This is a genomic window from Paludisphaera borealis, from assembly GCF_001956985.1.
Lineage (GTDB): Bacteria > Planctomycetota > Planctomycetia > Isosphaerales > Isosphaeraceae > Paludisphaera > Paludisphaera borealis.
This window is the reverse complement of record NZ_CP019082.1, coordinates 3,684,310-3,740,357: the sequence shown is the minus strand read 5'-3', so window position 1 is coordinate 3,740,357 and position 56,048 is coordinate 3,684,310. Positions and strand designations below refer to the sequence as shown.

Annotated in this window: 56 protein-coding genes and 2 pseudogenes; 15 read left to right on the top strand and 43 right to left on the bottom strand. The window is 67.0% G+C overall.

The features are described from left to right. Positions 1-61: 61 nt before the first annotated feature. Positions 62-1,747, bottom strand: a complete 1,686-nt coding sequence (locus tag BSF38_RS14590) for a glycoside hydrolase family 140 protein (RefSeq protein WP_076346747.1) — start codon at positions 1,745-1,747, stop codon at positions 62-64. Between the two features lie 194 nt (positions 1,748-1,941). Here BSF38_RS14590 and BSF38_RS14585 point away from each other — a divergent pair, with 194 nt between their 5' ends. Beyond that, entirely contained in the window at positions 1,942-3,006 is a 1,065-nt protein-coding gene (locus tag BSF38_RS14585) for a S1C family serine protease (RefSeq protein ID WP_076350908.1), read from the top strand. A 52-nt stretch (positions 3,007-3,058) separates the two neighbouring features. Here BSF38_RS14585 and BSF38_RS14580 read toward each other — a convergent pair whose 3' ends face one another. The 5 genes from BSF38_RS14580 to BSF38_RS14560 all read right to left on the bottom strand — a co-directional run bounded on the left by BSF38_RS14580 (position 3,059) and on the right by BSF38_RS14560 (position 8,076). Further along, a complete protein-coding gene (locus BSF38_RS14580) occupies positions 3,059-3,589 on the bottom strand; it encodes a GNAT family N-acetyltransferase (RefSeq protein WP_076346745.1) in 531 nt (176 codons plus the stop codon). Next, entirely contained in the window at positions 3,582-3,848 is a 267-nt protein-coding gene (locus BSF38_RS14575; protein WP_168189375.1) for a type II toxin-antitoxin system TacA family antitoxin, read from the bottom strand. Before BSF38_RS14575 ends, BSF38_RS14580 begins: the two co-directional genes overlap by 8 nt. Positions 3,849-3,909: 61 nt before the next feature. Further along, complete coding sequence (locus BSF38_RS14570) at positions 3,910-6,336, bottom strand: serine hydrolase (RefSeq protein ID WP_076346741.1); 2,427 nt, start codon at positions 6,334-6,336, stop codon at positions 3,910-3,912. Between the two features lie 120 nt (positions 6,337-6,456). Next, positions 6,457-7,575 carry a lipid-binding SYLF domain-containing protein gene (locus tag BSF38_RS14565; protein ID WP_145952128.1) on the bottom strand — a complete coding sequence of 373 codons (1,119 nt, stop codon included), beginning with the start codon at positions 7,573-7,575 and terminating at the stop codon, positions 6,457-6,459. A 156-nt stretch (positions 7,576-7,731) separates the two neighbouring features. Continuing rightward, complete coding sequence (locus tag BSF38_RS14560) at positions 7,732-8,076, bottom strand: hypothetical protein (protein ID WP_145952127.1); 345 nt, start codon at positions 8,074-8,076, stop codon at positions 7,732-7,734. 399 nt (positions 8,077-8,475) lie between these two features. On the opposite strand from BSF38_RS14560, the gene BSF38_RS14555 reads away from it, so the two are divergent. Further along, on the top strand, positions 8,476-9,510 hold the full coding sequence (locus BSF38_RS14555) for a DUF1559 domain-containing protein (RefSeq protein ID WP_076346735.1): 1,035 nt from the start codon (positions 8,476-8,478) through the stop codon (positions 9,508-9,510). A 37-nt stretch (positions 9,511-9,547) separates the two neighbouring features. Here BSF38_RS14555 and BSF38_RS14550 read toward each other — a convergent pair whose 3' ends face one another. Both BSF38_RS14550 and BSF38_RS14545 read right to left on the bottom strand, forming a co-directional pair. Next, complete coding sequence (locus BSF38_RS14550) at positions 9,548-11,542, bottom strand: esterase/lipase family protein (RefSeq protein WP_076346733.1); 1,995 nt, start codon at positions 11,540-11,542, stop codon at positions 9,548-9,550. Positions 11,543-12,290: 748 nt separating this feature from the next. Further along, a complete protein-coding gene (locus BSF38_RS14545) occupies positions 12,291-12,836 on the bottom strand; it encodes a YfiT family bacillithiol transferase (protein ID WP_076346731.1) in 546 nt (181 codons plus the stop codon). Between the two features lie 214 nt (positions 12,837-13,050). Here BSF38_RS14545 and BSF38_RS14540 point away from each other — a divergent pair, with 214 nt between their 5' ends. Beyond that, entirely contained in the window at positions 13,051-13,782 is a 732-nt protein-coding gene (locus tag BSF38_RS14540) for a tetratricopeptide repeat protein (RefSeq protein WP_076346729.1), read from the top strand. A 249-nt stretch (positions 13,783-14,031) separates the two neighbouring features. Here the strand turns inward: BSF38_RS14540 and BSF38_RS14535 are convergent, their stop codons facing one another. From BSF38_RS14535 to asnB, 32 genes are all read right to left on the bottom strand, one after another. Next, a complete protein-coding gene (locus BSF38_RS14535) occupies positions 14,032-15,720 on the bottom strand; it encodes a glycoside hydrolase family 5 protein (protein ID WP_076346727.1) in 1,689 nt (562 codons plus the stop codon). Between the two features lie 92 nt (positions 15,721-15,812). Beyond that, entirely contained in the window at positions 15,813-16,262 is a 450-nt protein-coding gene (locus tag BSF38_RS14530; RefSeq protein WP_076346725.1) for an HIT family protein, read from the bottom strand. Between the two features lie 84 nt (positions 16,263-16,346). After that, positions 16,347-16,778, bottom strand: coding sequence for a 50S ribosomal protein L17 (rplQ, locus tag BSF38_RS14525; RefSeq protein ID WP_076346723.1), 432 nt, complete (start codon positions 16,776-16,778; stop codon positions 16,347-16,349). Between the two features lie 116 nt (positions 16,779-16,894). Beyond that, positions 16,895-17,890 (bottom strand): DNA-directed RNA polymerase subunit alpha, encoded by a 996-nt coding sequence (locus BSF38_RS14520; RefSeq protein ID WP_076350906.1) that lies wholly within the window; start codon positions 17,888-17,890, stop codon positions 16,895-16,897. 37 nt (positions 17,891-17,927) lie between these two features. Continuing rightward, entirely contained in the window at positions 17,928-18,554 is a 627-nt protein-coding gene (gene rpsD / locus BSF38_RS14515; RefSeq protein WP_076346721.1) for a 30S ribosomal protein S4, read from the bottom strand. Positions 18,555-18,694: 140 nt separating this feature from the next. Then, positions 18,695-19,075, bottom strand: a complete 381-nt coding sequence (gene rpsK / locus BSF38_RS14510) for a 30S ribosomal protein S11 (RefSeq protein ID WP_076346719.1) — start codon at positions 19,073-19,075, stop codon at positions 18,695-18,697. A 191-nt stretch (positions 19,076-19,266) separates the two neighbouring features. After that, positions 19,267-19,650, bottom strand: coding sequence for a 30S ribosomal protein S13 (gene rpsM, locus BSF38_RS14505; RefSeq protein ID WP_076346717.1), 384 nt, complete (start codon positions 19,648-19,650; stop codon positions 19,267-19,269). An 82-nt stretch (positions 19,651-19,732) separates the two neighbouring features. After that, positions 19,733-19,846: a 50S ribosomal protein L36 gene (gene rpmJ, locus BSF38_RS14500; RefSeq protein WP_076346715.1), complete on the bottom strand. Its 114-nt coding sequence runs from the start codon at positions 19,844-19,846 to the stop codon at positions 19,733-19,735. Positions 19,847-20,403: 557 nt separating this feature from the next. Then, positions 20,404-21,186 carry a type I methionyl aminopeptidase gene (gene map, locus BSF38_RS14495; RefSeq protein WP_076350904.1) on the bottom strand — a complete coding sequence of 261 codons (783 nt, stop codon included), beginning with the start codon at positions 21,184-21,186 and terminating at the stop codon, positions 20,404-20,406. Between the two features lie 131 nt (positions 21,187-21,317). After that, entirely contained in the window at positions 21,318-22,691 is a 1,374-nt protein-coding gene (gene secY / locus BSF38_RS14490) for a preprotein translocase subunit SecY (protein WP_076346713.1), read from the bottom strand. A 225-nt stretch (positions 22,692-22,916) separates the two neighbouring features. Then, positions 22,917-23,411 (bottom strand): 50S ribosomal protein L15, encoded by a 495-nt coding sequence (gene rplO, locus BSF38_RS14485; RefSeq protein WP_076346711.1) that lies wholly within the window; start codon positions 23,409-23,411, stop codon positions 22,917-22,919. Beyond that, positions 23,411-23,902 (bottom strand): 30S ribosomal protein S5, encoded by a 492-nt coding sequence (rpsE, locus tag BSF38_RS14480; protein WP_076346709.1) that lies wholly within the window; start codon positions 23,900-23,902, stop codon positions 23,411-23,413. Before rpsE ends, rplO begins: the two co-directional genes overlap by 1 nt. Before the next feature lie 148 nt (positions 23,903-24,050). Continuing rightward, a complete protein-coding gene (gene rplR / locus BSF38_RS14475; protein ID WP_237170883.1) occupies positions 24,051-24,428 on the bottom strand; it encodes a 50S ribosomal protein L18 in 378 nt (125 codons plus the stop codon). Between the two features lie 97 nt (positions 24,429-24,525). Continuing rightward, a complete protein-coding gene (rplF, locus tag BSF38_RS14470; protein ID WP_076346707.1) occupies positions 24,526-25,077 on the bottom strand; it encodes a 50S ribosomal protein L6 in 552 nt (183 codons plus the stop codon). 70 nt (positions 25,078-25,147) lie between these two features. After that, positions 25,148-25,543, bottom strand: coding sequence for a 30S ribosomal protein S8 (gene rpsH, locus BSF38_RS14465; protein WP_076346705.1), 396 nt, complete (start codon positions 25,541-25,543; stop codon positions 25,148-25,150). A 196-nt stretch (positions 25,544-25,739) separates the two neighbouring features. After that, positions 25,740-25,925 carry a type Z 30S ribosomal protein S14 gene (locus BSF38_RS14460; RefSeq protein WP_076346703.1) on the bottom strand — a complete coding sequence of 62 codons (186 nt, stop codon included), beginning with the start codon at positions 25,923-25,925 and terminating at the stop codon, positions 25,740-25,742. Positions 25,926-26,033: 108 nt separating this feature from the next. Continuing rightward, positions 26,034-26,609, bottom strand: a complete 576-nt coding sequence (rplE, locus tag BSF38_RS14455) for a 50S ribosomal protein L5 (protein ID WP_076346701.1) — start codon at positions 26,607-26,609, stop codon at positions 26,034-26,036. An 85-nt stretch (positions 26,610-26,694) separates the two neighbouring features. After that, complete coding sequence (gene rplX, locus BSF38_RS14450) at positions 26,695-27,078, bottom strand: 50S ribosomal protein L24 (protein ID WP_076346699.1); 384 nt, start codon at positions 27,076-27,078, stop codon at positions 26,695-26,697. Between the two features lie 78 nt (positions 27,079-27,156). Next, positions 27,157-27,537: a 50S ribosomal protein L14 gene (rplN, locus tag BSF38_RS14445; RefSeq protein ID WP_076346697.1), complete on the bottom strand. Its 381-nt coding sequence runs from the start codon at positions 27,535-27,537 to the stop codon at positions 27,157-27,159. Between the two features lie 140 nt (positions 27,538-27,677). Continuing rightward, entirely contained in the window at positions 27,678-28,013 is a 336-nt protein-coding gene (gene rpsQ / locus BSF38_RS14440; RefSeq protein ID WP_076346695.1) for a 30S ribosomal protein S17, read from the bottom strand. Positions 28,014-28,081: 68 nt separating this feature from the next. Continuing rightward, positions 28,082-28,330: a 50S ribosomal protein L29 gene (gene rpmC / locus BSF38_RS14435; protein WP_076346693.1), complete on the bottom strand. Its 249-nt coding sequence runs from the start codon at positions 28,328-28,330 to the stop codon at positions 28,082-28,084. Positions 28,331-28,410: 80 nt separating this feature from the next. Then, a complete protein-coding gene (gene rplP / locus BSF38_RS14430) occupies positions 28,411-28,830 on the bottom strand; it encodes a 50S ribosomal protein L16 (protein ID WP_076346691.1) in 420 nt (139 codons plus the stop codon). Beyond that, on the bottom strand, positions 28,769-29,470 hold the full coding sequence (rpsC, locus tag BSF38_RS14425) for a 30S ribosomal protein S3 (RefSeq protein WP_076346689.1): 702 nt from the start codon (positions 29,468-29,470) through the stop codon (positions 28,769-28,771). Before rpsC ends, rplP begins: the two co-directional genes overlap by 62 nt. Positions 29,471-29,556: 86 nt before the next feature. Next, positions 29,557-29,925, bottom strand: a complete 369-nt coding sequence (rplV, locus tag BSF38_RS14420) for a 50S ribosomal protein L22 (RefSeq protein WP_076346687.1) — start codon at positions 29,923-29,925, stop codon at positions 29,557-29,559. A gap of 159 nt (positions 29,926-30,084) precedes the next feature. Next, positions 30,085-30,366 carry a 30S ribosomal protein S19 gene (gene rpsS / locus BSF38_RS14415; protein WP_076346685.1) on the bottom strand — a complete coding sequence of 94 codons (282 nt, stop codon included), beginning with the start codon at positions 30,364-30,366 and terminating at the stop codon, positions 30,085-30,087. A gap of 96 nt (positions 30,367-30,462) precedes the next feature. Continuing rightward, the gene (gene rplB, locus BSF38_RS14410; protein ID WP_076346683.1) at positions 30,463-31,320 is read right to left on the bottom strand and encodes a 50S ribosomal protein L2; all 858 of its coding nucleotides are present in this window, start codon (positions 31,318-31,320) and stop codon (positions 30,463-30,465) included. A 130-nt stretch (positions 31,321-31,450) separates the two neighbouring features. Further along, complete coding sequence (gene rplW / locus BSF38_RS14405; protein WP_076346681.1) at positions 31,451-31,777, bottom strand: 50S ribosomal protein L23; 327 nt, start codon at positions 31,775-31,777, stop codon at positions 31,451-31,453. A 7-nt stretch (positions 31,778-31,784) separates the two neighbouring features. Further along, a complete protein-coding gene (gene rplD, locus BSF38_RS14400; protein ID WP_076346679.1) occupies positions 31,785-32,552 on the bottom strand; it encodes a 50S ribosomal protein L4 in 768 nt (255 codons plus the stop codon). Positions 32,553-32,585: 33 nt separating this feature from the next. After that, positions 32,586-33,218, bottom strand: a complete 633-nt coding sequence (gene rplC, locus BSF38_RS14395; RefSeq protein WP_076346677.1) for a 50S ribosomal protein L3 — start codon at positions 33,216-33,218, stop codon at positions 32,586-32,588. A gap of 315 nt (positions 33,219-33,533) precedes the next feature. Further along, positions 33,534-33,866, bottom strand: coding sequence for a 30S ribosomal protein S10 (rpsJ, locus tag BSF38_RS14390; RefSeq protein WP_076346675.1), 333 nt, complete (start codon positions 33,864-33,866; stop codon positions 33,534-33,536). Between the two features lie 202 nt (positions 33,867-34,068). After that, positions 34,069-34,848, bottom strand: a complete 780-nt coding sequence (locus BSF38_RS14385; RefSeq protein WP_083712944.1) for a metallophosphoesterase family protein — start codon at positions 34,846-34,848, stop codon at positions 34,069-34,071. Next, on the bottom strand, positions 34,845-36,722 hold the full coding sequence (gene asnB / locus BSF38_RS14380; protein ID WP_076346673.1) for an asparagine synthase (glutamine-hydrolyzing): 1,878 nt from the start codon (positions 36,720-36,722) through the stop codon (positions 34,845-34,847). The genes BSF38_RS14385 and asnB overlap by 4 nt, the downstream gene beginning before the upstream one ends. Positions 36,723-36,975: 253 nt before the next feature. Here asnB and BSF38_RS14375 point away from each other — a divergent pair, with 253 nt between their 5' ends. The 6 genes and pseudogenes from BSF38_RS14375 to BSF38_RS14355 all read left to right on the top strand — a co-directional run bounded on the left by BSF38_RS14375 (position 36,976) and on the right by BSF38_RS14355 (position 45,242). Further along, positions 36,976-38,487: a hypothetical protein gene (locus tag BSF38_RS14375; RefSeq protein WP_076346671.1), complete on the top strand. Its 1,512-nt coding sequence runs from the start codon at positions 36,976-36,978 to the stop codon at positions 38,485-38,487. Between the two features lie 151 nt (positions 38,488-38,638). Further along, positions 38,639-40,159 (top strand): trypsin-like peptidase domain-containing protein, encoded by a 1,521-nt coding sequence (locus BSF38_RS14370; RefSeq protein ID WP_076346669.1) that lies wholly within the window; start codon positions 38,639-38,641, stop codon positions 40,157-40,159. A 429-nt stretch (positions 40,160-40,588) separates the two neighbouring features. Further along, positions 40,589-40,828 (top strand): annotated as a pseudogene (locus BSF38_RS32525) (CHC2 zinc finger domain-containing protein); the annotation flags it as partial. Positions 40,829-40,848: 20 nt separating this feature from the next. Further along, positions 40,849-42,618, top strand: a complete 1,770-nt coding sequence (locus BSF38_RS14365) for a DNA primase (protein WP_237170881.1) — start codon at positions 40,849-40,851, stop codon at positions 42,616-42,618. A 13-nt stretch (positions 42,619-42,631) separates the two neighbouring features. Continuing rightward, the gene (gene rpoD, locus BSF38_RS32520; RefSeq protein WP_076346667.1) at positions 42,632-44,305 is read left to right on the top strand and encodes an RNA polymerase sigma factor RpoD; all 1,674 of its coding nucleotides are present in this window, start codon (positions 42,632-42,634) and stop codon (positions 44,303-44,305) included. A gap of 178 nt (positions 44,306-44,483) precedes the next feature. Next, on the top strand, positions 44,484-45,242 hold the full coding sequence (locus BSF38_RS14355) for a zinc ribbon domain-containing protein (protein WP_076346665.1): 759 nt from the start codon (positions 44,484-44,486) through the stop codon (positions 45,240-45,242). Positions 45,243-45,393: 151 nt separating this feature from the next. Here BSF38_RS14355 and BSF38_RS14350 read toward each other — a convergent pair whose 3' ends face one another. After that, a complete protein-coding gene (locus BSF38_RS14350; protein WP_076346663.1) occupies positions 45,394-46,509 on the bottom strand; it encodes a tetratricopeptide repeat-containing glycosyltransferase in 1,116 nt (371 codons plus the stop codon). Between the two features lie 851 nt (positions 46,510-47,360). Here BSF38_RS14350 and BSF38_RS14345 point away from each other — a divergent pair. Further along, positions 47,361-48,473 (top strand): annotated as a pseudogene (locus BSF38_RS14345) (exosporium glycoprotein BclB-related protein); the annotation flags it as partial. A gap of 242 nt (positions 48,474-48,715) precedes the next feature. Here the strand turns inward: BSF38_RS14345 and cax are convergent. Further along, positions 48,716-49,882 carry a calcium/proton exchanger gene (gene cax, locus BSF38_RS14335; protein ID WP_083713895.1) on the bottom strand — a complete coding sequence of 389 codons (1,167 nt, stop codon included), beginning with the start codon at positions 49,880-49,882 and terminating at the stop codon, positions 48,716-48,718. Positions 49,883-50,214: 332 nt separating this feature from the next. Here cax and trxA point away from each other — a divergent pair, with 332 nt between their 5' ends. Both trxA and BSF38_RS14325 read left to right on the top strand, forming a co-directional pair. Next, complete coding sequence (trxA, locus tag BSF38_RS14330; RefSeq protein WP_076346657.1) at positions 50,215-50,547, top strand: thioredoxin; 333 nt, start codon at positions 50,215-50,217, stop codon at positions 50,545-50,547. Positions 50,548-50,567: 20 nt separating this feature from the next. Next, complete coding sequence (locus BSF38_RS14325; protein ID WP_076346655.1) at positions 50,568-51,218, top strand: phosphoribosylanthranilate isomerase; 651 nt, start codon at positions 50,568-50,570, stop codon at positions 51,216-51,218. Between the two features lie 75 nt (positions 51,219-51,293). Here BSF38_RS14325 and BSF38_RS14320 read toward each other — a convergent pair whose 3' ends face one another. Further along, positions 51,294-52,451 carry an FAD-dependent oxidoreductase gene (locus BSF38_RS14320; RefSeq protein ID WP_076346653.1) on the bottom strand — a complete coding sequence of 386 codons (1,158 nt, stop codon included), beginning with the start codon at positions 52,449-52,451 and terminating at the stop codon, positions 51,294-51,296. 117 nt (positions 52,452-52,568) lie between these two features. On the opposite strand from BSF38_RS14320, the gene BSF38_RS14315 reads away from it, so the two are divergent. The 3 genes from BSF38_RS14315 to BSF38_RS14305 all read left to right on the top strand — a co-directional run bounded on the left by BSF38_RS14315 (position 52,569) and on the right by BSF38_RS14305 (position 55,912). After that, positions 52,569-53,000 carry a MarR family winged helix-turn-helix transcriptional regulator gene (locus BSF38_RS14315; RefSeq protein WP_076346651.1) on the top strand — a complete coding sequence of 144 codons (432 nt, stop codon included), beginning with the start codon at positions 52,569-52,571 and terminating at the stop codon, positions 52,998-53,000. A gap of 862 nt (positions 53,001-53,862) precedes the next feature. Next, positions 53,863-54,615 carry a ribonuclease III gene (gene rnc / locus BSF38_RS14310; RefSeq protein WP_237170880.1) on the top strand — a complete coding sequence of 251 codons (753 nt, stop codon included), beginning with the start codon at positions 53,863-53,865 and terminating at the stop codon, positions 54,613-54,615. A gap of 10 nt (positions 54,616-54,625) precedes the next feature. Further along, a complete protein-coding gene (locus BSF38_RS14305) occupies positions 54,626-55,912 on the top strand; it encodes a hypothetical protein (RefSeq protein WP_076346647.1) in 1,287 nt (428 codons plus the stop codon). The last annotated feature ends 136 nt before the right edge of the window (positions 55,913-56,048 follow it).

The following is a 56,048-nucleotide window of genomic DNA, read 5'->3' as shown; positions in this document are numbered from 1 at the left end:
GATGATCGCTCGCCCCGGGCCGACGTGCAACCCGTCGCCAGGGCGAGCGAGTCGGATCGGCTTACTTCCCGCTGAACACCAACACCCAATCGTGCTCGGCGTTCGGCGGGGAGGCGACGGCCTGGCCCTGGGCGTCGGCCTTGAGGTCGAACGCGGGAGCTTTCTTGCCTTCGACGGGGTCGAACCAGAAGACTTGCAGCGAGGCTCCGGCGGGGAGGCCGCGAAGGGCTACGTCGCGGGGGGCGGCGAGGTAGACGAGGCGGGAGCCTTCGGAGTTCGCGACGCAGAGGGGGGCGGGGGTTTTCGCCGGGGGCGCGGCGGTCCAGGCGACGAGGTCCGGGCGCGGCTCGAAGTGGTTCCAGCCGGGGATCGATTCGATCAGGCGGCGGGCGGCGGCGATCTGACCCGAGCCGGGGAGCTTCATGGCGACGTCCCAAGGGGTCGTGCCCCAGTTGTTGCCGCCCGGTGACGCGCCGTAGGGCGTTTCGCGGCCGTTGACCTGCCAGACGCCGTTGACGCCGTAGGTGTGGCCCGCCAGGCCGCTGGCGACCGCGTGCGCCCAGAACGCCTGGCGGGCGTCGGCCGCGGTGAGCGTGGGGCGGATCTCGAGCGCCTCATACCGCGATTCGCCGCTGATCACCGGCATCGTCGGCTCGGTCCGCCAGCCCTCGAACGCCTGGTCGGCCTGCCCTTGCGCCGGCGTGCCGTGGCCGCTCTGGTGCATGTCGAAGTCGAGGACCTTCGGGTCCGTTACAGAGGTCCGCGCGGTCCGCGACGGGTGGCAGGTCAGGAGGCGGTGGAACGGGTCGATTTCCCGGATGTAGGCCATGACCTCGGTCCATTCGCGCTTCTGGCGGTCGGCGTCGGCCTCCTTGGACTTCGACAGGTAGAACGGCATCGTGGTCTCGCCCGCCGCGCACCAGACCACCGGCTGCGCCCCCCACCGGGCGACGAGGTTGCGCCAGTGCTGCTTCATCTTCGCCTCGCCGAGATACGGAAGATGATAGCCCCACGCGCCGACGATGCACGGCACGAAGCCCTGATCGGCGAGGTAGGCGATGCGACGGTCGGCCGCGTCGAAGTACTCGGGACGAATCCGCGAATAATCCTTCTCCCAGGGGAAGCCCGCCTCGTTCTCGCCGCGCGGGTCGAAGGCCGGCATGTCGGGATAGAGGCCCGCGACGATCTGGACGACGTTGAACCCTTTCTCACGGCGGTCGGCCGCGAGCGTCTGGAAGTCGTCCGGCCAGCCCAGCCGCTTGGTAAGGCCCATCCACCATGTATCGCCGAGCCAGAAGAAGGGCGTCCCGTCGGCGTGGGCGAAGTGCCGATGGTCGTCGGCCACGCGGATCGGCCCGTGGATCAAGAGCGGGTTCGAGCCCGTGTACGGCGTCGTCTCGACGACCCCCTCGATCCCATGCAACCCGGCGTCGTCGGGATCGCTGCAAATCGACTTGTAACGATGCGTCCCCTGCTGGCGGCTCGAATAGCGGACCTTCCAGGCCTTGCCGCCGCTCCAGAACGCCGGCACGCGGAGCGTCGACCCGTCGGGCGCGGTGAAGTCGACGTCGAGCGTCACCGTGTTGAACGGGTCCGGCCGTTCCTTCGCCGACGTCAGCGCGACTTCCGCCACCTTCCCGGCTTCGACGCGCTGGGGCTCGGCCGCCCTCGCGCTGATCCCGATCCAGCTCAGAACGACCAGCGCCGCACCCACGCATCGGGCGCGGCGGAACAGGGTGTGAGTCATCGAGGCCCTTTCACTTCATGTCAAGGTCGGGAGAGGTCGGACGAAGGCTCGCACGGAAGGCGACGGCCATTATAAAGCCGTGCTGGGACGGAGGAAGAGTCTTGCGTCTCGCCGCGTCACGGGTAGAGGTCTTGATTCGGTCGGTAGAGTTGAACGACTGATCTTCGGTCCCTTCGAGAGTGGAGGCGGAGACGATGAGCTTGGCGACGTTGGATTGGAACGAACCTTTTATCGAACCCGTGAGCGATCCGACGGATGGCGTTGCCACGTCGGTCGAGGCCGCGCGGCCGACCGCGACCGACGACGACCATCTGCTCGACGCCTACTCCAACGCCGTGACGGGCGCCGTCGACAGGGTGGGGCGTTCGGTCGTGCATATCGAGGCGAAGTACGGCGGCGGTCGCCGGGGCGAGCGGCCTCGTGGCGGGACCGGCTCGGGGTTCGTGTTCACGTCGAGCGGGTACATCCTCACGAACAGCCACGTCGTCCACGAGGCCGATCGCCTGGACGTCACATTGGCCGACGGCAACCGGCTTCGGGCCGACCTGATCGGCGACGACCCGGAGACCGACCTCGCCGTCATCCGGGTCCTCGGCGAGCCGATCCCCCCCGCCGCTCTGGGCGATTCGAGCAAGGTGCGGGTGGGCCAGGTCGCGATCGCCATCGGCCACCCTTACGGCTTCCAGAGCACGGTGACCGCGGGAGTCGTCAGCGCCCTGGGGCGATCGCTTCGCGCGGCGTCGGGGCGATTGATCGACGACGTCCTGCAAACCGACGCGGCGCTCAATCCCGGCAACTCCGGGGGCCCGCTCGTCGACTCGCGCGGGCTTGTGATCGGCGTCAACACGGCCGTGATCCTCCCGGCGCAGGGGCTCTGCTTCGCGATCGCGGTCAACACGGCCAAGTTCGTCGCCGGCCGCCTGATCCGCGACGGCCGGGTGCGTAGGGGACGACTCGGAGTGGCCGTCCAGACAGTGCCCTTGCCGAGGCCGCCCGGCGACCGCGCCGGCGCGTCGAAGCGCGGCGGCGTGCTGATCATGAGCGTCGAGCCCGGCGGCGCCGCCGAGCGAGCGGGATTGGAGGAAGGCGACGTCATCATCGGCCTCGACGGCCACGCCGTCGGCGGCATCGACGACCTGCACCGCCTGCTCACCGACGACCGCGTCGGCGTGAAAATCCCGCTCCGCGTCCTCCGACGCCCCGAGATCCTCGCCTTCACGATCACCCCCGAGGAGTCGAAACCGTCGGCCCAGGAATGAGTCGTCGTCGGGAGCGTCCAGCGGTCCGGGGTGGTTCGGACTTCCGGGCCGATCAGCTGGTCAAGGAGGGCAGGCCGAGCTTGCGGATGACCTGCATTGGAAGGAAGAGGTGCCGTGGGTCGTCGAGCAGCGGCATGAACCCGAACTTCAGGTAAAAGTTCCGGGCGGCGTCATCGATCGCATCGACCTCCACCGCCCGGATGCCGATATGTTCGGCGAGGTGCTGCGCTCGCCGCAGGGCATCGATCAGCAGGAGCGAGCCGAGGCCTCGGCCCTGGGCCGAGCGGTCCACCGCCAGCCGGCCCAGCAGGACGACCGGCAGGTCCAGCCGAGGCAATCCCTTGGCCTGGTCGGCGGGCAGGGCCTCGAAGGCGACCCCGTGATTCGAGAGGGCGTAGTAGCCGAGCACTACGGCCTCGCCCTTCCTGACGGCGACGTAGGTGCGGGCGAGATCCCGCTTCTGGAACTGACCGGCTTTCTGCCGCAGCCAGTCGGAGAGCATCGGCTGGCCGCAGTCGAACGATGAGCGATCGTGGGACGCTCCCAGCCGCTCGATGCTCCAGGCGTCGGATGAATCAGCCAAGGTGCTGCTTGTACCTCTGGGCTGCCTTGATGAGAGCGGAGTTCGGTCGGGCTTCGGCGTCGTCGAGGAGGGCGGCGAAGCGGTCGCGGTCCCTGTCGCTGAGGACGGTCACGCTTTGCTCGTGCATGACCGCGCGCGCCTGTCGGACCAAGGTGCTGACGGCGAAGTCGCTGACGGACTGGCCCAGCGAGGCCGCCGCCTCCTCGATGACCTCCTTCAACTCGGAAGGAAGGCGGAAGTTCAGACGTGAATCCCTCACCCCGGACGCCATGTCACATCCTCTCAGCGGGCCGCCGATGTACAGCGTTTTGCCACATGAGTCATTCTACTTCGGTCTGAGCGGAAGAACGATGCGAACTTGCCGAAGCCGGAATCGGGGCGGCCGACGGCTTCCCCGCCGTGACTTTCTCGAAGGGGACGTTCGTGATGGGATACTTCGGCCAGTCGCGGTAGTCGAAGTGCCACCATTCGACCTCGTTGACGGCGAACCCCTGGTCCTCCATCGCCTTGCGGAGCACTTCGCGATGCCACCGCTGGAGCGACGTTCCGCCCGGGTAGTCGGGGTTCGAGCGGGTCGAGAACTCGTCGTAGCCGCCGACCATCTCGACCGGCCTTCCGCTCTCCAGCTCGTAGAGCGACAGATCCACGGCGCAGCCTCGGTTGTGCTTCGAGCCTTTCGTCGGGTCGGCGACGAAGCCGTGGTTCGACTCGGGCGTGGCGTCCCAGAAAATCCGCGTCACGTACCACGGCCGATAGGCGTCGTGGATCAAGAGCCCGAAACCCCGGTCCCGGAGCGACCTGTGCGCCTTCGCCAGGGCTTCGGCGGCCGGCCGCTGCATGAACGCTCGGGCCGAGGAGTAGACCGGGGTGCCGAGGAAGTTGTTCGTCGTTGCGTACCGGACGTCCAGTTTGATCGCCGGGTCTAGGCCCGTCAGGTCGACCAGATCGGGCGCGAGGAACTCACCGCGTTCGACCGGGGGCGTCGCGGCCAGGGCTTCCGTCCGAAGCGCCGCCACCGGACGCACGGGGTTGATCCGAAAGGTCGACCCGTCGTCGCCGTCGATCCTCCGCCGCTCGAACGTCACGCCGGCCGCCACGGCCCGAGTCGCCCGGCCCGCGGCGTCGCGCGTGAACACGATCGACTCGCCGTCGTAAAGCCCTCGCTTCGGAAACCGGAAGACGTCGGGCGACTCTTCGATCAACGGGTCAAGATAGAACCACTCGATCAACGCCTGGAGTCGCCCGTCCCGTTCGTGGATATAGAGCGTATTGTGGTCCCAGCCGTACTCGCCGATCAGGCCGTCCCACCGCGAAGGCGGGGCCGCGGGCTTGCGGTCCTCGACCTTCTTCGCCGTGATCTTCTCGAACGTGACCGTGTCGTCCCGGACGGTCAAGCGCGTCCCAAAGTCGAGCGGTCCGTCTTCCCTCATCCCGTCCTTCCCCACGCGGATCTCGGTCCGAAGGCCGCCGATCGCCTGCGTCAGGAACAGCCGATCGCCTCGGGCGACCAGCTCGACGGCCGAATCCCCCTCGCCGTAACGTCCCGCAACGCGTCCGGCGAGCCCGGCTTCGAGCGGCTCGCCCGCGTCGATCTCCGGCAAGGGCTCGCCTTTTCCGAGCGCCAGCAACAGCCGGAGCGCGGCGTCACTGATCCGCTTGGCCGTCGCGTTGGCGCAGTCCTTGGTCACGACGACCGCGACCCCGATCTGTGCGTCCGGCAGGGCCGAGAGGTCGGTCGCGAAGCCGTAGATCGCCCCGCCGTGCCCGATTCGCTCGTGCCCCTCGAACCTCTCCAGGGTGAAGCCCAGGCCGAAGCTTCGGGTCGAGGCGGCACCGGGAAATTGCTCGGTCCACATCGTCTGGAGGGTTTCCGGCTTCACGATCGCGCCGCCCGGCCCTTTTCCGCCGTCGAAGAGGACCGACATCATCCGGCCGAGGTCGACCACCGACGACCGCAGGTTCCCGGCCGGCTCGGTCCCGAGCGGGAACGTCGGCGCGTCGAACACCCGGCCATCGTAGGTCCACATCACCCCCCGAGCCGTCGCCTTTTCGATCGCCGGCGACGTCCCGAAGCTCGTCGACGTCAGGCCCATCGGCTCGATCACCGTCCGCTTCAGGGACTCGGCGAACGGCTCACCCCGGACCACTTCCACCACCCGGCCGACGACCGTGATCGCCGCATTCGAATACTTCGTCCGCGTCGTCGGCGGGTAGACCAGTTCGGTCGCGTTCAGGCTCTTGACCGTATCGACGATCGAGGGGCTCGTCAGGTCGAAATAATGGCCCACGGGCGGCTCGCGAACCAGGCCCGAGCGGTGCGTCATCATCTGCCGCAGCGTGATCGGCGTCCCGAATCGATTCCCGGGCGTGAAGTCGGGCAAATACCGCGAGACCGGGGCGTCCAGGTCGACCAACCCCTGCTCCACGAGCTGCATCAGGGCCAGGTCGGTGAACAGCTTGGAGACCGAGCCGACCCTATAGACCGTGTCGGCCGTCGCGGCGATCCCCTCCTTCGGCCTGGCCAGCCCAAACCCCTTCGCCCAGGTGACGGTCCGCCCCTCCACCAGCGCGATCGAGATCGCCGGGAGGTCCTGGTCCTTCATCACCTGGCGGATCAACGTCTCCAGCTTCGTCGTCACCGGCGCGAGGCCGTCTCGGGGCCTGACTTCTTCCTCCGCCGCAACCCAACTCGTCGAGACCGCCATCAACCAAAGAGCCGCGCCGAAGGTCTTCCGCCTGGATTCCATGGGTCTTCACGCGCCTCCCGTCGAGTTTGCCGGCCTTCGGAAGTCGGCAGTTTACCGGCGCATCGGCGGCGTCGCCAGTCGCGGCCGGCATATGGGGCCGGCGAGGCGTCGTCAGGCGTCTCAGCGGGGGGCGTCGAGGTCGGGGATCGCGTCGTCCACGTCGGCCGGGAGCGCGGGGGCGGGCTTGGCTTGGGGCTTGGATTCGACCTTCGGCTTGAGGTCGGGGATCGCGGTCGGGAGGTCTTCGTCGTTGGTCGTCCTCGGCTTGGTTTGAGGAGCGGACGAGCGCCGGGGGGCGGGGGCGGGGATCGGTTCGAGGTCGTCGTAGAAGTCGTCGTCGTCGGGGCGGACGACGCGGGTCTTCGGCTGGGCGGTCGCGGGCCGGCGGGTCGAGGACCGGGGACGGCTGCTGGAGATCACGGGCGCGGGGATGGCTCCGTCGATCTCGATCTCCTCGCCTTCGATCACCGTGCCGCCCGGCTCGATCACCGTGGCGCCTCGGCTTCGCGGGGGACGGCCGCCGACCACGACGCCGGCCGGCAGGGCGGTCTTCTCGGCAAGCATCTGCTGAAGCGCGATCACCGGCTCGGGGACGGGCAGCGAGCTGTTGACCGCCAGGATCTCGCCGGCGGAGACGGGCCGGCCGTAGTACCGCATGTTCGCCTTCCAATCGATCTGGAGCGTGCCCCCCTCGGCGGAGACCCCGGCGAAGATGCCCTGAGTGTTGGAATAGGAGAGGATCTCCGACTTGAGCGTCACGTCGGTTCCGGCCTCGAACCGCTTGCCGACCGGCCCGGCCGCCGCGCCGACGTCCACGCCCAGGGTCAGCTTCCCCTTGCCCTTGACGAACCGGTCGAGCCCGCGCTGGGTCTGGAAGACGAGCACCAGGTCGGTCGACTGCGCCCCGGCCTGGAACCCGAAGCTGCCCCCCATCAGGTGGACGAAGACCGGGTTGCTCCAGGTTCCGTCGGGCTGCTTGACCAGCAGCACGCCGCGGCCGAACCGGGCCCCGATGACGAAGCTGGCCTTGAACATATCCGGGACGATGACGATCCCCTGCGCGTTCCGCATCACCAGCCGCGGCATCCCCGTCTTGGGGTTGCGCGTGACCTCGCTGAGGACGTCGATCGACCGCGAGACGCTGACGTCCGGGGGCTTCTGGGCGCTGGCCGTGCCGAGCGGGGCGAGTCCAAGGACGGCGCAAAAGGCGGCGGCCCGTCGCCAAGTAGAGGTCCGCATCAATGATCTCCCCTTCAGAGTGTCGAGCCGGCCGTCGCCCACGATCCGCGCGGACGCGTGTTCATCCGGCGGCTTGTACTCGGGGGCCGATTTTTCGTCAAGTCGAGCTCGACTCCTGCCGACAGGCGATCCGGTCGTCGAGACGCAGTCCCGTCCTCACCAGGGGAAGATCGATTTCCAGAGCTTGGAAATGTTGAATCCGCTGTTGGCGCCGGAGTTCGAGACGGGGTGGACGGCTTTGCCGGCCGTCGCTTTCGTGTGCTGCTGCTCCTTCAGTTGCTGCTGTTGCAGTTGCTTCAGTTGACGGGCCGAGGCTCGTTGCGCGGCCGCTTCGGCGGCGTGCTGCTGCTTGGCCTGAAGCTTGGCCTGGGCCTGGGCTTGAACCTGGGCTTGGGCCTGAAGCTGGTGGGAGAGGTTCGGGGTCGCGACCGTCAAGCCGCTGAGGGCGAGTCGGTCTTCCAGCGGCTCCAGCCGTGGTCTCGTCGAGTATCGAGTACGCATCGCTCTGGGCTCCTGCACGAACTCTTGAACGCCGGCGGATCGGCCTCCGCGGACCAGGTGAACCGCCGGCGCAACGGGCTCCATCCCCTTCCGGAAGCCCCCTCGCCCCGACGGCGGCGAGCCTCCCGTACGTCTTCACATCGGAGCCTCCCAACCGCGAACACCAGCGAGAACGTCGGTCGGCGGTGAGGCGAAGGCCTGTTGTGCGGCTTGTGCGGAGGCGATCGACCGCCGGGCCGCTTTCGGAATCTGTGTTAGTGGATTTTAATGAAAGTCTTGACATCCTGGCCGGGATTCCCCACGATTGGTCCTTCGGTTGAATTTGAGACTGAATCTCAGTCGCGAACGTTTCGCTGGTTGAGATTGGGTCTTCAGACCAAGTTGAGGTGGGCGACTGCCGTGGGAACGACTCATCGACGCGGATTCACGCTGATCGAGCTGTTGGTGGTGATCGCGATCATCGCGGTTCTGATCGCCCTGTTGTTGCCCGCGGTGCAAGCGGCCCGTGAGGCGGCTCGACGGATGCAGTGCATCAACAACCTGAAGCAGCTTGGGCTGGCGGTGCACAATTACGAGTCGACGAACGGGACGTTGCCTCCTCAGCAGATCCTGGGCTACAAGGGTTCGACGATCATCTTCAAGTCGCAGTGGGGGGTGACCTCGCGACTGGCGCCGTTCCTGGAGTTGGGGCCGCTTTACAACTCGCTCAATATGATCCTGAAGACGAGCGACCCGTCCAATTCGACGGTCGTGTCGACGTCGATCAAGACGCTGATCTGCCCGAGCGAAATCCAGCCGCAGCCGTATACGAGCACGAATTCCTCGGGTGTGACCAGCACGTATGCGGTCTCCAATTACGGGTGGTGCGTGGGGGATTGGTACGTCTTCGGGGGGCAGAACGGCACGCCCAATCGGGGGGCGTTCGGGGTCAACCGGAGCAAGACGTTCGCGGGGCTGACGGACGGCTTGAGCCAGACGATGCTCACGGCCGAGGTCAAAACCTATCAGCCCGCCTACCACGACTGCCCCGGGGCGATCCCCGCGAACTGGGCCTCTCCCACGGTTGTTCCCGACCCGACCACCGTCCTCTCGATCGTGGCTTCGGCCTCATCGGCCTGCAAAGCGCCGGCGGTGGGCCATGCCAAGTGGTGCAACGGCAACACGTTCCTCGACGCCTTCACGACGGCCTTGACCCCGAACACCAAGTCCCCTTCGGGCGCCCCCCCGGTGGACGTCGACCTCTGCTCCGAAGACGAGGACGACGGCGGCCCGACCTACTCGTCGGTCACCTCGCGGAGCTATCACCCGGGTGGGGTCAACACCCTGTTCGCCGATGGCAGCGTGCGGTTCATCAAGGAGACGATCCAGTGGCAGGCTTGGCGAGCCCTGGGGAGCGTCGCCGGGGGGGAAGTCGTCAGTTCTGATTCATACTGAGTTTAAGTAGGCTCGTCAGTTGAGTTGAGACGTCGTGTCACCGTTTGACCGAGTCTTCGGGGTAGATGCCGATCCGCGCCAGGCGACGTTGCCGCTCGGCCTCCTCGACCGTGGTGTTGGGGGTGGCGACGTAGCGGACGGGGGTGTCGCCGTCGGGCCGGGCGATCCGTTCGGCGGGACGGACTCCCTTGGCGATCGCCCTCCGCTCGTCGGCGTATTCGTTGAAGTGGATCGCCATGATCCGCCGCATTTCCGTGATGGCGGCCTCGGTCTGTTGCGCCGAGTGGTCGCTCGTGACGACGATCTCGGAGAGGGCGCCTTCGAGGTGGGCGCTCGTGTAGGGGACGATGCCGTCGCCGCCGCCCGGCAGGGGCTCCGTGCCGCTGTGGCCGATGATCGAGTGGTAGGGGACCGTCGGCTTGAGCGGCAGCCGGTCGATCGACTTGAGCACCGGGTTTTCGAGGCCGAGCTGGGCGACGCTGGTCGCGTAGCGGTTGCCCCGGAACGCCTGGGAGACCTCTTCCGAGCCGTTGAGCTTGGCCAGGGCCGCGCGGATGTCGATGATTTCCTTGGGAACGCGGATCAACCGCGAGGCGATCCGGCCGATCAGCTCGTCGCCCAGCGGGCTGCCGTGGTGCGGCGTCGAGATGAACACGACGCGGCTCACCGATGGCACGGGCTCGAAGAACATCGATTCGGTGAGCATCTTCTTGAGCTTGGGGTCGAGGTCGATCGACTCGGGCGGAACCTTCGCGGCGGCGTCCCAGAGCGTCGCCCCGCTCGAACTCATCATCAGCCTCGACAGCACTCCCCCCATGCTGTGCCCGACCACGAGCATGTGGTCGAACGCCGGGTCTTCGTCGTTGGGGTTGAACTCGTCGTGGACCGTCTTCAGGGCCAGCCGCAGCCGCGCGCCGGAGGCCAGGATGGGGTTGCCCGTCGAGTAGAAGAACATCCAGAACTGATACCGCTTGCGCAGCTCGGGGTCGCCCCGCAGCTCGTTCATTGCGTTGGCCCAGGCGAGCGGGCTGGACATCAGCCCGTGGACGAAGACCACCGGGATCTTGCCGCGCTGGTACGGGTCGAGCATGAAGATCCCGGTCTTGCCGTTGTATTCCGAGGGGAAGAACACGCCGAGCGGGCCGATCAGGTCGAGGTTGCGCTCGTGAAGCTGGCGGGCCAACCCGATGGTCAGGTCGTAGGCCAGTGGCAGGCTGGGGGCGTCCGGGGCGGGCTTCCACTGCATGTCGGGCTCGCGGACCGGGTCGTGCAGCTCGAGCATCGCCGGCGGCTCGCCCGCGCGGCCGGGCCGAAGCACGACCGACGCCGCCCGGTACAGGTCGGCCGGGAAGTGCTGCTGCGAGGGGTCGGTCCGCGCCTCGCCCCCCTCCAGCGTCAGGGGCTTCCGCTCGACCGACGTCGCCATGTGGATCACCACCGGCGCGCCCAATCCCCCCTGCCCCATCTCCTTCCGGAACCCCTTGACCTCGAACTGCCGCGAGGGGAGCACCTCTTGCCAGAGCGCCGCCTCGTACAGGCTGACCTTGCCCTCGACGCCGATCCCCGACCGCGCCAGGATCTCGGTCCAGGGGACCTTCTGAGTCTTCGCCTGGCGGTCGACCGACACCAACGCGTATTCGATCGCCCGCCGATAGGTGCTTTGCGCCCCCAGCGACTGCGCGATGTCGCGGCTGGGCGAGACCCCCTCCTCCAGCACGGCGGGAAGCGCCGCCAGGGCCGCGTCGCGGAAGTACAGGGTCGCCCAGTCCGGGTGCTTCCGGTCCAGCGCCATGCCCGCCTGGATCAGCCCATGGGCCTTGCCGTGCGCGGTTTCCGAACCGGACGTCGCGACGACCTCGTGGGTTTCGCGATCGAGGATCGGCCTCTCGTGGACGACGATCGAGGCGCACCCGGCGTTCAGCCAGAGCCCCAGCGCGACCGGAATGAGCCCCAGCCGCCGCCCCATCGTTGATGAGCCGCCGCCCCGGTTCCGGATCGCCCGATCAGCCTCGCGTCGGTCCCATCGCGCCATCCGAACGGCCTCTCCCTGGGCGGTCGATCTCGCTCCCAAACGCGGACGATCCGCGCCGGGATGCCTCAAGACAAGATCTCGCCGGGCATCTTACGGCCGTCCGCGATCCTGTCTGCGCCAGTTCTTGAACCCCCTGCGGGATTGGCTTTGATCGCGCGGATTTCGCCACGCCCACAGGTCGGGTGTCGAGTCCCTCGGCCTCTCCGGCCGCCCCGGGGAATTGGCTTTGATCGCGCGATTCCTCCCCTCGAGATGGTCGAGGGAAATCCCCTCCGGGTGCCACGAGTGGTATTCGACCCGTGCGACGCAAGCCATGGCTCAAAAACGGATTAAAACAACCCATGGTACCCAGGGCCACCCCCCGGCCGCCTTCCCCGAGCGCCCCGGGAAATTGGCTTTGATCGCGCGGATTTCGCCACACCCACAGGTCGGGTGTCGAGTCCCTCGGCCCCTCCGGCCGCTCCGTGGAATTGGCTTTGATCGCGCGGTTTTCTCATGCGTGACCGGAGGCCGATCCACTCTTCCCGTCTGGCCGCCCCGGGAAATTGGCTTTGATCGCGCGGTTTTCGCTCCTTCCATCTTCGCCGTCGCCGGATTGTCAAGGAGCGCGCGGACCCCGATCCCGTTGGAACGGGGTTTCCTATCTGGAACTTACGACCGGTTTCGCTTCGCCGACAAAACCCGCCCGCGAGTTCGTCGTCGGGATCGATCGGAAATCGTCAATATTCCGTAAGTCGATTCGATCGATTCATCCGTTGGGATTGTCGACGGCTCCGAGTCCTCGATTCCGGCGCAGCCAGACGATCTGGCCGGTGTGGTGTCGCGCGTGCCAGGCGTAGTAGCCGAGCACCTCGTCGAGGCGGGGGGACAGGCCCGTTTCGGGGTGATGAAACGTGCGCTGAAAGTCGCCGTCCGAGAGGCTCCGCAGCAGCAGGACCCAGCGGGCGTGCAGGCCGTCGATCAGCGCGAGCGACGCCCCGACCTCGCCGACGACCGAATCCGCCAGCGCCGCCCATCGGGACTCGTCGTAGGGCTTGATCGTCGGCCGGTCCTCGGTCAGCGCCCACTTGAACCGGGCGTAGCTCTGCATGTGGCTGTCGGCGATATGGTGCACGATCTGCCGGACCGTCCAGTTGCGATACTTCGTATCGAGCTGGTCCGCCGACAACGCCGCCACCGCATTCCGCACCTCCTCCGGCGTCTTCTCAAGCTCGTCGATCCATTCGGCCCGACGCGCACGGCTCGGCTCGCTCTCCAAGACATATCCACCGACCGGGAACTGAGGAGTGTTCATTGGGCGTGCTCTTTCCTTGGAGATGTCGTCTCTACTCATGGGGCGAGGCGGCTTGTGAGCCGTCGATCGCCGATTCGGGACGCTGTGTGATGATTTCCGATTTGATTCTATCGTTCGGCCGTATCCGCCATGAGACGCTCTCGACTGCTGGCGAGCGTGGTTGGCTCGCCGAACGGCAGGCGAACGACATCAGGCGGAACGGGGAGACATAGTCATGCGACGAACAGCCGCGCGCCGGGGGATCGATCGGCCGAACCAACCCACGATCAACGTCAAAGTTCGCGCCCGTTGGACGATCCCCCTCACGGCAGGCCTGGCCATTACGCTCGCCGCGTGCGGCGGTCCATCGACCCCTCCCGAGCCAGACAGCCCCGCCGCCTACAACAATCGCGGTAACGTCTGGCTCGGGAAGAAGGAGTACGAGAAGGCGAACGGCGACTTCAACGAGGCGATCCGCCTCGATCCGGGCTCCGTCTGGCCCCGGCTCGGCAAGGCGCTTGTGGGGCTTTCGACGGGGCGCGAGGAGGCCGTCGCTGACGCCCGATTGGCGATCGAAGCGGCCGGTTGGAAGGACGAGAACTCCATCTACGCGACGATCGTCGGCCACCTTGGGGCCAGGCGGGTCAAGAAGGACGACGTGGCGAAGGAGGTGCTCGACGAGGCGGATCGCAAGGCGGATAAGTCCCATTGGCCCTACCCGGTGGTGAAGTATCTGCGCCGCGAGATCGACGAAAAAGCCCTCCTGGCCCTGGCGACCGATGATGACAAGATGACCGAAGCTCGGTGTTATCTCGGGATCGACCAAATGCTATCGGGCCGGCCCGCCGAGGCGAGGGAGAATTTCCTCTGGGTCAAGGAGCACGGCACCCCCGGCTATGTGGAGGTTCCTCTCGCCGTGGCCGAGCTGGATCGGCTGGAGACGGAAAAGCCGGCCGGGGGGAAATGACCGGCTTCAGCTTGGCCGTCGGGACGAGTCACCACGGAGGACGCGGAGGGCACGGAGGGGGAACGATTCCATCGTCGGGTCGATCCGATGTCCGGCATCGATCCCCTGTTCCATCGGCGTTCGATTCACTCGCTGGCGCTTCGGGCTTGTATTCGGACCCGGACACGGAATACGAGCCCGAAGCGCCAGCGAGTGAATGGCTTCCAACGGCCGACCGAAAATTCCCTCGCTGGGTGTTCTCGATCTGCGTCACCGGCCGCCGAAGAGGGCTTCGTGCATGCCGGGCTCGGGGCGGTTGGTCTTGGGGTTCCAGTAGTTGAAGCCGGCGCGCCAGTCCCAGAGGGCCCAGCCGATGTCGGCGGCTTCGAGGCGGGTGCGGAAGTCGCGGTAGTAGTTGGCGCGTGAGGTCGGGTCGGCGGCGGTGTAGGCGCCGAACTCGCCGAGGTAGACGGGGCGGCCGTAGTAGGCGGACCACTCCTTGATCCGGGCGACCGCCTGGTCCATCACCCGCGGGCTGATCGGGTTCGACTCGGTCGGGAGGCTGTTGTACGCCTTGATCGTGGCGAGGAACCCGGGGCTGAGCGCGAGGCCCGGGGCGGGCTTCAAGGGCGACTTCGGCGGGCCCGGGAAGACGAAGCCGGTCTGCTTGCGGTCGTCGCTGTCGCCGGTCCAGCTCGCCCCCTGGTGAGTGAAGAGGAACGGGTCGTAGCAGTGGACCGTGACGAGGATGTTCAGGTCGTCGTCCGGCACGCGGAGCTGCGGCAGCTCGGAGATCGCGTTCCAACGACCCGGCCCGACGACGATCGTCCGGTCCGGATTGGTCTGGCGAATCTCACGGATCGCCTCGGCGAAGATCGGGTTGATCACCTCGGTCGTCGCCGCGTCCTTCGATTCGTTGAGCAGCTCAAAGGCCAGGGTCTCGGGCCGGTTCGCGTAGTGCGCGGCGATCTGCCGCCAGATGGCGAGGAATTTGGCCGTGTTCTTGGCGGGATCGGTCGTGAAGTCGTCGAAGTGGTGGATGTTGACCATGACGCCCAGCTTCTCGGCCAGGGCGGCGTCGATCAGGCGGTCGGCTCGCTGGAAGATCGCGGGCGACAGCCTGTATTCGGGGGCGGGGCCGGCGTAGTGGTGCCAGCCGACGGGGAGCCGGATGTGGTCGAACCCCTCGGCCCGGACGTGGCGGATGTCGTCCGCGTTGTAGTTCACCGCCCAGGTCTGGCCCGGAGGAACTTCCAGGTCGTTGCCGAAGTTCGCCCCGTGGCGGAACCGCTTCGCGGCGCGGTGGGCCGGCGTGTCGTGACTGAGGATGCGCTTGGGCTCGCGGAAGCCCTTCGGCAGCGCAGCGCGGGCCTTGAAGTGGAGCGTCACGGGAGTACCGGCCGTGACTTCGAGCTTCGTTGAGAGCGTCTCGTTGTGCCACGTTCTGGCGTAGCGGTCGCCCGACGCGGCCGCGACCTCGGCGGTCTGGACGACGACCGTCCCGCCCCGGCTCTCCCAGCCCGGAACCTCGGCGCCCTTGCCTTGCTCGAACCCACCGTCGGCGAGCTTCGCCCCGTCGGCTTTGAGGTCGTCCCAGAGGACTTCCTGGCGGTACAAAACGCCCGGCGAAGCCTGCTCCCAGGGGCCCATCAGCGTGACCGCGACGGTTCCCGTCGCCCTGGGCGTGAACCGGACCGACAGCCCGCGCCAGCCGATCCGGCTGACGGGGAAGTTCACCGTGTACGAGCCGGTCTGGCGGTCGGCCGGCAGCCAGTTAGGGCGGTCGATCGAGCCGTCGCCGACGGTGATCCGGCCGTCGTCGATCGCGCCGGTCTTGGCGTCGGCGGTCAGGTCGAACCGGGCCGAGCCGGCGAGCTTGACGGGCTCGTCGGCGAGGGCGAACGCCGTGGGAATGAGGAGGAAGGCCAGTGCGGCGAGGGGGCGACGCGGCGGAATCATGGTGAGGTCTCCCGGAAGCGGAGTCACGCCGACAGAGTCGGGCGCCGGCTACCGGGGAGACCCGCCCTGGGGCCTTGGCCTGGGTGGAGTCGTCATTCGTCCAGAGGGGGCTCGACCAGCTCCCGGCTGATCCGGAAGGCCATCTGGCCGATCTCGTCGCCGAGGTACTCGGCGTGGGGCCAGGGCCAGTCGACGGGGTCGTTGAAGAACCGGGGGATGATGTGCCAGTGGCAGTGGTCGATCGTCTGACCGGCGGCGCGGCCGCTGTTGACGATGACGTTGGAGCCGTCCGACCCGGTGGCGGCGTGGACGGCGCGGACCAACCGGGGGAGCAGCGAGCCGGCGTGGGCGGCGAGCGCGTCGGGCAGCTCGGCGACCTGGCGGTGATGGGCGCGCGGCACGATCAGGACGTGCCCCTTGTTGACGGGGTTGACGTCGAGGAAGGCCACGGCGTGCTCGGTTTCGAGCACGCGCGCCGAGGGGATCTCGCCGTGGACGATCTTGCAGAAGATGCAGTCGGGGTCGCGATGTTCTCGGCTCATCGTGGTTCGGCGCTCCTTATCCCGCGGAGGGCACCCGGCGAGGCCCGAGGGCCGGCCGCAATGGGCCGGCCCGATCGATCGAGATCAGTGCGCGGCGGGAGCCGGGGCCAGCGAGGGGACGACGGCGGGCCGGGTCGGGGCCTTGATCTGCTCGTCCTCGCCCAGCAGGGAGATGACGGCCATCGCGGCGGCGTCGCCCTGACGGACCTTGGCGAGCTTGTAGATCCGGGTGTAGCCGCCGGGGCGGTTCTTGAACCGGGGGCCGACCTCGTGGAACAGCTTGTAGGCGACCTGCTTGTTGGTCAGGACCGCCAGGCTGCGCCGGAAGTTGTTGAGCTCGAACCCGTCCTTGGCCAGGGTGATCAGCTTCTCCGCGTACGGCTGAAGCTCCTTGGCTTTGGGCAGGGTCGTGGTGATCTTGCCGTGTTCCAGCAGCGCGGTGGCCAGATTGCGCAGGAGCATGCGGCGGTGTTCGGGAGTTCGCTTGAACTTGCGGCCGGCTTTTCTATGACGCATGGCGGATTTCGTCTGGATTCAAGCGGCCGGGGGCGTCGGTGCTCTTGGGGAGGCCGTCGCCCGGGGCCTTGGGAAATCGGATTCGCTTGGAATTGGACGGTGACGAGGTCGGCTGACTAGCTCTTGACCGGGACGTTCATCCCCAGGTCGAGGCCGATCTCGAGGAGCTTGGCGCGGACCTCCTTGAGGGTGGTCTCGCCGAAGTTGCGGACGTTCAGGAGCTGGTCCTCGGAGCGGCTCACCAGGTGTCGGACGGTGGTGATCCCTTCGCTTTCGAGGCAGTTGGTGGCCCGGACCGACAGTTCGAGCTCGGCGAGGCTCATGTCGAGCTTGCGTTCCAGCTCGGCGTCGAGCGGGGCGTGCTGGTGGCTGTCGTACGGGCTGGCCTCGCTGGGGAGTCCGGGGCCGGGCTCGTTGTACTGGACGAACGGGTTGAGGTGCTTGCGGAGGATCTTGGCGGCCTCCACGAGCGCCATCTCGGGATTGAGGACGCCGGTGGTCCAGATCCGGAGGATGAGCTTGTCGTAGTTGGTCCGCTGGCCGACGCGGGTGTTCTCGACGTTGTACTCGACGCGGTGGACCGGGCTGAAGCTGGAGTCGATGGGGATGACGCCGATTTCGAGGTCGTCGACGTGTCCCTCGGCGGCGGTCTTGTAGCCGCGGCCGTTCTCGACGGACATTTCCAGGTGGAACGGCACGTCGTCGGTCAGAGTGCAAAGGATGTGATCGGGATTGATGATCTCGATCGACTCGTCGTGGAGGATGTCGGCGGCGGTGACCACGCCCCGGCGGTCGCGGTCGATGCGAATCGTCCGGGGGTGTTCGGAGTGGTTCTTGACGACCAGGAGCTTGATATTGAGCACCAGGTCGGTGATGTCGTCGACCATGCCGGGGATTGACGAAAACTCGTGCTGAATCCCCTGGATCTTGATCTTGGTGATCGAGCTGCCCTCCAGGCTGGAGAGCAAGATCCGGCGAAGGCTGTTGCCGACGGTGTGGCCGAAGCCGCGTTCGAACGGCTCGATATGAAACTCGCCGAACGTGTCGGAGAGGTTCTCGCGGTTGCAGATGACCCGGCTGGGCAATTCGAGGCCGCGCCAACGGATACGCATCATGAAGTCCCCCAGAAGTGCTCTCGACGCGCCGCGATCAACGGCTCAACAACTCGACGATCAACTGCGGCGTCACGGGCAGGGCGACGTCCTGAACGGCGGGGAGGCGGCTGACCCGACCCTCGGGGGGGTCGGTGCTGATCCGATCGAGCCATTCGGGGACCGGCATGACGTTGGTGCCGAGGTTGCTGACGGCGAGGCGCTGCGAGTGTTCCCGGTTCTTGACCTGGATCACGTCGCCGGGGCGGACCATGTAGCTCGGGATGTCGAGCTTGCGGCCGTTGATCAGGATGTGGCCGTGGCGGATGAACTGGCGAGCCTGGGGGCGGCTGTGGGCGAATCCCAGGCGGGTGACCACGTTGTCGAGCCGGCGCTCGAGCAGCGACATCAGGGCGTCGCCGGTGTTGCCGGCCTTGCGGGCGGCTTCGGCGAAGTACTTGCGGAACTGCTTCTCATAGATGCCGTAGTACCGCTTGACCTTCTGCTTCTCGCGCAGCCGGATGGCGTATTCGCTGGCTTTCCCCCGGCGGAATTGGTGCATGCCGGGGACCCCGTCGCGGCGATCCACAGCGCACTTGGGGGTGTCGCACCGCGAGCCCTTCAGGAAGAGCTTCATCCCCTCGCGGCGGCAAAGCCGGCAGACTGGTCCAGTATGTCGTCCCATGATGAATCCACGAACCTCGATCGGATTGTGTGTTGAGTTCTCGAACTAATCGTATCTTTGTCGATGGTCGGCGCCGGTTTCGGGCGTCGCCGCGCCGCCCGCATGGGGGCCGGCCCGACAGGGCGAGCGAGAGGCGGTCGTCAGACGCGCCGCTTCTTGGGCGGCCGGCAGCCGTTGTGGGGCAGCGGGGTGACGTCTTCGATGGCCTTGATCGACAGCCCGGAGGCCTGGATGGCGGTGATGGCGCTCTCGCGGCCGGAGCCGGGTCCCTTGACCTTGACCTCGACTTCCTTGACGCCGTATTTGGTCGCGGCGGCGGCCGCGGTTTCGGCGGCGCGCTGGGCGGCGAACGGCGTGCTCTTGCGGCTGCCCTTGAAGCCGACGGTCCCTGACGAGGCCCAGCAGAGGGCGTCGCCGTTGGGGTCGGTGATCGTGACCGTCGTGTTGTTGAACGTCGCCTTGATGTGCACCACCGCACGGCTGACGTTGCGTCGCGTCTTTCGCTTCTTGGCCTTGGCCACGGGTCGAGTGCTCCTGATCAACCAGATTCAATCAAAATGATGGATGCGGGACCGATGCCTGTCGCCGGCGGTCGTCCGTCGGCGGTCGCGACCACCGAGGCGCCGTCCGCGGACCCCTAGGCGGCCTCGCGAGTCGAGGCCGCACGGTCCACGTCGGGTCGCGTTTCGTCGCGCCGGCGGCAAGGCGGCGATCAGCGCATTTCCTTGACGCCCTTCTTGCCGGCGACCGTCTTCCGCGGCCCCTTGCGGGTCCGGGCGTTGGTGCGGGTGCGCTGACCGCGCACCGGCAGGCCCTTGCGGTGCCGGAGGCCCCGGTAGCTGCCGATTTCGCGGAGCCGGGCGATGTTCTGCTGGACCTGGCGGCGGAGCTGGCCCTCGACGACGTACTCGTTGTCGAGCAGCGCGGCGAGCTTGGCGAGGTCGTCCTCGGTCAGGTCGCGGGCGCGCTTGTCCGGGTCGATGCCCGCTCGCTCGCAGAGCTGGTCGGCCATGAACGGACCGATCCCGTAAATATAGCGCAACGAGATGACCGTTCGCTTGTCGTTGGGTATGTCGACGCCCAGAATACGAGGCATTCCTTCAGTCTCCGTCGATCCAAGGCTGTTCTTGGTGTTCGGTGTCGCGACGCGCCGACAAGGGCTGCGGCGCGCCGGCGGGTCAACCCTGCCGTTGCTTGTGCCGGGGGTTGGTGCAGATCACGAAGACCTTCCCCGCCCGGCGGACGATCTTACAACTCTCGCAAATCCGCTTGACGCTCGATCGTACTTTCATGGCCGTCGCAACTTTCGTGTCTCGATCTCGGTCCGCGACGTCGAGCCCGCCGCGGCACGGCGAACACGAACGGACCGCGGTGGTCCGGGGCCGCTTCGATTAACAGGGCTCGTCGTGCTCCACCCGCCCTCTCGATCCGCGTCGCACGACTCCCGTCGGACGACGATTCGATTGCTCGGCTCCCCGACGAGCGATCCGGCGACCGGACCGCAAGCGAGACCCACCGAGCGACGGATGGGCGTAAACCGGGTGAAGCAGGAAACAACAGGGCTTCGGCGGTTGCAATCCGTCTCGCAACCGGGGCCGAAGTCTCGGGGATGCTCGATCGCCTGGCGACCCGACCGCCGCCGGACTATTTGAGGGAGTCCAGGCGCAGCACTACATGGGGGTCTCAGGGGAATCGGATCATCGTAACGTTCCTTCTCAAGTTCCGCAAGGGGTTAAGGCGTCCCTCCTGTCAAGATTGTTTTCAACGGGATCGACCGGAGCGGGTCGGCGGGGCGTCGCATCCGGTCGTCGTTGGATTCGGTTCCCTCGGGAAGATCGGTTCGGCGTCGTCAGTCTTCCAGCAGCGTCAGGACGCGGGGGCCTTCGGGCGTCATGGCGATGGTGTGCTCGAAGTGGGCGCTGGGGCGGCGGTCCTTGGTCTCGACGGTCCAGCCGTCGTCGAGGGTGCGGACGTCCTTGGTTCCCATGGCGACCATCGGCTCGACGGCGAGGACGATTCCGGGTTCGAGGCGGATGTCGTTCTTGCGGAGGGCCTTGCTGACGAAGTTGGGGACCTGCGGCTCCTCGTGCATGTCCTGGCCGATGCCGTGGCCGACGAATTTCTCGATGACGTGGAACCCCTGGCTCTTGACGTACTGCTCCATCAGGCTGGCGACTTCCGACCAGTACCGGCAGCGGCCCATGGCCCGGATCGCCAGTGCGAGGGTTTCGGAGGTGACGTCGAGGAGCTTCTGAACGTCCGGGGGGATCGCGCCGATGGCCAGGGTGACGGCCGAGTCGCCGCACCAGCCGCCGACCTTGCAGCCGGTGTCGATCGAGACCACGTCCCCTTCGCGGAGCGGCCGCTTGTTGGGGATGCCGTGGACGACGTGCTCGTTGACGCTGGAGCAGATGACCGCCGGGAACGGCGGCTTGCCCTTGGTCGAGCACGGGTAGCCGAGGAACAGGGGTTGCGCGTCGTGCTCGCGGAACACGGCGGCGACGGCCTCGTCCATGTCGGCGGTGGTCGCCCCCGGCACGGCCAGCTTGCGAGCCTCGGCCAGGGCCTTGGCGACCACCCGGCCGGCGTCGCGCATCAGGGTGATTTCGCGGGGGCTCTTGAGCCGGACCATCGGCCTGGGCCGAGGACCGGCCGAACCGTCGGGCCCCGACGCGCCCGGGGCGCGGCCGAGGCCGGACAAGAACGACGGCAGCGATGGACGACGGCTCGCGCCGCGATGGGAAGACACGGTGCGACGACTCCTCACTTCCGGTTCACGAGACCGGAGTAGTTCCTCATGACCAGGTGGCTGTCGATCTTCTGGACCAGGTCGAGGCAGACGCTGACGACGATCAAGAGGCCGGTGCCCCCCAGGAACTGGGCCACCGTGAAGTCGACGTTCAGGCCGTTCTGCACGAGCAAGGGGATGACGGCGACCAGCGACAGGAACGCGGCGCCGACGTAGGTGATCCGGAGCATCACCTTCTCAAGATACTCGGCGGTCCGCTTGCCCGGCCGGTAGCCCGGGATGAAGCTGCCGTAGTCCTTGAGGTTCTCGGCCATGTCCTTGGGATTGAAGGTGATGGCCGTCCAGAAGTAGCAGAAGAAGTAGATCAGGATGATGTTGCAGACGGTGTAGACGTAGCTCTGCCGCTGGAACGCGTCGGCCATCTCCTGGATCCCGCCGGCGAGCATCGAGCCGAACGACCAAGTCTCCGACCGCAGGCTCTGGGTCGCTCTGGCGAGGCTGTTGAGCACGAACGACGGGAAGATCAAGAGGCTCGACGCGAAGATGATCGGCATGACGCCCGCCTGGTTCACCTTCAGCGGCAGGAACTGCCGGGTGCCGCCGAAGACCCGCCGCCCGCGGACGTGCTTGGCCGACTGGGTGGGGATCCGCCGCTGGCTCTCGGTGATCGCGATCACTCCGACCACGACGGCGACGAACAGCCCCAGGAGCAGCACGAGCGTGATGATCCCGTACTTGCCGGGTTCGGGCGAGAGCCGGGTGGTCGAGTTCTCCCACAGGCCCTTGAGCGCCACCGGCATCCGGGACAGGATGCCCGCCATGATCAGGATGCTGATGCCGTTGCCGATGCCGTACTCGTCGATCTGCTCGCCGATCCACATCAGGAACACGGTTCCGGACGTCATGACCGAGACGCATATCAGCCCGTGCCAGAAGTCGCGATACTGGGGGAGCACCACGTTCATCTGGGGACTCATCATGTACTGGACCCAGAACGCGCTCTGGACGGCGCAGAGGATGACCGTGGCGTACCGCGTGTATTCGTTGATCCGCTTCCGGCCGCTCTCTCCTTCCTTCATCATCGCTTCGAGCGACGGCACGACGCTGCCGAGGAGCTGGAAGATGATCGAGGCGGAGATGTAGGGCATGATCCCCAGGCCGAAGATCGTGCTCATGCCGATCTGGGTGCCGCCGAACATGGCGACGGTGCCGAAGATCTTGCCGGCGGCGTTGGAGTTGAGCTGCTCCTCCCAGTTGCGGAGCTGCGCCTGGTTGACGATCGGCAGCGGGATGTAGAAGCCGATCCGGTAAATGGCCAGGAGCATGGCCGTGAAGAGGATCTTGCGCCGGAGTTCGGGGATCTTAAAGACGGTGAGCAGCTTGTCCACGCGCGATCGCCTCCGCTGGGCCGTGAGTCGGATCGAATCGAATCAAAAAGGTCCGCGGGCCTGGGCGCCCGGTTCGCGGCGGCGAGCCGGGCGCGGCGAGGCGGCGGAGAACGGACTGCGACGGCGTGTGGTCACGCCTTATCTCGATAGGACCGCCGCCCGGCGGCCGATCGCCTGGCAAGCCGGCGAAACGGTCCGCGGATCGGAACGGGTTGGGTCGGATGATCAGGCGCGGGCCGCGGCGGCGGCCGGGCCGCGCTGGTTCACGTAGGCGACGACGACGACCTTGCCGCCGGCGGCCTGGATCTTGGCGGCGGCCGACTCGCTGAACTTGGTCGCGTGGACTTCCAGCGCCTTGGTGAGCGCGCCGTCGCCCAGGACCTTGATCCCGTCGTGGTTGTAGCCCTTGACGAGCCCCTTGGCTCGCAAGGCGTCCTCGTCGACCAGGCCGGCCTCGGTGAAGACGGCTTCGAGGTCGTCGAGGTTGAGGATGACGTAGTGCTTCTTGAACGCGCCGTTGACGAATCCCCGCTTGGGGACGCGGCGGGCCAGCGGCATCTGGCCGCCTTCGAACAGCGGGCTGAGCTTGAAGCCCTGGCGCGACGAGTGGCCCTTGTGGCCCTTGCTCGAAGTCTTGCCGTGGCCCGAGCCGACACCGCGGCCGATCCGCTTCCGCTTCTTGCGGCGCTGGATTCCCTTGCTGACGTCGTGTAACTGCATCAGATCTGCACTCCCCGAAGCCGGGCGATCTCTTCTTTGGTCCGGAGTTGAGTCAGGCCCTGGATGGCGGCCTTGACCAGGTTCAGTTTGTTGGGGGAGCCGAAGCTCTTGGTGAGGACGTCCTTGATGCCGGCGGCCTCGACGACCGCGCGGACGGCGCCGCCGGCGATGACGCCGGTGCCCGGGCTGGCGGGCATCAAGAGCACGGTGGCCGCGCCGAACTTGCCGATCACCATGTGGGGGATCGTCGAGCCGCGGAGCTGGACCTTCTTCATCTGCTTGTGGGCGTCCTTGACCCCCTTCTCGACGGCGGGGGGGACTTCGTTGGCTTTGCCGTAGCCCCAGCTCACTTGCCCGCGGCCGTTGCCGACCACGACGAGCGCATTGAAGCTGAAGCGGCGGCCGCCCTTGACGACTGCCGCGCACCGCCGGATCGAGACGACGCTCTCAACCCATTCGCCGCGGTCGCGATCTCGTGAGTCGGATGACACTGAGGATCTCCTTCCAATACCATCGAGAGCCGTTGAAGACTTCAAATTCGAGTGTAAGCGTGGGTTCGCGGGTTCGACCGGCGACGCGGCTCTCGGCCCGTCCCGCCGTGGTTGCGATCGTCGCGCCGCCCCGGGCGGGGCGAGGTCGTCAGAACAGGAGACCGCCGTCGCGGGCGGCCTGGGCGAGGGCTTCGACTCGCCCGTGATACTTGTAGCTTCGGCGGTCGAAGCAAATCTTGTCAATGCCCGCCTTCTTGGCGCGCTCGGCGATCAGCTTGCCGACCGCGGCGGCGGCGACCTTGTTGCCGCCGTACTTCACCTCGGCGCGGACTTCGGGGTCGACGGTGCTGGCCGAGACCAGGGTCGCGCCCCCTTCGTCGTTGATCACCTGGGCGTAGATGTGCTTCGAGCTGCGGAAGACGGCCAGCCGGGGACGCTCGGGCGTCCCGTTGAGCCGCTTGCGAATCCGGCGCTGGCGGCGCAAGCGACGCGTTTGAACCAGCAGGTGGTGATTGGCGGTGTCCACGGAACGATCCTCGACAAATCAGTGAATCGGTGCGACTTGCGGCTCGCACTCAGGCCCACCGGACGCAAGCCGGGTCCGGGGGCCGAGGGGGATACGGTTACTTCGAGCCGAACGCCTTGCCGGCCTTGCGGCGGACGGCTTCGCCCTCGTAGCGGATGCCCTTGCCCTTGTACGGCTCGGGGGGGCGGACCATCCGGACGTTGGCGGCGAACTGGCCGACGGCCTGCTTGTCGGCCCCGGTGATCGTGATGTGGGTCGGGTCGGGGATCGCCACCGAAACCCCGGCGGGGGCCTCCAGCACGATCTGGTTGGCGAACCCGACCTGAAGCGCGATGGTGTTCGCCTTCTTGAGCTGCGCCTGGTAGCCGACGCCGACGATCTCGAGCTTCCGGGTGTAGCCGACGGACACGCCTTCGACCATGTTGGCGACCAGACTCCGGGTCAACCCGTGGAGCGCCCGGCTTTGCCGTTCGTCGTCCTGGCGGGTGACCGCGATTTCCTTCTTGGCCTCGTCGTAGGCCACGGCGATCTCGGGGCGGTGCGCCAAGCTGAGCTTGCCCTTGGGCCCCTCGACCTCGATGGTCGAGTCGGCGATCGCGACTTTCACGCTGGCCGGGACGACGACCGGCTTTCGACCGATTCGCGACATGACTCCGTCTTCCTCTGCTTATTAAGTGGACCCGATTCGAGTAGGCGTTCTGGACGAGCCGGAGGAGGGCTCAGTAGATCAAGGCCAGGACCTCGCCGCCGACCTTCTCGGTGCGGGCGCGGCGGTCGCTGACGATCCCCCGGGGGGTGCTGAGGATCTGGATCCCCATGCCGCCCAGAACCGGCTTGAGCTCCTTGTAGCCGCGGTAGACCCGGCGGCCCGGCTTGCTGATCCGGTCGATTTTGGTGATCAGCCGCTCGCCGTTGGGGCCGTACTTCATGTGCAGCCGGAGGGTCTTGGCGGGGACCGTCTCGATCTCCTCGAAGTCCCAGATGTAGCCTTCGTCCTTGAGGACCTGGGCGATCCCCCGCCGCATGTTCGATGCGGGCATGTCGAGGGACGTGCGCTCGATCCGGACGCCGTTTCGGATCCGGGTCAGCATATCAGCGATGGGGTCGGTCATCATGGCGGTGAAGCCTTCCTAATCCGTCGCGGGTAACGCGCGGGGCCTGCTCGCGGGGGCGTCCCCGGTGGGGCTTTGCAGGCCGTCGCGTCGGCGCGGCGGAGCGACTCTGTCGGGCGCTTTTGAATACGGAATGCGGGGTGTTCGGGTCGGCCTCGGCGCGCCGAGGTCCTGCAGCGATCGGGGGCGACGGGCCTCCCTACCAGCTCGCCTTCTTGACTCCCGGAATCAGGCCGCGGCTGGCCAGGTTCCGGAAGCAGATCCGGCAGACGCCGAACTTGCGGTAATAGGCGCGGGGACGTCCGCAGAGCCGGCACCGATTACGGTGCTGCACGGCGAACTTGCGGGGCGTCTCCGATTTGATCTTCTGGGCCTTGGTCGACATTCTCAACCTTCCAGGACCGATGGAAAATGAACGCCGCGAGGCGTCCGGACAGTTCGCGTGGAATCAATAGAGGTCGTGCGGGCGAGCCGACGAGCGGCTCGCCGTGGATCAATTGTCGCCCATGTCGCGGCCGCCGGCGGCGCCGGCCAGGCGGAACGGAACGCCGAACAGGCGGAGCAGTTCCCGCGCCTGGTCGTCGCTCTTGGCGGTCGTGACGATGGTCACGTCCATGCCGTGGGTGTGCTGCATCTTGTCGGCGTCGATCTCGGGGAAGACGACCTGCTCGGCGAGGCCCAGGCTGTAGTTGCCGTGGCCGTCGAAGCTGTTGGGGTTGACGCCGCGGAAGTCGCGGATACGAGGCAGGGCGATCGACACCAGGCGGTCGAGGAACTCGTACATCCGCTTGCCGCGGAGCGTCACCTTGCAGCCGATGTCGTTGCCCTCGCGGAGCCGGAAGCCGGAGACCGAGGTCTTGGCCTTGGTCGTGGCGGGCCGCTGGCCGCTGATCTTGGCGAGGGCGTCGATGGCCGAATCCAGGATGGTTTTGTCCTGGGTCGCCTTGCCGACGCCCATGTTGATGACGATCTTGTCGATCTTGGGGATCGCCATCGGATTGTCGAGGTTGAACTTGGCGGCGACCGCCTTGACGATCTCGTTCTTGTACAGTTCTTGCAGACGAGCCATACCGGTTTCCTTCAGTGTCGATCGGCGTCGAGTCGCGGTCTCCGGCGCTGCGGGGCGACGAGCTTCGAGCGGCGGTGGTGGATGATCAACGGTTCGCGGCGGCCCCGGCGGCGCCGGCGTGCGACGGCTTGCGAGGGCCGATCGGGCCCAGCGACGCGCCGCACTTCTTGCAGCAGCGTTCCTTCTGACCGTCGGCCGTGAACCGCGAGCCGATGCGCACCCCCTTGGTGCACTTGGCGCAGTACAGGAGGACGTTCGAGACGTCGATCGGCATCTCCTTGGAGAGCCGACCTCCCTGGGGGTTCTTCTGGCTCGGCTTCATGTGCTTGTAGACCCGGTTGACCCCCTCGACGACGATCTTGTTCCGCGAGGGGAGCGCCCGGAGCACCTTGGCGATCCGGCGATCGGTGCTGGTCCCCTTGTCGTCGCCGGCGATTACTTCGACCTGGTCGTCTTTACGAATATGCATGGTTCTCTCACTTCAACGTCGCGTCGGGAGTCGGGGGAGTCGTCGGGTCCTCGGGCACGGCACGGTCCGGAGCGGTCGTCAGACCACCTCGGAGGCCAGGCTGATGATCTTCATGAACTGGCGTTCGCGCAGTTCCCGGGCGATGGCGCCGAAGATCCGCGTGCCGCGGGGGTTCCGATCGTTGTCGATCAGGACGACGGCGTTGCGGTCGAACTTGACGTACGAGCCGTCGGCGCGGCGGGCCTGGTTGCGGGTGCGGACGATGACGCAGCGGACCACGTCGCCGGCCTTGACGTCGCCGCCCGAGGAGGCCTTCTTGACGCTGGCGATGATGGTGTCGCCGATCCCGGCCGTGCGCCTCTTATACTTCGACGCGCTGCCGCCGAGGACCTTGATGCACATCACTTCCTTGGCGCCGGTGTTGTCGGCCACGTCGAGCCGGGTCTGCATCTGGATCATGGGACAAGAGACCTTTGGTTCGTCGCCGCCGGCGGCCCGTCAGTGGGGCGGCCGGCGGATGCTTCAGGGACGGTCGATCGTTGGTTCGGGGCGTCGGGTCGAGCGGGGGGACGGGCCGCGAGCGGCCGTCGGGCCGGGGTTCAGGAGGCGACGGTCGGCTTCACGCCTTCGCCTTCGCCGGCGAGGGCCTGCTGGGCGCCCTTGCGGACGATCCGGACCAGCCGCCACCGCTTGAGCTTGGACAGCGGGCGGGTTTCCATGATTTCGACGGTGTCGCCGACGTGGGACACGTTGGCCTCGTCGTGGGTGTGGCAAACGGTCCGCCGGCGCATCATCTTGCCGTACTTCGGGTGCGGCACGAGCCGCTCGACGACGATTCGCCGGGTCTTATTCATCTTGTCGGACGCCACCACGCCGATTTCCGTCTTGCGGCTGCCGCGGGTGGTCGTCGGATTCGTTGCGCTGGATTGGCTCATCGTGCTGACTTCGGATAAAGGGAGGTCTGTGGGGGAATCGAGCGGCCGGGGCGCCGCCCGCCGCTCGATCAGACGGCGGCGGCCGGGGCCGCGGCCTCGGCTTCGGCGGCGGCCGCCTTCTCGCGGTCGATGGCCCGGAGCCGGAGGACCGTCTTGATCCGGGCGATCTCGCGCTTGGCCTTGATGATTTCGCTGGGCGCCTCGAGCCGCTCGGTCTCGCTCTGGAGTCGGAGCCGGAACAGGTTGTTCTGGACGTCCTTGAGCTGGAGTTCGAGCTGATCGTCGGAGTGGTCGCGGAGTTCGGAGGCCTTGCTCATGGTCTTTCCATTTCCTTGCGGCGGTCATCTGGCCCGCGCGGGGCCCCCGGCCGGTTCGTCTCGTCGGGTCGTCTTTCGGCTCAGATCGTGGGCCGGCGGCCGACGAAGCGGCAGGTGACCGGCATCTTGTGGGACACGCGGGCGAAGGCGGCGCGGGCCGCCTCTTCGGAGAGGCCGCTGATCTCGTAGAGGATGGTCCCCGGCTTGACCACGGCCGCCCAGTAATCGATTTCCCCCTTGCCCTTGCCCATTCGGGTTTCGGCGGGGATCGAGGTCACGCTCTTCTGGGGGAAGATCCGGATGTAGAGCTTGCCCCCTCCCTTGACCGCCTGGCTGGCGACCACGCGGCCGGCCTCGATGGTCTGGGCGCTGATCCGACCCGGTTCGAGGGCCTGGATGCCGTACTCGCCGAAGGCCACGAAGTTGCCCCGGGTCGCATTACCTTTTACGCGGCCTTTTTGGATTTTTCGAAACTTTACTCGCTTGGGCATCAGCGCCATCGACAGCCTCCGTCTTCAAATAGTCGCCCTGGTTGACCCATACCTTGACGCCGATGTGGCCCTGCGCCGTCTTGGCCTCGGCGAAACCGTAATCGATCCGGGCTCGGAGCGTGCTCAGGGGAACCGACCCCTGGGCCGCGGCCTCGGTCCGGGACATCTCAGCGCCGCCGAGTCGTCCGGAGAGTTGAACCTTGACGCCCTTGGCGCCGCCGTCCATCGTCTGTTCGAGGGCCCGCTTGATCGTCCGCCGGAAGCTCGACCGCTTCTGGAGCTGTTCGGCGATGTCTTCGCTGATCAGCTGTGCGTCGATCTCGGGGCGGGCCACTTCCACGATCTTGATCTCGATCCGCCGCCCGGTGAGGTTCTGCAGCTCCTCTTGGAGCTTCTCGACCTCGGCCCCTTTGCGACCGATCACGACGCCCGGCCGTGCGGTGAACAAGAGGACGGTCACGGCGTCGCGGGTCCGCTCGATCTCGATCTTGGGAATGCCGGCGAATCCGTACTTGTTCTTGATGAACTTCCGGATCTTGAAGTCCTCGACCAGGAGGTCGGCGAACTCATGCTTGGAAGCGTACCAGCGGCTCCGCCAGTCTTCCATGATTCCCACGCGGAACCCAGTCGGTCGCACCTTCTGGCCCATGACTCACCGTCCCTCGCCAAGTTGGGATCGCATTTGCTCGTCCTCTCGTCTTTATGTTTTGGGTCTACGCCGCCCGGGGGCCGCGTTCACTCTTCGTCGCCGGCCTTGGCGGCGAAGTCTTCGAGGCCGATCACGATGTGGGCGCTGCGGCGGCGGATCATGTAGGCCATGCCGCGGGCCCGCGGCATCAGCCGCTTGAACATCGGGCCGCCGTCGCCTCGGGCGTCGGTGACGACCAGGTCGCCCGCATTGCGGACCCCCCGGTCCTCGGCGTTGGCCATGGCGCTCTTGAGGACCTGCTCGATCATCCGGGCGCCCCGGTGGGGCATGTACTTGAGGATGTCGATGGCGTCGTCGGCGTACTTGCCGCGGATCAAATCGAGCAAGGGCCGGACCTTGCGCACCGAGATCCGGGCGAAGCGATGACTGGCCGTGTATTCGGTGATGGTGCTCATGACCAGAGTCTCGTTGAATTCCGCTTGGGGAAGGCCGATCGGTTCGTTTCGAGGATCGCCTCGCTCCCGAACGACTCAGTAAAAGCAACTAGACGGCGGCGGCCGCGCGGCGACCCCTCGGTTTACACCGAGGGCGCCGGTCCGGACCGCCGGGGCGGCTTATCTCTTCGCGCCCTTGGCGGCCTTGCCGCCATGGGACCGGAACGTCCGCGTCGGCGCGAATTCGCCGAGCTTGTGCCCGACCATGTCCTCGGTGACGTACAGCTTGATGAAGTTGCGACCGTTGTGGATCGCGAAGTTCTTCCCGATGAACTCGGGAACGATGGTGCAGGCTCGGGCCCAGGTCTTGATCGGGTCGCGGCTGCCGCTCGCGTCGGCCCTGACGGCCTTTTCGAGCAGCCGGTCGACGACGTAGGGGCCCTTCTTGAGCGAACGTCCCATGAATACGGCTTCCTGATAGAATACGACGCCTGGTGGTCGGTGACTCGTCCCCAAGTCCGCCGGCCCCGCGGCCTCGGACTCGACTGCGTGGTTCGACTAGACTTTGAGCTGCCCGTAGCGGACGCTGACGCGGCGGCGGATGATCGCCTTGTTCGACGGCTTGCGGCGGCGGCGGGTCTTGCCCCCCTTGGCCAGCACGCCGGTCGGCGACTGCGGGGTGTGCCCCTTGGAACGCCCTTCGCCACCCCCCATCGGGTGGTCGACCGGGTTCATCGCCATGCCGCGGACGGACGGACGACGTCCCAGCCACCTCGACCGGCCGGCCTTGCCGAGCTTGACGTTCATGTGGTCGGAGTTGCCGACCATGCCGATCGTCGCCCGGCAGGTCGACGGAATCCGCCGGACCTCGCCCGAGGGGAGGGTGAGCTGGGCCCACGTCCCTTCACGGGCGGTGAGGGTGGCGCCGACTCCGGCCGACCGGCAGATCTTGCCGCCGGCGCCCGGCTGCATTTCGATGTTGTGGATGCTCTGACCGGTCGGAATCCGGCTGAGCGGCAGGCAGTTGCCCACCTTGGGCTCGGCGTCGGGCCCGGAGTTCACGGTCATGCCGGCCTTTAACCCCTCGGGCGCCAGGATGTACCGCTTCTGGCCGTCGGGGTAGACGATCAGGGCGATCCGGGCCGACCGGTTGGGGTCGTACTCGATGTGCGTGACCTGGGCCGGGACGCCGTCGTGGTCGTTGCGACGGAAGTCGATGACCCGGTACATCCGCTTGTGGCCGCCGCCGCGGTGCCGCACGGTGATGACGCCCTGGTTGTTCCGGCCGCCCGTTCTCCTGAGCGGCTCGGTGAGCGACTTTTCCGGCTTCTTGTTCTTGTCGGTCAGCTCCGAGAAGTCGCTGACCGACGCGTTGCGGCGGCCCGGACTGGTCGGCTTGTAGACGCGAATGCCCATCGCTGAATTCCTCTGAAGAGTGGTCGGCGGCGGCTTGGGGGCCCGCCGCGGGCGATTCACTCGTTTCCTTCACCTGGGACGAACTTCCGACCACTCGACGACGGCCGGGGGACGCGGACGTCCGCTTGGGTCAATAGAAGTCGATCCGGTACTCGTCGTGGAGCGCGACGACCGCCTTCTTCCAGTTCCGCATCCGGCCCACCTTGAGGCGGTGGCGGCGGAGCTTGCCGCGGCGGTTCTGGACGCGGACGTCGACCACCTTGACGTTGAACAGGATTTCGACGGCCTGCTTGATCTCGGTCTTGTTGGCGAGCGGGTTGACCTCGAACGTGTAGGCGTTGTGCCGTTCCGACAGGTGGGTCGCCTTCTCGGTGATGAGCGGGCGGACGACCACCTGGTAGGGTTCGAGGACGGGGCCGGATCGCGTGTATCTCGGGGGACGGCGGAGGGTCACCATGGTTTTCTCAGCTCTCCGTTCCGGCGGCTTCGAGGGCCGGCTTTTCGCGGCGGCGGGCCGGCTTGGTCTTGACGCGTTCCTTGAGGGTCGCGAGCGCCTCGCGGGTGAGCACCAGGTAACGCTGCTTGAGGACGTCGTAGGTGTTGAACTCGCCCACCGGCGCCACTTCGACGCCCTCGATGTTGCGGGCGCTGCGGTAGAGGACCGGGTTGTTGTCGGGCAGGCCGATCAGCACCGTGCGGCCGTGGAGCGTGCGGCGGGCCGCCTGCGCCTTGGTCTCGCCGACGACTTCGGCGGCCTCGGTCTCGGTGATGTCGGGGCGGCGGATCGCCTTGAGGGCCCGGGCGACCTGCTGGGTCTTGGGGGCGTCCAGGCTCAGGCCGTCGAGGATCAGGACCTGCTTGTCCTCGAACTTCGACAGCAGCGCCATGCGGATGGCCGACCGGACGGCCTGCTTGGGCAGGCTGTAGCGGTAGTCGCGGTTGCGGCGGGCGAAGGCGGCGCCGCCCCCCTTCCGCTTGTGCGTCCGCTTGGCACCCGCACGGGCGTTGCCGGTCCCCTTCTGGCGGAACAGCTTCTTGCCCGAGCCGGCGACGTCGGAGCGGCCCCGGGTGTTGACGGTGCCGACGCGGCGGGCGGCCAAGTGCATCAGCACCACGTCGTGGAGCAGTTGCTTGTTGATCTCGCCGCCGAAGTCGGCGGGGTCGATCGTCTCGTGACCCACCTGCTCGCCGGCGGGATTGTAAACTGGTATGGTCAGCGGTTCAGTCAGCATGAATCTTAGCCCATCTCGTTTCGCGAACCCGACTCAGGCCTTGTTGGTCTGCCGGATGGTCAGATAGCCGCCGTTGGGGCCGGGGACCGCCCCCCGGAGCAGCAGCAGATTGTTGGTCGGGTCGACCCGGACGACCTCGAGGTTCCGCACGGTGGTGCGGGTGTTGCCGAACTGCCCCGGCTTGCGGATGCCCTTGCGGGTCCGCGACGGGTCGGCGCTCGGGCCCGACGAGCCCGGGTGGCGGTGCATCCGCTTGACGCCGTGGGTGGCTCGCAAGCCGCGGAAGCCGTGCCGCTTGATGACGCCCGAGAAGCCCCGGCCCTTGCTGGTGCCGGTGACGTCGACGTGCTTTACTTCGGCGAACGCGTCCACCGTCAGGATCGTCCCGGCCGTCAGTTCGGCCGCGGTCGCCTGACGGATCTCGCGGACGTACCGCTTGGGCTCGGCCTCGACCTTCTTGGCGTGGCCCCGCTCCGCCATCGTGGCGCTCTTCCGCTTTTTATCGGCGAACCCGAGCTGGACCGCGTGGTACCCGTCGAGTTCTTCCGTGCGGACCTGAAGCACGGTGCACGGCCCGCACTCCAGCACGGTGACCGGCACGGCGGTGCCGTCTTCCTGGAAGATCTGCGTCATCCCGATCTTCCGTCCCAGCAGTCCCACTCGCATCGTCGAACTCCGTGTACAACCGGTGGCGACGCCCCGCCGGTCGAGACCGTGGCGGGCGTTCGGCCCGAGGGTCTCGCGGGGTGGCGTAATCAACCTGGGAAAAGGCGTAAGGTCAGGCTTCAACTTAGGATCGCGGCCAGGCTTTTCGGCGATCCCGGCGTCGGGGCTGTCTCTCGGGCTCACCCGATTGAGGCGTCCAACGCATCCGGACGTACACGTACCAGCGCACGCGGTCCAGGAAACCCAATGACCCGCATCACCCTGCATTATGGCAGGGTGGTTTGTTTCAATTCACGGCCAGGCTTCAATCCGTGATCAGGAGCCCGTGGGGGACGCCTTGATCTTGATGTCCACGCCGGCCGGCAGGCTCAGCTTGTTGAGGGCGTCAATCGTTTTGTTCGTCGGCTGAACGATGTCGATCAGCCGCTTGTGCGTCCGGATCTCAAACTGCTCCCGCGACTTCTTGTCGATGTGCGGGCTGCGGAGCACGGTGTAACGTTCAATCCGCGTGGGAAGCGGGATCGGTCCGTGGACGATGGCTTCGGTTCGCTTGGCTGTGTCGACGATGTCCTTGGCCGACTGATCCAAGATGGTGTGGTCGTAGGCTTCCATCCGGATCCGAATGCGTTCGTTGCTAGTACCCGCCACCGCAGTTACGTCCTTCCCGATACCCGGCTCATTCTTGAGGTGAGACCGTTCTCACCAGACTCGCCTATCACGCAGGAAAGTAAGAGTGTAATGCCGGCCTTCCCGCGAGTCAACGCGGGTCTTGGCGCTTTTCAACGAGAATTCTCGGAATAATCGGTCCACGCGGGCCGATTTCCCGTCGTTTCGGCCTTTCGCGGCCGGCTCAGACGGGTATCGGGGCGTCCTCGGGGTCGATTTCGGCGTCGCCGGGGTCGGCGCCGGTGGTCGACGTCGGCCGTTCCGGGGGGGCGGCGGGCAGCCGGCCGACGCGGAGCACATGGCTCATCATGTCCTTGGCGCGTTGGGGCCAGGGGGCGGCGTCGATCCTTGCGAGGGTTTCTTCGACAGGATAGGCGGTCCGCTTGAGTTCGATCCGGTCGTCGTCGATGACGGCGTAGGCGGCGCGGGGGTCGCCGTCGCGGGGGAGGCCGACGCTGCCGGGGTTGATCACGATCTTGTCGCCGATCTTCAGTTTGAACTGCATGTGCGAGTGGCCGACGCAGACGATGTCGGCCTCGACGTTCTCCAGCCGACGCGCCCAGCCGGCCTCGTCCCGTAGCAGATATTCGTCGAGCGGGTCGCGGGGGGTGGCGTGAACCAGGAGGAACCGCTTTTGTCCGAGCGTCACGCGCTGGGTGACGGGAAGCTGGAGCAGCCAGCGGCGTTCGCCGGCGTCGAGGGCGTCCCACATGTGGGGGCGGGTGACGCGGGTCAGATAGCGGAAGCTGTTCTCGCCGGTGACGGGGATCCCCTGGGCGACGCCGTGGTCGTGGTTGCCGCGGACCGCGTACGAGGCGTGCTCCATCGCCCACCGCACGCAGCGCGCCGGGTCGGGGCCGTAGTCGACGAGGTCGCCCAGGCAGAGGCAGACGTCGTGCGGTTCGTCGATCGCCGCCAGGGCCGGCCAGTTGGCGTGGATGTCCGAGACGAGGAGGATTCTCATTCAAGCCACTGTTCATGCCAGAGCTGGAACATCAGGAGGGTCCAGAGCGGCTTGCGATGGTCGCGCGCTCCGGAGCGATGTTCCTCGATCCGACGGGCGACCTCGTCGGGTTGAAACAGGCCTTGCCGTTCGAGCCGGTCGCGGCCGAGCAGGCGGTCGAGCATGGGGCCGAGCGGCCCTCGCAGCCAGCGCGCGGCGGGGATGCCGAACCCTTTCTTGGGGCGGTCGAGGATCGCCGCCGGAATCCGGCCCGCGACGGCCGCCTTGAGCAGCCGCTTGGTCCGTCCCCGGCCGTACTTGTACGACGACGGCAGCCGGACGATCTGGTCGACCAGCTCGGCGTCGAGGAACGGGGCGCGGACTTCCAGGCCGCACGCCATGCTGGCGCGGTCGACCTTGGTGAGGATGTCTTCCGGCAGGTAGGTTTCCTGATAAAGAGCCAGCGAGCGGGCCAGCGGGTCGGCGGCGGCGGGGAGCGCCCGGTCGAGCGCGACGTGCTCGGCCTCGACGTCGAAATCGTGGTCGATCAGCAGCCGCGACAGCTCGGGGCCGGAGAACGAGCCCAGCCAGCGCTGGTGGGCGAGCGGTAGAGGTTCGGCGGCGCCCCGGAGGAACTGCTTGAGCTTGAAATCGAAGCTGAAGTTGCGATGGTCGACCGGCAGCCGGCCGACGGCGGCCTCGGCCAGCGCGCGGGCGGGGCGGGGAAGCCCTCGGTAGAGCCTGGCGGCGCGTTCGGCCTCGAACGTCGGGTAGCCGGCCATCAGCTCGTCGGCGCCGTCGCCTCCCAGCGCGACCGTGACCGACTCGCGGGCGAACCGGCTCAGCAGGTGGGTCGGCAGGATCGAGGCGTCGCCGAACGGCTCGTCGAGCCAGCCGGCGACCTCCGGCAGCAGCTCGTAGACCTGCTCGACCGCGAACGTCCGCGCGTGGTGGTTCGTCCCCAGGAACCGGGCCACTTCCAGGGCGTGGCGGCTCTCGTCGAAGCTCGGGTCTTCGAAGCCGATCGAAAACGTATGGATGTTCGCGGCGGGCGCGATCTCGCAGAGGGCCGCGGCGACGCTCGACGAATCGACGCCCCCCGACAGGAAGACGCCGAGCGGGACGTCCGACCGGCGATGGCGGCCGACGGCCTCGCGGAAGGCCGACCAGAACGGCTCGACGGCCTGCTCGAACGGCGCGATCTCCGACTCGGGCGTCGGCGACGGCGGCGACCAGTACCGGGCGACCCGGACCGCGCCCCGCTCCCAGACCAGGACGTGGCCGCGCGGGAGCTTGCGAACGCCTCGCCAGATCGAGTACGGGGCGGGGATGTACTCGTAGAAGAGATAGCGGGCGAGGCTCTCCGGGTCGAGCGCCCGGGCGATCTGCGGGTGTTCAAGCAGCGCCTTGGGCTCGGAGCCGAAGGCGAGGCCGCCGCCGGGGAGTTCCGCGTAATAGAGCGGCTTCTGCCCCATCCGGTCGCGGGCCAGGACCAGTCGGCCGCGCGGTTCGTCCCAGATGGCCAGGGCGAACATGCCGTTGAGCGGGTTGACGAACTCGACGCCCTTCTCCTCATAGAGATGGACGAGGGTTTCGGTGTCGGAGCGGGTCTTGTAGCGGTGTCCTAGGGCTTCGAGACCCGGCCGGAGGTCGAGCTCGTTGTAGAGTTCGCCGTTGTACGTGACCCAGACCGTGCCGTCTTCGTTCGAGAGCGGCTGCGCGCCGCCGGCGACGTCGATGATCGACAGCCGGCGATGGCCCAGGGCGACCGGGCCGGCGACGTGGACGCCCGATCCGTCGGGGCCTCGGCGGGCCAGAACGGCGGTCATCGCCTCGATCACGCCGCGATCGGCGGGCCGGTCCTGGCCATTCACGAAACCGGCGATTCCACACATCGAATCACCACGCTCCTCGCGCGACGGTCTAATTGATAGCCTGCTCTGCCTGCGAGGATTCAGCCTACCGCAACCGTTTCGCCGCTGACCAGTCCCGCCCGACCGTCGTCCCCGGAACTCGCCTCTCAAGGCGACCTGGATGTCCGGTAATCGGTCTTGGGGCGATATTTCACGAGCTTGGGACGCGCCGCGTCGCCATACTTTTGGGAACGTCGTGTTTGAGCGAGGATGAGGCCCCAGCGAGCTTCACGCCATGACGGTTGAAAGGAAACGAAAGCTCGATCTGGCGATGGGCGTCGCGGCGCTCCTCGTTTTGGGGTTCCTCGGGGCCGTCGACTCCGGCGAGATCCCCCTGGGCGTTCCAGGCGAATGGCAATGGCCTCGACTGGGCGCGAAGCCCGCCACCACGAGCCTGCTGATCGCCGCCGCGGGCGTGGTCGCCTACGGTGGCTATGCGGCGCTCGGGTATCGGGCGCTCGGCGTTCCGTCGCGGGTCGGTCTGCGCGAGGCGGGTTGGGTCGCCGGGCTGGCCGTTTCCGCGGCGACTCTCCAGGTCGTCATCCCGTTGGGCGCGTCCGACGGCTACGGCCTGACGAAATGGGCCCGCGTCCATTGCCAGCGAGGGGCTACGGGCTACTACACGATCGCCAAGACGCAGGCCGCCGCCGACCCCTGGAAGTTCCTCGCCGACTATCCGAAGTGGATCGAGTCGCAGGATGCGTACCACATCGGCACCCACCCGCCGGGGCTGATCGCGATGCATTGCGGGCTCCTCGCGCTGATGGAACGGCAGGTCGCGGCGGCCGACTTGCTCAACGCGGCGATGCCGCCGTCGGTCGGCGCGGGGTTCCGCTGGGTCGAGGTCAAGGAGTCCACGACGATCGCCCGGTCGGATCGGGCGGCGATCTACCTGACGAGCCTGGTCACGCTGCTCGCCTGCGCCGGGACCGTGGCGCCGCTGTACGTGCTGGCGCGCGAGTCGCTGCCGCCGCAGTCCGCCTGGGTCGGGGCGGCGTTCTGGCCGTTGGCCCCGGCTCTGAACCTGTTCCAGCCGCTGGCCGACGCCGCCTATCCCCTGCTCTCGGCGACGGCCCTTGCGACGGCGGCCTGGTCGATCCGCCTGCGGGGCGGGCCCGGACTCGCGGGGTGGGCCTGGGCGACGCCGGCGATCGCCTCGGGAGCCGTGATGGCGTTCGGCATGATGTTCACGCTCGCCTTCCTTCCGGTCGGCCTGATCGTCGCGCTCGTGGTCCTGGCGACGCGAGCGGTCTCATGGCCGCGCCGCTTCGAGGTGATCGCCTGGATCGGGGTCGGGTTCGTCGCCGTCGTCGCGCTCGACTGGCTGGCGACCAGTGCCGACCCGTTCGTCGTCTGGTGGTGGAACCTGCGGAACCACGAGCGGTTCTACGAAGAATGCCGCCGTTCCTACCTCCCCTGGCTGCTTGTCAATCCCGTCGAGCTGGCGATCGCGGCGGGCCTGCCGACCGTGGTCTGGTGCCTTATCGGCGCGACCGTCGACCATCGCGGCGTTCCCCGCGCCGCGTGGTGCGCCCTGGCCGTCCTGGCGATCGTCGACCTGTCCGGGCGCAACATGAGCGAGGTCGCGCGGCTCTGGATGATCTTCCTGCCTCCCCTGTTCACGGCCGCCGGCGTCGGGCTGACGCGGCTCGGCGGCGGCGTTCAGGCGGTTTTCGTCACCGTCTTGTTGATCGGGCTCCAGACCGTGGGGCTTCAATGCATGGTTCAGCTCGTCTATTCGCTCTGACCGACGACGTCCGTCCTGACGCGACCGCGACGGGTTGATTTCGACCGTCGAACGTCCCACAATGTTCTGTCCTGCCGCAGAGGCCATCCCCCCTGCTCCGCTTGCCTCCTTGGCCTCCTCTTCCTTTTGATTTGGTGGAGTCGCATCCGTCATGGCGTCGTTGAACCCTTCGGATGATGGATACGGCTTCGAGGCTCCGCCGCCGAGACCGACGACTCCGCCGGTGAGGCGGGGGTACGTGTTGATCCTCTGCCTGCTGACCGCGGCGGTCGCTTTCGTTTACGGCGTGCCGATGATCGCCGAGCGGATCGGCTATGCGTGGGAGGCCGGCCGGTCGCGGGCGGCGTCGCAGGCGCTTGCGAAGCTCGACGAGCAAGGGGCGGTCAGCCAGGCGTCCAAGCTGTTCCGGATGGCGACGACGGCGGTCTCGCCGGCGGTGGTCAACGTCCAATCGTTCCGCGATCGCGGCGGCGTGGGGCCGCACGGCCTGCCGGTGGGCGGAGCGTCGAGCAACCGGGAGGAAGGGCCGGGCCGCGAGCTGGGCTCGGGGGTGATCGTCGATCGGGCCAACGGCTACATCGTCACCAACAACCACGTGGTCCAGGACGCCGACCGGATCCTCGTCCGCCTGGGACCGAGGTACGACGTCCCCGCGAAGCTCGTCGGCTCCGACCCCAAGACCGACCTCGCGGTGCTCCAGGTGAAGGCCGACCTCAAGGTCCAGGCCGAGTGGGGCGATTCGGAGAAGCTCGACATCGGCGACTGGGTGCTGGCGATCGGCAGCCCGATGGGCTTCGACCACTCGGTGACCGCCGGCATCGTCTCGGCCACCGAGCGCAACGACCTGCGGATCGCCGAGTACGAGTCATTCATCCAGACCGACGCGGCGATCAACCCGGGCAACTCGGGAGGACCGCTGATCGACCTCGCCGGCAAGGTGATCGGCATCAATACCGCGATCATCACGCAATCGGGGGGCTATGAGGGGATCGGCCTGGCCATCCCGTCGTCGCTGGCCCGGCGGATCGTGGAGAGTCTGATCAAGGACGGCAAGGTTGTCCGTGGTTACCTCGGCATCGCCATCCGTCCGGTCGACGACGAGCTGGCCAAATCCCTCAAGTTGCCCGAAAACCGCGGCGCGATGATCACCTCGGTGCTCCCCGACGGCCCGGCGGGCCAGGCGAAGCTAAAGGCCGGCGACGTGATCGTCAAGCTGGCGGGCCGGAACGTGGACGATCCCACGAGCCTGCGCTATGTGACCGCCGAACTCGGCGCGGGGGTCCACGTGCCGTTGGTCTACTACCGCGACGGCGGCGAACAGACGGTCGACGTGGCGATCGCGGCGGTCCCCACGAACCCCGAGATCGGCCGCTTGGGGTTCCGGGTGCGGGAGATTCCGGGGCCCGACGGCAAGCAAACGGTCCTGGAGGTCGATCGGGTGGTGTCGGCGAGCCCGGCGTTCGCGGCCGGCGTCCGGCCGGGGATGGCGATCATCGCCGTCGACAAGACGCCGGTCCGCTCGGCCCTGGAATTCCTGTCGATCATCAAGGATTACGACCTGACGCGCGGGCTGCCGCTGGTGGTCATGACCCGCGACGGTCGGTTCGGCCCCGTCATGCTCACCGCCCCAGGCGCCGGCCGCGACGAGGCGGTCCCCGCCCCCCTGCCCTGATCGGCCCCGCCTCGGCCGCATCGTCCGTGTTAAACGCGTCTCCCTCGGCCGCCGCCCGGCGGTCGTGGGCGGGCGCGAGCCCGCGCCTTGCAACAAAAAAGTCGAAGACGCAAGGGGCTTGACTTGGACACCTGGTTCGCGGGACATGATTCACGAGAAATTCGCACGCGCGTGGGGGTTTAGGTAGCCTTCGGGGGGTGGTAGGGGGGCGCGGGGGGCTCCAGGGGGCTCGGTCGGTGGGCTCGGCGGGTCGGGGGTGGTGCCGGCGGCGGGTTGGGGGCGAGTCCGTAAGGGCTAAAACCGTGGTGGTTTACAAAAATTGGAAGGGCGTCGGCGGAAGCCGTCGAAAACTTGACCGAAATTTCCCGTGGGCTATAATTCGGAAGTAACCGCCAACGAAACAGGTGGGCACGGTGAGTCATCGGTGGGGTGTCGTGGGCGATTCGTCGTCCCGCCGCGCCGGCCGGTGCGAACCATGGACCCGGGCTCGTGCTGGAATTGCGGGAGACCCTGGTGCCCAGACATTCCGATACGAATAAAGCCGCTATAAAAAACGCGGTGGATATCGTTGGGCTTGTGGGCGAGTATCTTCAGCTTCGCCGCGCAGGCTCGCGCTACAAGGGGCTCTGTCCCTTTCACGACGATCGCAACCCCTCGATGGAAGTGAACCCGGAGCGCCAGACGTTCAAGTGCTGGAGCTGCGGCGAGGGGGGGACGTCTTCGATTTCGTGCAGAAGATCGAGCGGGTCGAGTTTCCAGAGGCGCTGCGGATGCTGGCCGAACGGGCGGGGATCGTGTTGGAGAGCCCGTCGGCTTCGGCCGCCGCGCGGTCCGGGGGGCCGACGAAGTCGGACCTGGCCGGCGTCCTGGCCTGGGCCGAGAAATATTTTGCGACCGGCTTGAAATCCTCCGACGCGGCTCGTGCGTATTTGAAGGAGCGGGGTCTGTCGGCCGATAGTGTGACGCGGCACCGGCTGGGGTTCGCTCCCGAGGAGCGGGGCCGGCTGTCGGCCGAGGCTCGCAAGCAGGGATTCACGCACGACTTGCTCGAACAGGCCGGTTTGATCGTGCGTCCCGAAGATTCGCCTGGGGTGGTGCGTGAGCGATTTCGGGGTCGTCTGATTTTTCCTATTCATGACGAACGAGGCCGGACGATCGGATTTGGAGGGCGAATTCTGCCGGAGGCCGAGCGCGTCGCTTCGTCAATGGGAAATCGTGTCGCAAAATACCTTAACAGTCCTGAGACCGCGTTGTTTCAGAAACGACGAGTCCTCTACGCCGCGGATCTCGCCAGGACGGCCGGCCGCGAAGCCGGCTGGGTGGCTGTTGTGGAAGGATACACCGACGTGATCGCCGCGCATCAGGTGGGGCTCTGCAATGTCGTGGGCACGCTGGGGACCGCCTTCGGCGACGACCACGTGCAGACGTTGCGGAGGCTCGCCGACCGGGCTTGCCTGGTGTTCGACGGCGACACGGCCGGTCAGACGGCCGCCGAGCGGGCGCTCGAGGTCTTCCTGGGCCACGAGCTCGACGTTCGGGTGCTCTCCTTGCCTTCGGGCCTCGATCCGTGCGATTTCCTCTTGAATCAGGGGGCCGACGCGTTTCGAGACCTGGCTTCCAAGGCCGTTGATCCACTGGCGTTCATCCTTGACCGGGCTCGCGTCCGATTTGAATTCGAGTCGATCGAGGGTTCACGACAGGCGGCCGAGTGGGTTCTGGGAATCATGAGCCGGGTTCCGTCGCAGTCGCGGGTCGGCCTCGACCTGAAGCTGGCCAAGGCGCTCGACGCCCTGGCTCACGGGCTTCGGGTGCCGCTCGACCCGCTCAAGAAGCGGCTCGGCGAACTGCGGCGGGCCGCCGCCAAGCCGAAGTCGAACCGGCGGGAGCCCGACGGCCCGCCCGGCTCGACGCCCCGGATCGACTCGGCCCACGCCGTCGCGGCGGCCCCCGAACTCTTCCGGGCGATGGACCCGGTCGACCGTGAACTGCTCGAGATCGTCGTCAACCAGCCCGACTGCGTCAGCCGAATCGTCTCCCGCGTCCCGCTCGTCGCACTCCGCGACGACGCGGCCCGCGCGATCCTCAAGGCCAGCTACGACCTGTTCAGCGAAGGGGAACGTCCGTGCTACGAATCGCTCGTCACCCGCCTCGAGGATCCCCGGCCTCGGGCCCTGGCCGCGTACCTCGACCACACCGGGTCGGGGACGCATGAGGAACAGCCGCTTGACGACGACACGGCCTCGCAAGGCGACTGGGAACGGAGGCTCGAGCTGGTGCTCGGCCGGCTCGCCGAACGCGAGCGGCTGGTCCGGCTCGGCGACTTGCGACAGGCCCTCGATGAGATCGATCAACAAGCCGATCCTGATGCGTATCGCGCCTTAGAATTAGAATACCGTCGACTACTGACTCAGCGGGCGGGGACCAAGAAGTCGCGTCCCGATCCGACGTTTCGTGCGTGAGGGAGGAATCTGGATGGACAAGCTGGACGAGGGACTCAAGACGCTCCTCGAAGTAGGCAAAAGGCGAGGGTTCCTCACCTTCGACCAGGTCAACGACGTTCTGCCCGATGATGCGACGAGCCCCGAACGCATCCACAGTCTGCTTGAGACGCTTGACGAGATGGGCGTCGAACTGATCAACGAGGACGAGGCGGAGACCCGCCTGCTGGCCTCGGGCGATCTCGACGACGAACCCGACGACGACCTCGCCGACGAGGCGGCCGAGGAAGACGACGCCGAGCTCACCCCCGAGGAACTCGAGGACATCTCGCGGCGGATCGACGATCCGGTGCGGATGTACCTGACCCAGATGGGCGAGATCCCCCTGCTCACCCGCGAGCAGGAGATCAACCTCGCCAAGAAGATCGAAGACACCCGCAAGCAGTTCCGCCGCAAGGTCCTCGAGTGCCACTTCGCGCTCGCCCTGGTGGTCGACGTCCTCAAGAAGGTGTCCGAGGGCGAGCTGCCGTTCGACCGCACCGTCAAGGTCTCGGTCACCGAGAACCTTGAGAAGGACCAGATCCTCGGTCGGATGCCGCACAACCTCGCCACCCTCGGCCACCTGATGGAGTGCAACGTCCGCGACTTCAAGGCCTACGTCCGCGATCGCGACTCCGAAGTCCGCGACACCCTGCGGAGCGACCTCAAGCGGCGGCGGTTCAAGGCCGTCAACCTGGTCGAGGAGCTGTCGATCCGGACCCAGAAGGTGCAGCCCCTCATGAAGCGGCTGGAGCAGATCGCCGTTCGCATGAACGAGCTGCTCTTCCAGCTTCGCGAGTACCGCGCCGGCCGGGTCGGCAAGGAAGACCGCGGCAATCTGGTCAAAGAGCTCAAGGACCTGATGCGGATCACGCTCGAAAGCCCCAAGAGCCTCCGCCGCCGGGTCGAGCTGATGAACGCCCGGTTCAAGGAGTACGAGCAGGCCAAGCGCGAACTCTCCGGCGGCAACCTCCGGCTGGTCGTCTCGATCGCCAAGAAGTACCGCAACCGCGGCCTCTCGTTCCTCGACCTGATCCAGGAAGGCAACACCGGCCTGATGCGGGCGGTCGACAAGTACGAGTACCGCCGCGGCTACAAGTTCAGCACTTACGCCACCTGGTGGATTCGACAGGCCATCACCCGGGCGATCGCCGACCAGGCCCGCACCATCCGCATCCCGGTCCACATGATCGAGACGATGTCGAAGCTTCGCAACGTCTCCAAGAAGCTGCTTCAGGAGAAGGGACGCGAGCCGACCATCGAGGAAACGGCGCGGGCGGCCAACATCTCGGTCGAGGAGACTCGCCGGGTGATGAAGATCAGCCGCCACCCGATCTCGCTCGACCGCCCCGTGGGCGAAAGCGAAGACAGCTACTTCGGCGACTTCATCGAAGACGAGGCCGTCGAGAGCCCGATCAACGCCGCCACCCAGGAGATGCTCAAGGACAAGATCGACTCGGTCTTGAAGACCCTGACCTACCGCGAACGCGAGATCATCAAGCTCCGGTACGGTCTGGGAGACGGCTACACCTACACTCTCGAAGAGGTCGGCCGGATCTTCAAGGTCACCCGCGAGCGGGTGCGGCAGATCGAGGCCAAGGCCGTCCGAAAATTACAGCATCCCGTACGCAGCCGGCAACTCGAGGGCTTCCTTGAGAGCACCGGTTGACGCGGACCTTTCAACCGCCGGTCACTACGACCGGCGGTTTTTTTGTGCGCCGGGGCGACGCCGGCCTTGGGCCGCTTCTGCCCCTTGGGTCTGGATCGCCTGACTCCGGGCGGTTAGAAGAAGACTCGACGCGTTCCCTGTTCACCTCCCCCACGGACTGCAACGGAGACCCCGACTTATGACCGCGACCGCCGACGCTCTTCGCGACCTCCACACGCTGCACCAGCGCGCCAAGGCCGTCCGCGACCGCCTCCTGTCCGGTCCCAAGACCCTGACCGTGCGCCAGGCCGCTCTCGTCGCTCGCCAGGCCGACCTGGAGAAGACCCGCAAGGCCCTCCAGGACGCCAAGCTCGGGCTCAGCAAAAACGAGCACGCCCTCCAGGCGTCGCAGGCCAAGATCGACGACCTCAAGGTGAAGCTCAACCTGGTCAAGAAGAACGAAGAGTACAAGGCCCTTCAGAACCAGATCGCCCACGACAAGGCCGCGATGGGCAAGTACGAGGACCTGATCCTCCAGACTTACGAGACGATCGAAGCCCAGGCCGCCGAACTCGCCAAGGTCGAGGCCGAGGTCAAGCAGTTCGCCCAGGACGTGGACAAGCTCCAGAAGGATCTCGAAACCCAAGCCGTGTCGCAGACGGCTCAGCTCGCCGAGATCGAGACGACCATCATCAGCGCCGAGGACTCGATCCCCATCGACCAGCGCGAGCAGTACCGCCGCGTCGTCCGCCAGCTCGGCGCCGACGCCCTCGCCGCCGTCGAAGGGGGCGCCTGCATCGGCTGCTACACGTCGGTCACCGCCCAGATGCTCAACGAGCTGATCAACCGCGACGCCCTCACCTTCTGCAAGAGCTGCGGCCGACTCCTCTACCTCGCCGACAACGAGGCGGAGAGCTCCCGCGCCTCGGGGGCCCCCAAGGGCAAGGCGAAGCGCTGATCATCCCGATGGCCGCGGGCCGCCTCGCGGAATCGACGCCGTCATCGGAGCGTTTCGCGATCAGGGAAGGTTTGTGAATGCGGTTCTGGCGTCCAGACCGTCCGACTTGACCCCGCTGATCGATTACTGGCCCAGCGCCACGGCTCGCGGCTCAAGCCGCGGCGACGGAGCCCCCGGCGAGGGCGTTGACGCTGAGCTGCCGGTTCTCGGCCACGCGGGCGATCAGGTGGGGCGGGAGCTCCCCCCCCGCGAGGAGACGACTGTTGACGCCGATCGCCAGGGGATGGTCGCCCGTGTAGTAGCAGCAGACCGCGTATTCCAGATCGAGCAGATAGTCGTAGATTGCGCGGTCGACGAACAGGCCGGTCGGCCCCGGCGCGGGGACCTTCCTCGCCCACTCGAAGAACCCCTTCGCGGCGTGGAACTCCCTCGTCGACTGGTAATGCATGGCGATCTGGTACAGGGGCTCGGCGCGTTCCGGCAGGGACTGGAACGCGGTCATGTAGGAGGCCATCACCTCGGGCCAGGGGCGGCCCAGCTGCGCCTCGAGCTGGGCGATCCGATAGAGCGAAAACCAGACCTCGTCGCGCCAGCCCCCCATCGCCGCCCGTCGGCGATATTGCCGAAGCGCCAGATCGGGCTCTCCGGCGTCGCGGTAACTCTGCGCGAGGTAGAAGACATATCGCGTGTTGTCGGGCTCCTCGATCAGGGCGCGCTCGAGCACCAGGGCGTCGCGGCGATAGGTCAGCGGGTCGCGCGAGCGGGCCCCCTCGTGGTGGACCACGGTGCGGACACCCGAGAGGGTCGCCTCGGTGCGCGCCTCGTCGCAGGTGATGTATTCGTGGAGCACGCCCACGTAACGCCAGGGTAAGGCGCCGCGGACGAGCTGCCTGCGGTGATAGGAGAGGCCGCCATAGCGCACCTCGATGTTGTACGAATCGGCCGAGAGGGGCGGCATCACGAAGCACTCGTCGATCGCGAACTCCTCGTCGGCGTCGATCATCAGGTTGTAATCGCACCGGCCGCGGGCCGCCTCGATCACCTCGGTGCGGTTGTGGGCGAAGTCGACCCAGGGGCGCTCCAGCAGCACGCCGGGGATTCCCGCCATCGCCTCGCGGATGATCTCCTGCGTGCCGTCGGTGGAACCCGTGTCGGCGATGACCCAGGCGTCGATCAGCGGTCGGGCCGAGGCCAGGCAGCGGCGGATCACATGCGCCTCGTCCTTCACGATCAAGTTCAGGCAGACCGTCTGTCCACGCCCTTCCATCGCGTCGCTCCTCCGCCGGATCTCGGGATTTCTGGGCCGCGTCAGCCCTTGGGATCGGTGGCGGCCGATGCGCCACTCACCCGGGACCATACGACATGGCGACGCGGGGAGTCGACACCCGCCGGCTTGGCGTCGGCCGCCCCCCCTCCAGTTCGCCTCATTTTCGCATGCCGACAAATCAGCCAGCATCGGCGGCTTACGTGTTCTAGGGTGATGCTAAAGCCAGACCTTCCCCGGTGATCCCAACAGAGGCCACACCCATGCAGAAGCGAACAAGCCGTAAGTTCCGAGCCCGAATCCAGGACGCTCTCGAGCCCCGTGTCGTCCTGAGCGGCCCCGACACTCTCGTTAGGGCATGGATGATTGCGGCGCCGCTCGCGCACGGCTCGAATGCGCATCCCAAACTCCAGGCAGCCCCGCATCAGATTGCGACCCTTAGTGCCCCTTTCAATCGCGCCCATTCGGTGCAGATGACGAGAGTCGCCCAGAGCCCCCAGGCTGCCCGACAGGCGACGATTTTCGCGGTATCGCCAACCGCGGGGGTGATCCAGTACTCGGGCAACCTCCAGTGCCCCAACACCCAGGCCATCGCACTTCGATTCCGGATCTATAGCAAGGCCAACGGCGGTACTCTCCTGTTCGACGAGGTCCAGGCGGTCAAGGTCGTGAATCATCACTTCACGGCGTTGATCGGGATGACGACGAACGGCGGGATCCCCGCTTCGGTCTTCGAGAACAGCGACTCGCTCTACATCACGTATTCGAGGCCGAATCGACCCGCCGTCACCCTCGGCCGTACGACCGTGCCGCAGGCCGCCGCCACGTTTAACGCGGCTGTCAACGCGCTCACGGGCGCGACAGGGGCCACGGGCGCGACAGGGGCCACGGGCGCCACCGGAGCCGCGGGCGATACCGGAGCCACCGGAGCCCCGGGCACCCCGGGAGCCACGGGCGATACCGGAGCCACCGGAGCCACCGGAGCCCCGGGCGCGACAGGGGCCCCGGGTGCCACCGGAGCCACGGGCGCCACCGGAGCCGCGGGCGCGACGGGCGCGACAGGGGCCGCGGGCGCCACCGGAGCCGCGGGCGATCCCGGGGCCACGGGCGCGACAGGGGCCGCGGGCGCGACAGGGGCCGCGGGCGATCCCGGGGCCACGGGCGCGACAGGGGCCACCGGAGCCACGGGCGCCACCGGAGCCGCGGGCGATCCCGGGGCTACGGGTGCGACGGGCGCGACAGGGGCCACCGGAGCCACCGGAGCCACCGGAGCCGCGGGCGATCCCGGGGCCACGGGCGCGACTGGGGCCACCGGAGCCACGGGCGCCACCGGAGCCACGGGCGCCACCGGAGCCACCGGAGCTGCGGGCGATCCCGGGGCCACGGGCGCGACAGGGGCGACGGGTGCGACAGGGGCCACGGGTGCCCCCGGCGCAGGAGCCTCCGTAATTATCCCGTTCTCATCGGGTATGCCGGCAAGCATGACCTCGATTGCGGGCGGCTTGGCGGGTCAACCTGTACTCGTCGGCTTCGGAGACTCGGTGGAGATGTCTTCTCCGCTCGGAGCGACGATTGACCTCACTGGCGGGCCTGGGATCGATCTCGATGAGGCCTTCTCGATACCGCTCAACGGCACTATTACGTCCCTCGCGGCATATTTCAGTTTGACCAATCCGCTCGTTCTCGTCGGCTCGACCGTTACCATCACGGCCCAGCTTTACTCGTCGGCGACGCCTGACAACATCTTCACGCCGATTGCGGGCGCAGTCGTCACTCTGGCTCCGGCGCTCACGGGCGTTGATGGGCTCGGGACGATCAGCAACGGCCTCACGACCGGACTGAATATCCCGGTCACTGCGCAGACTCGGCTGCTCATGGTCTACTCGATCACGGCCACTGGACTTTCCTTGGTCAACACCGTTACAGGTTACATGAGCGGCGGCGTGAGCATCGCCAGCGGCGGGTGAGCATCCCCTGACCCCTTTCTCTCTGAAGCATCAAACATCCGAGAGGCTCCTTTTCTTGTCAGGAGGAAAGGAGCCTCTCTCGTTTGAACAAGCGCGGAAACGGCGTCGGTGGGCACCGTGCAGCGGAAGCGGTCGAGGTGTGTGCGATCGCCCCAGCACCACTCGATGTCGTCGGATTCGACCGTGCCGGACTCGAGGTGGACGACGGCGGGGCAGGCCCAGCCGGGGGGCGTCCCCATCCATCATGGCGAGGCGGGGAGGGCCCTCTCGGCCGCGACGGCCGGCAAAGCCGCGTCCGCTTTCGCGTGGCGCTCGACCCTGCCGCGACCGGGGAGGAAGAAGAAGGCCAGGGCGAGGATGGCGTAGACCATCAGGAGCATCAGCCCTTCGAGCCAGTTCGATTCGCCGTCCTCGCAGACCATGCGGGCGAGCATGACCGAGAGGAGCACGGCCACGACTTCGAGTGTGCTGAAGCGGAGGTCCATCGGTTCGGCCCGGAGGTAGCTGGCGAAGACCAGGACCGGGGCGACGAAGAGCGCGATCTGGAGCGACGAGCCGATCGCGATGCCCACCGACAGGTCCATCTGGTTCTTCATCGCCACGATGACGGCCGTCGAGTGCTCGGCCGCGTTGCCGACGATCGCAACCACGATGACGCCGACGAACACCGCGTTCATGCCCAGCGTATGACTCGCCCCCTCGACCGCGCCCACGAGGATCTCGCTCATCCAGGCGATCAAGAGGGTCGCCACGACCAGGAGGCTCACGGATCGCGTCGTGCCCCACTGTTCCTCCCCCGCGTGCGGGTCCTCGCCTTTCGGGTTGAACAGGTCGCGGTGCGTTCCCAGGCTGAAGACCAGGTGGGCGGCGTAGGTCAACATGAGGATGATCGAGACGCCGATGCTCAGCTCGTGCTCGAGGATCGTGTCGGCCCGCGTGACTTCCGGCAGCGAGTGGAAGATCGCCGGCACGAGGAGGGCGATCGCCGCCAGCACCATCATCGTCGAGCTGACCCCCGCGGCGGTCTTGTTGAACCGCTGCGTGTTGTACTTCAGCCCGCCGGCCAGGAAGCTCGCCCCCAGCACCAGCAGCGTGTTGCCCACGATACTGCCGGTCAGCGACGCCTTGACGACGCCGTCGAGGCCGTTGAACAGGGCGAACAGCGCGATGATCAGCTCGGCCGCGTTGCCGAACGTGGCGTTGAGCAGCCCGCCGATCCCCGGACCGAGCCGTTGGGCGAGCTGTTCAGTCGCCTCGCCCATCAGGCCGGCCAGCGGGATGATCGCCGCGCAAGCCGCCACGAACAACCAGATCGGGCCGGCGCCCGCGAACCGCAGGACGATCGCCAGCGGGACGGCCAGGAGCAAGAGCCGCGACCATCCTGCTTGTCGCGGGTCGAAGGCCGACAGCGCCGACGGCTCGCCCGCCGCGTCCTCACCGGCTTCACGATGGTTGACTCGCTGTCGGTCCAACTTATAATGCCTCCAAGTTTCCTGGGAAAGTCCCGGGGAACGATCCGTGGCTCATCGCAGGGCGTCTGGCGGCGCGACTTTCTTTTGTAGGGTGGGCACTGCCCACCGTTTCCAACCCCCGACGCCGAAGCGGGGTCGGACGGTGGGCAGTGCCCACCCTACAAAATGCAATCGTGCGTCGCCATCGATTGGCCCCCGTGAGCCCGATCAGTTTACGTTGAACTTGATCTCTCAAGAAGTCCGTACCGTAGCTAGCGAGGCATCAAATCATGGCCGGCAGCGTGAAGGAGTTTACCGACGCCAACTGGAAGTCGGAAGTGCTCGATTCCTCGGTTCCCGTGATCGTCGATTTCTGGGCGCCGTGGTGCGGCCCTTGCCGCATGCTGGCTCCCACGATCGAGAAGATCGCCGAGGAGTTCGGCGACAAGGTGAAGGTCGGGAAGATGAACACCGACGAAAACTCCGACACGCCCGGCGGCCTGCGGATCTCCGCCATTCCGACGGTCCTGGTCTTCCAGGGGGGCAAGGAAGTCGACCGGCTGGTCGGCGTCAACCCGATCAACAAGTTCAAAGACACCCTCGGGAAGCTCGGCGTCGCCTGAGCCGCGGGACCCATCGATTGATGTTCCGCCAAAGTCCGGGAATCAAAGTCTGCGGCCTGACTGAGCCCGCCAACGCCCTCGACTGCTTGCAGGCCGGGGCCGACTGGATCGGGCTCAATTTTCATCCCGCGTCCCCCCGGTTCGTCACCGTCGAGCGGGCCGAGACGATCCTCTCGGCCCTGCCGACCCGCGCCGTCGCCGTCGGCCTGTTCGTCAACCGCCCCGCCGACGAGGTCCGCGAGGTCTGCGCCCGCCTCGGCCTGACGCGGGTCCAGCTTCACGGCGACGAGCCCGTCGAAGACGTGGTCGCGCTGAGCGAGTTCTTCGTCATTCGGGCGTTCCGGCTCCGCGACGCCTCGGCCGTCGCGGCCATGTCGGCCTATCTCGAACGCGCTGATCGGCTGGGCCGATCGCCCGACGCCGTCCTGATCGACGCCTGGTCGCCCGGCCGCGCCGGGGGCACCGGCGAACTGATCGACGACGACCTGATGGACGGCCTCCCCCCCCTGCCTCGCCTGATGCTCGCCGGCGGCCTCACCGCCGACAACGTCGCCGCCCGCGCCGCCCGCGTCCGCCCCTGGATGGTCGACGCCGCCAGCGGCGTCGAATCGTCGCCCGGCGTGAAGGACCTCGACAAAGTCCGCGCGTTCGTGCGGGCTGCTGCTCGGTGAGGTGGACTGAAGTCGCGTCCCTCTACCGGGGGGGGCCGAATCCGAACGTCGGCAAGGCCGCCGTCGGCGAGACGATCATGCGGCAGAGGGGTTTGCTCGACGGTCTTGCATCTGTCGCAATGTGCGCTCCAGCCCATCGTCCAAGAACGCGGATTCGATGCCTTCCGCCGCCCCGGCGGCGGCGATCTCTGCGCGAGCGAACATCTTCGACTCGTAGTCTCGCACCGCAGCCCGCCAATCGTCCGCGTCGGCGAGGGCGAGCGCCAGGTCCGCCGCGTCGATCATGGCCAGATTCACCCCCTCCCCCGTGAAGGGTGACATGACGTGGGCGGCGTCGCCGAGCAGGGTGACGCCCGGTCGATTCTCCCAGCGATGGCCCACGGGCAACGCGTAGAGCGGAAGCGGGACGATCCGGTCGCCGGCCTCGTGGATCAGGGCGAGCAGCCTGGGCGACCAGCCTGGGAAATTCGCGGCCAGCTTGGTCTTCGTCTCGTCGGGAAGGCCGGCGTCGAGGGAGCGCGAAGACGCCCAATCCTCGGGCGCCCGCAACGCGACGTAGACGCCCACGTGGGCGTTCGCATCACGATGCGCGAGCAGTCCCTTGTTGTCCCCCAAGGCGAACAACATGCCGTGGCCGACCAGCCGTGAGACGTCGGGATGCCGCTCGTCCACATCGTCGAGGCTTAACGAAACGAACGTCACGCCGGTGTAGGCCGGCACCGCGCGGGAGACGAGCGGCCGGACGCGCGAGCGAGCGCCGTCGGCCCCAACCACCAGGTCGAAACCCTCGGTATGCCCGCCCTCGAAAATCAATTCAAAAGCCCCGTCGTCTCGTGTCTCGATCGTCAACACCCGGCGGCCCCACTGCACGACGCCCGACGGGAGGGAATCAAGGAGGATTCGCCGCAACGCGGGGCGATCGACTTCGGGGCGATCGGAATCGGCCGCCCCTCCCTCCTCCTCGTAGTGGGTGACTCCGTCCCGATCGAAGAGCCGCATACCCTGATCTTCGTATCGCGCGACGCTCAGAAATTCATCCTCCAGCCCCGCCAGGCGCAGGGCGTGCTGGCCGGTGTCGGCGTGGAGGTCCAAAGACCCGCCCTGCGACCTGTCGAGCACCGAGGCTTCGCGTTCGAACACAGTCGAGACGACCCCACGAGCGTGCAAGATCCGCGCGAGCGTCAGGCCGCCCGGCCCGCCGCCCACGATTGCGATACGAGGACGTTCCTTCATGTCTCTCATCCTGGTCCTCCTGAGCCCGATCGGTATTTAAGCCCGAGAAGCGGCATTGGTCGATGTATAGCATGCTATGGATTTGCGTGGCAAGGGAAGAATGGGGATAATCGCGTTATGGCATGGATTCCGAAGCACACCGCCGAGCATCTCATTGGCCGCACGGCGCGGCTGCTCACCCGCGTAGGGGACGCGCGGCTGAAGTCGCTCGGCCTCACGGGCGCTCAACTCCCAGTCTTTGCGGCTTTGCAGGACGGTTCCACGCTCTCGCAGACGGCCCTGGCCAGGATCGCGGGGGTCGAACAGCCGACAATGGCGGCGACGCTCTCGCGCATGGAACGCGACGGTTTGATCCGACGCGAGCCTGATCCCGCCGACGGCCGCAGCAGCTTGATACGCCTGACTCCCGCGGCCATCGCAAAGCTCCCCGCTTTGGCGGCCCTACGGACTCAGGCCGCTGAAGAGGCCCTGGCGGGTTTCGACGACGCCGAGAGGAAGCTCCTCGCCGGCATGCTGATGAGGATCGTCGCCAACGTGGAAAAAACCTAGGGTGGCAGAACCCGGAAAAGAGCAAGGCGTCATGAGGCGGAAGACGAAGACGTCCCAAACAGACGCCCTTGCCTGATCCCTCTTCATCTGTGTCCATCTGTGGACGAGTTCTCGCCCATCCTCGTTAACTTTGCCATCCTCTTGGCTCCTCCCTGGAAACGGCCCTGGTCAACTCGTAGTACACTTAAGGCGGGGAACTCTGCCTTTCCCTCGGGCAGTCCCGCGCTCCTTGATAATTCGGTTGTGGTGATAGGCCGGGGGACGCCTCGGCCGAACTTTGAAAACACGCGCGAAGGAAGCCAATTCCCCAGGGCCGGCCGGTGCCGCTCCTTCGGGCGATCCTCCCCCGAAAACCGCGCGATCGAACCCAAAATTCCTGGGCGGCGGAGGATCTCGGCCGGGCGGGAAACGACCGACGGCCGGGGATTGAAACCGAGCTTTCGGCGCGAACGAAGCCAATGTGGCGAAATTATGAGAAAGCCTGAATTTATAAGGGGTTATGACTCAGGATGAGGCATTCGCCGGGGCGCGAACGAACCCAATCGCTGGCCCGCTCCCACAGCCTGGAGCTGGACGATAGACATCCCGCGGAAAGGGCGTTTCGGGCCAATCGAAGCCAATCCCGCGCCCGGGTTTCGGGGTTGCTTCCGGGCGGGGTTCGACGTGGCGAGCGATGAAATCGGCGCGAACGAACCCATTCGCCGGCGATGGTTGGGTCGGTTGGATTCTATTGAAGGAAGCGGTTCGGCCGGCGGGCGCGGGCATGGCGAGAGTGACGCACCGGACGATTGACAAGGGCGGGTTCGAGAGATAGCCTGATCTGTTAGTCTCGCGCTCGATCATGTTCGGGCTCCCCTCGCCATTGCTTGGAATCTCTACCATCGCCGCGACACCACCCACGACTCATCGGGACGATTCCCGGCTGTTCGCCGATTGCCAGGCCGTTCTCGGCTATGAGTTTCGCGACGAGGATCTGCTCCGCGAGGCGCTCACGCACGCCTCGGGCGCCAATCACCGGCTGGCTTCGAACGAGCGGCTTGAATTCCTCGGCGACGCCATCCTCGGTGCCGTCGTCTGCGAGCTGCTGTTCCGCAAGTATCCCGACTATCAGGAAGGCGAGCTGACGCGGATCAAGTCGATCGTGGTCTCGCGGCGCACCTGCGCCAAGATCTCGGAATCGCTGTCGCTCGAAATCTACCTGTTCCTGGGCAAGGGGATGGGGTCGCAAGACCAGACCCCGCCGTCGGTCCTCGCCGACATGTTCGAGAGCCTGATCGGGGCCATCTTCCTCGACGGCGGCATGGAGGCGGCGCAGCGGTTCATCGTCGGCCACATCGAGCCCGAGATCGACGCGGCCGTCGACGGTCAGAACGGGCTGAACTACAAGAGCAACCTCCAGCACGCCGCCCAGCGCGACTTCGGCGCGACCCCGACCTACCTGTTGCTCGACGAGAAGGGCCCGGACCACTCCAAGTGCTTCAAGATCGCCGCCCAGATCGGCCGCAACTGCTACGCCCCGGCCTGGGGACGCAACAAGAAAGAAGCCGAACAGCGGGCCGCCATGAACGCGCTCTGCCAGCTCGCGGGCTCCCCCCTCCCCTTCGAGTCGGACTGACGAGGTCGCCGTGAACGGTACACTCGTTTCCGACCTGGGATTGGGACCGGCGACCTGGCTGTTCCTGTCGTTCCTGGGGTGCGTCACCCTGTTCTTCAAGTTCAGCCGGTTCTGGAGCATCCGGAACCTCGACCTGATCCTCTTGTTCGCGCTGGTTCCCGGCATGATGATGATCGTCGGCAGCCGGCCGGCGCAGCCGTTCGCGGCCTACGTGCTGCTGTTCCTCGGCTCGGCCGCCTGGCTGGTGCGCTGCCTGGTCGACCTGGGGTTCTCGCGGCGGCCGTTGCTTGAACCCAACCTGAACGCCTCGGGCCTGTTCTGCCTGTCGGTCGGGGTGCTCGGGCTGCTGCTGGTCGAGACCGTCAGCCTGCCCGTCGAGGAAGGGGCCGCGCGGAACCCGGCCGAGCCGTCGGCAAGGGAGGAGCTGGCCGGCCGACCGCCATCGCCGACCGAGGAGAACGTCGCGGTCAAGCAGGTGCTCGAGATCGCGCCGCTCCCCGAATCGCTCAAGCACAAGCCGTTGCAGGTGATCCTCTCGCGGGTGCTGGCGGTCCTGGCTCATCTGGGACTGGTCAGTGGGCTCTGGCTGATCGGCTGGAAGCATTTCGAGCGGTCGATCACGGGCCTGTCGATGGCGGCCTGTTACCTGCTGTTGCCGTACAGTCGCGTGGCGCTGGTGGACAGCGGTCAGTTGATCCCCTCGGCCCTGATCATCTATGCGGTGTTCTGGCACACCCGGCCCACGATCTCGGGCCTGTTGATCGGCCTGGCGGCCGGCTGGATTCCCGCCTGCCTGGGTCTGATCGCCCTGTGGGCGGGGTTCTACAAGGGGAAATCGCGGCTCAGGTACCTGCTGGTCTCGGTTTCGGTGGCGTTGGCCTGCGCCCTGCTGGGCTCGTTCGGCCCGGGGCTCTCGCAATGGGCGAGCGCCCTTGGCGCCCGGAGCATCGCCGAGGTCGGCCTGCTCCCCCGGTTCGAGCCCCGTTCCGACGGCAGCTTCTGGGTCGGCTTCGACTCCAGCTTCCGGCTCCCGGTACTGATCGGCTACCTCGCGCTGGTGATCGTGACGATCTTCGTTCCCGCCCGCAAAGACCTCTCGGAGCTGATCTCCCTATCCGCCGCGCTGCTGGTCGCCAGCCAGTTCTGGTATCTCGAAAAGGGGGGAACGCTGGTGCTCCTGTACCTTCCCCTGGCGATCGTCATGATGTTCCGCCCCACCATGAACGCGCGCCGACTGCTCGGCGCCTCGCTCCAGCGATCCGCCTCGCGAACTCCGGTGTCGCCGCCGTCGTCGTAGCTTGGCCTTCCGAACTTCGGCATGACGTGGGCCCCGCCGAGGTTCGGCTTACGCATTGAGCAAATCCGTGCAGGCATGTGGGTGTCACGAGGTTTGGCGCTCCGAACCCGTGCGGCGCGGGGCGAGTACGACCCGT

Coding starts and splice junctions, on each gene's coding strand:
- BSF38_RS14590 (WP_076346747.1), bottom strand. CDS start 1,747: ATGACTCACACCCTGTTCCGCCGCGCCCGATGCGTGGGTGCGGCGCTG.
- BSF38_RS14585 (WP_076350908.1), top strand. CDS start 1,942: ATGAGCTTGGCGACGTTGGATTGGAACGAACCTTTTATCGAACCCGTG.
- BSF38_RS14570 (WP_076346741.1), bottom strand. CDS start 6,336: ATGGAATCCAGGCGGAAGACCTTCGGCGCGGCTCTTTGGTTGATGGCG.
- BSF38_RS14565 (WP_145952128.1), bottom strand. CDS start 7,575: ATGCGGACCTCTACTTGGCGACGGGCCGCCGCCTTTTGCGCCGTCCTT.
- BSF38_RS14560 (WP_145952127.1), bottom strand. CDS start 8,076: ATGCGTACTCGATACTCGACGAGACCACGGCTGGAGCCGCTGGAAGAC.
- BSF38_RS14550 (WP_076346733.1), bottom strand. CDS start 11,542: ATGGCGCGATGGGACCGACGCGAGGCTGATCGGGCGATCCGGAACCGG.
- BSF38_RS14545 (WP_076346731.1), bottom strand. CDS start 12,836: ATGAACACTCCTCAGTTCCCGGTCGGTGGATATGTCTTGGAGAGCGAG.
- BSF38_RS14540 (WP_076346729.1), top strand. CDS start 13,051: ATGCGACGAACAGCCGCGCGCCGGGGGATCGATCGGCCGAACCAACCC.
- BSF38_RS14535 (WP_076346727.1), bottom strand. CDS start 15,720: ATGATTCCGCCGCGTCGCCCCCTCGCCGCACTGGCCTTCCTCCTCATT.
- BSF38_RS14530 (WP_076346725.1), bottom strand. CDS start 16,262: ATGAGCCGAGAACATCGCGACCCCGACTGCATCTTCTGCAAGATCGTC.
- rplQ (WP_076346723.1), bottom strand. CDS start 16,778: ATGCGTCATAGAAAAGCCGGCCGCAAGTTCAAGCGAACTCCCGAACAC.
- BSF38_RS14520 (WP_076350906.1), bottom strand. CDS start 17,890: ATGCGTATCCGTTGGCGCGGCCTCGAATTGCCCAGCCGGGTCATCTGC.
- rpsD (WP_076346721.1), bottom strand. CDS start 18,554: ATGGGACGACATACTGGACCAGTCTGCCGGCTTTGCCGCCGCGAGGGG.
- rpsM (WP_076346717.1), bottom strand. CDS start 19,650: ATGCCTCGTATTCTGGGCGTCGACATACCCAACGACAAGCGAACGGTC.
- rpmJ (WP_076346715.1), bottom strand. CDS start 19,846: ATGAAAGTACGATCGAGCGTCAAGCGGATTTGCGAGAGTTGTAAGATC.
- map (WP_076350904.1), bottom strand. CDS start 21,186: ATGGTCCGGCTCAAGAGCCCCCGCGAAATCACCCTGATGCGCGACGCC.
- rplO (WP_076346711.1), bottom strand. CDS start 23,411: ATGCAGTTACACGACGTCAGCAAGGGAATCCAGCGCCGCAAGAAGCGG.
- rplF (WP_076346707.1), bottom strand. CDS start 25,077: ATGTCGCGAATCGGTCGAAAGCCGGTCGTCGTCCCGGCCAGCGTGAAA.
- rpsH (WP_076346705.1), bottom strand. CDS start 25,543: ATGATGACCGACCCCATCGCTGATATGCTGACCCGGATCCGAAACGGC.
- BSF38_RS14460 (WP_076346703.1), bottom strand. CDS start 25,925: ATGTCGACCAAGGCCCAGAAGATCAAATCGGAGACGCCCCGCAAGTTC.
- rplE (WP_076346701.1), bottom strand. CDS start 26,609: ATGGCTCGTCTGCAAGAACTGTACAAGAACGAGATCGTCAAGGCGGTC.
- rplX (WP_076346699.1), bottom strand. CDS start 27,078: ATGCATATTCGTAAAGACGACCAGGTCGAAGTAATCGCCGGCGACGAC.
- rplN (WP_076346697.1), bottom strand. CDS start 27,537: ATGATCCAGATGCAGACCCGGCTCGACGTGGCCGACAACACCGGCGCC.
- rpsQ (WP_076346695.1), bottom strand. CDS start 28,013: ATGAGCCAATCCAGCGCAACGAATCCGACGACCACCCGCGGCAGCCGC.
- rpmC (WP_076346693.1), bottom strand. CDS start 28,330: ATGAGCAAGGCCTCCGAACTCCGCGACCACTCCGACGATCAGCTCGAA.
- rplP (WP_076346691.1), bottom strand. CDS start 28,830: ATGGCGCTGATGCCCAAGCGAGTAAAGTTTCGAAAAATCCAAAAAGGC.
- rpsC (WP_076346689.1), bottom strand. CDS start 29,470: ATGGGCCAGAAGGTGCGACCGACTGGGTTCCGCGTGGGAATCATGGAA.
- rplV (WP_076346687.1), bottom strand. CDS start 29,925: ATGAGCACCATCACCGAATACACGGCCAGTCATCGCTTCGCCCGGATC.
- rpsS (WP_076346685.1), bottom strand. CDS start 30,366: ATGGGACGTTCGCTCAAGAAGGGCCCCTACGTCGTCGACCGGCTGCTC.
- rplB (WP_076346683.1), bottom strand. CDS start 31,320: ATGGGCATTCGCGTCTACAAGCCGACCAGTCCGGGCCGCCGCAACGCG.
- rplW (WP_076346681.1), bottom strand. CDS start 31,777: ATGGTGACCCTCCGCCGTCCCCCGAGATACACGCGATCCGGCCCCGTC.
- rplD (WP_076346679.1), bottom strand. CDS start 32,552: ATGCTGACTGAACCGCTGACCATACCAGTTTACAATCCCGCCGGCGAG.
- rplC (WP_076346677.1), bottom strand. CDS start 33,218: ATGCGAGTGGGACTGCTGGGACGGAAGATCGGGATGACGCAGATCTTC.
- BSF38_RS14385 (WP_083712944.1), bottom strand. CDS start 34,848: ATGAGAATCCTCCTCGTCTCGGACATCCACGCCAACTGGCCGGCCCTG.
- asnB (WP_076346673.1), bottom strand. CDS start 36,722: ATGTGTGGAATCGCCGGTTTCGTGAATGGCCAGGACCGGCCCGCCGAT.
- BSF38_RS14375 (WP_076346671.1), top strand. CDS start 36,976: ATGACGGTTGAAAGGAAACGAAAGCTCGATCTGGCGATGGGCGTCGCG.
- BSF38_RS14370 (WP_076346669.1), top strand. CDS start 38,639: ATGGCGTCGTTGAACCCTTCGGATGATGGATACGGCTTCGAGGCTCCG.
- rpoD (WP_076346667.1), top strand. CDS start 42,632: ATGGACAAGCTGGACGAGGGACTCAAGACGCTCCTCGAAGTAGGCAAA.
- BSF38_RS14355 (WP_076346665.1), top strand. CDS start 44,484: ATGACCGCGACCGCCGACGCTCTTCGCGACCTCCACACGCTGCACCAG.
- BSF38_RS14350 (WP_076346663.1), bottom strand. CDS start 46,509: ATGGAAGGGCGTGGACAGACGGTCTGCCTGAACTTGATCGTGAAGGAC.
- trxA (WP_076346657.1), top strand. CDS start 50,215: ATGGCCGGCAGCGTGAAGGAGTTTACCGACGCCAACTGGAAGTCGGAA.
- BSF38_RS14325 (WP_076346655.1), top strand. CDS start 50,568: ATGTTCCGCCAAAGTCCGGGAATCAAAGTCTGCGGCCTGACTGAGCCC.
- BSF38_RS14320 (WP_076346653.1), bottom strand. CDS start 52,451: ATGAAGGAACGTCCTCGTATCGCAATCGTGGGCGGCGGGCCGGGCGGC.
- BSF38_RS14315 (WP_076346651.1), top strand. CDS start 52,569: ATGGCATGGATTCCGAAGCACACCGCCGAGCATCTCATTGGCCGCACG.